The following is a 57,671-nucleotide window of genomic DNA, read 5'->3' on the forward strand; positions in this document are numbered from 1 at the left end:
AAGACTTGGTTCGCGTTCTTAACGCGGACCTAGTCGTAGCTGGGTGAGGGTGCCGCGGTCGCCCTTGCGACCGCGCGGCCCCACAGGGCCGCACCACCCTCATCCAACCTCCGCTAGGCCGCTTCGCGACCAAGCTTCGGTATCCTTCTCCCGCCAGCGGGAGAAGGTTTGTTGACGCCCTCATCACCCTTCCCCATTGCTCCCCAATGCGCTTCTTCTCCGACAACGCCGCCCCCGTTTGCCAGCCCGTGCTCGATGCGATGCTGGCGGCCAACACGCTCGATACCGCCTATGATGGCGACCGCTGGAGCAAACGGCTCGACGGCGCGATGTCCGATTTGTTCGAGACGCAGGTCGCCTGCCTGTGGGTACCCACCGGCACCGCCGCCAACGCGCTCGCGCTCGCGGCGATGGTGCCACCGCACGGCGCGACGATCTGCCATGCCGAGGCGCATATCCAGGTCGACGAATGCGGCGCGCCCGAATTCTTCACCCACGGCGCCAAATTGCTGCTGGTCGAGGGTGACGGGGCCAAGCTGACCCCCACGGCGCTTGCCGAAACGCTGGGCAACATCCGCGACGATGTTCATCAGGTCCAGCCGCACGCGGTGTCGATCACCAACGCCACCGAATATGGCCGCGTCTATACCCCCGCCGAAGTCGCCGCGATCGCCGAGGTGATCCGCCCGCGCGGGCTGGGCCTGCACATGGACGGCGCGCGCTTTGCCAATGCGGTCGCGCATCTGGGCTGTTCGCCCGCCGAGGTCACCTGGCGCGCGGGCGTCGATGCGCTGAGCTTCGGCTTCGTCAAAAATGGCGGCATGGGGGCGGAGGCATTGATATTCTTCAACCCCGATCTTGCCGCCGCCACCCGCTATCGCCGCAAACGCGCAGGCCATTTGCTGTCGAAGGGGCGGTTCCTGGCGGCGCAGATCCTGGCGATGCTCGAGGGCGATGTGTGGCTGGACAATGCCCGCGCCGCCAATGCCGGGGCGCAATTGCTGGCGCAGGCGGCGGGCGAGCGGCTGGTCCAGCCGGTCGAGGCGAATGAGGTGTTCCTGCGCCTCACCGCCGACGAAGCCGCCGGGCTTCGCGCGCAGGGCTTCGATTTCTATGATTGGGGGACCGGACAAGCACGGCTGGTCACCGCCTGGGACCAGGGGGCCGACATCGTTGCCCCGCTCGCGCAAGCGATCGCCGCGCTTTGAACGGACCCAAGCCGCAATCGACCCGGCTGACGGTCCTGATCCCGTTCGCGCTGGTCACCTTGATCTGGGGATCGACCTGGATCGTCATTCGCGGCCAATTGGGCGAGGTGCCGCCAAGCTGGTCGGTCGCCTATCGCTTCCTGATCGCGGGCGTCGTGATCCTGGGCTGGGCGGCGTTCCGGCGCGAGAAATTGTCGCTCGACGCGCGCGGCTGGCGCTTTGCCGCCATGCTCGGGGTCATGCAGTTCGTGCTGAACTTCAACTTCGTCTATCGCGCTGAACAGCACATCACCTCGGGGCTGGTCGCGGTGGTGTTCGCGCTGCTGCTGGTGCCCAATGCGATCCTGGGACGCATCTTCCTGGGGCAGATGCTCGGGCGGCAATTGCTGATCGGATCGGCGGTGGCGATCGGCGGCATCGCGATGTTGTTCACCCACGAAGCGCGGGTCGATCCCAATAATGGCAGCGAGGTGATGATCGGCATCGTCATCACTTTGTGCGGCGTCCTTTCGGCCTCGGTCGCCAACATCATGCAGGGAACGCGCACCGCCAAGGCCTATCCGATGGCGACGATGCTTGGCCACGCAATGCTGATCGGCGCGGCGATCGACGCAAGCTTCGCCTGGATCACCACCGGCCCGCCGGTGTTCGACTGGTCGGCCAGCTACATCGCCGGCGTGCTGTATCTGGGTATCGTCGCCTCCGCCGTCGCGTTCACGCTCTATTTCGGCGTGCTTCGGATCATCGGCCCCGCCAAGGCGGCCTATTCGGGAGTGATCGTGCCGGTGATCGCGATGGCGCTGTCGACCGCGTTCGAGGGCTATCGCTGGTCGTGGCTGGCGGCGAGCGGCGCGGCGCTGGCGCTGACCGGGCTGGTGATCGCGCTCAAGGCGCGCAGGCCGAACCGGTAATCGGGATAGGCCAGCCGCCAGCCGAGCACGCGCTTGGCCTTGCCATTGGCGACGCGGCGGTTCTCGGCATAGAAGCTGCGCCCCATCGCCGACAGGCTTTCGAGCGGTACAAAACCCGGCGGCGGCAGGTGCAGCAGCCGCGCGGCATGTTCGATCACTTCGTTCTGGCTGCACGGATAATCGTCCGACAGGTTGTACGCGCCGGCGGGGGCATCGAAGCCAAGGGTCACCCCGCTGACGATGTCGTCGACATGGACCCGGCTGAACACCTGACCGGGCAAATCGACGCGATGCGCCTCGCCCGATGCAACGCGGGTCAGCGGCGAGCGACCCGGCCCGTAAATGCCCGGCAAGCGAAACACGCGCGCGCCATGCGCCAGCCAATCGGCATCGGCCTGGTTGCGCGCGGGGCGGCGGCCAGTGCCGGCGGCGGTGGTTTCATCGACCCAGGCACCGGCTGCATCGCCATACACGCCGGTCGAGGAAAGATAGGCAAGCGTGGCGCGGCTGTTCGCCAGCGCCGCGCCGTAAGTGGTGAGCACAGGGTCGACACCCTCGGCGGGCGGCACCGACGACAGGATATGCGTCGCATTGGCGATCTCGAATCCCACCCGCTCGGTATCGGCAAAGCCAAGCGTGCCTTCACGCCCATCGCGCGTGGTACCCGCGACGCGCGCACCCTTGGCTTCGAGATGCGCCCGCAGCCGCGCGGCGGTGTAGCCCTGCCCAAAGATCAGCAGGCGCATATCTTACTCCCCTCCCTGGAAGGGAGGGGTTGGGGGTGGGTCGGCCCGTTGGCGAGGGCTTCGTTCAACAACGAACCTACCCACCCCCGGCCCCTCCCTTCCAGGGAGGGGAGAAGCAGGACGTGACCCCTCTTCATCGCGGGTTCCCATACAGCGTCCCAAAGAAATCGCCCTGGTTCCACACCGGCCTTGGCCCATCGGCCAGCGCGCGGGTCAGGGCGTAGTTCAGCCGCACGAACCGCCGCGCCGCATCCCAGTCGAAGGGCAGTTTCATATCGTCCGAAGGCTGGTGGTAATGCCGCTCGATGAACGCAGCGGTCGCCGCCGCGCCCGGCCCCTTCGGCCCGGCGTCGATCGACACCGAGGGCACCCCCTGTTTGACGAAGCTGTAATGATCGGTCCGCACGAAATATGCTTCGTCGGGCGTCGGATCGGGCGTCAGCATCAGCCCCTGCGCCTTGGCCACGGCGCCAAGCACCGGGCCGATGCTCGACCGGTCAGCGCCATAAGCGACGATATCCTCGAACTTGTACGTCATGATCGGCATGTCGAGGTTGACGTTGGCGACCATGCTGCCGCGCGGCACCGTGGGATAGCGCGCGAAATAATCCGATCCGATCAGCCCGGCTTCCTCCGCCGTCACCGCGACGAACAGGATGCTGCGCTTAGGGGAAGTGCCCGAAGCGCGGAAGGATTTGGCGACTTCGAGCAGCGCCGCGATGCCCATCGCATTGTCCATCGCGCCATTGTTGATCGCATCGCCATTCACCGGATCGGTGACGCCGATATGATCGAGATGCGCGGTCAGCACGACATATTCGTCCTTGAGCAGCGGATCGCTTCCCGCAAGCTTGCCGACCAGATTGGCGCTGAGGGTCTGCTGCAATTCGCTGGTCTGGCGAAAGGCGATGGTGCCGGTCAGCGGGCCGGTGGGCAGCGGTCGCTTGGCCTCATCGGCGGCGCGCACCTTTGCCCAACTAAGCTTCGATCCGGCGAACAACATCGCCGCGCCGCGCCCGCTGATCGCCGCAAGTTGCGGTGCCGCCTCGGCCTTTGCCGCGCCTTGGGGCGGCGTCCACGACATGGACGGCCCCGACCAGCTTTCGACGATCGCGGCAAAGTCGTAGCTCGCCCGCGTCGATCGCGATTCGATGAAGACGATCCCCGCCGCGCCGCGCTTGCCCGCCAGTTCCGCCTTCACGTCGCGATTGCCGTAATGCGCCGCGACTTCGCTGTTCATCCCCGGCGGGCCGCCATACATCACCGCGACGATCTTGCCGCGCACGTCGAGCCCGCGATAATCGTCGATGCCGCGGGTCGGATCGACCACGCCATAGCCCGCGAACACCATCTCGCCGCTGACGGCGCGCTCGGCCTGGGTAAGGCTCGCGCGCCCGACGAAATCGGTGCCCAGCGCCAGCACCGTCTCGCGCCCGCCGCGCGTCAGCGTTGCGCTGGCGGTTAGCGGCCGCGACGCCACCAGAGGCACCTGCTGTCGCCAGCCGCCACGCTCGCCCGCGGGCGACAGCCCCGCCGCCTCCATCTGTGCGATCACATAATCGGCGGCGATGTCATATTCGGGGCTGCCGGCCTGCCGTCCTTTAAGCGAATCAGCGGCGAGGAAAGCGACATGCGCCTTCATCGCCGCCTGATCGGCGGGCAGCGTTTGCGCGGGCGCGGTGCCGGCGAGCGCGACCGCCGCCAGGACGGCGAAGCTGGTGCGGATCACTTCGCCCCATATCCTTCGTACAGGGTGCCAAAGAAATCGCCCCGATTCCATTTGGGCCGCTCGGGCGCGTCGGCGATTTCACGCGCGATCAGATAATTCGCCTCGATAAAGCGCGTGCCCGATTCCCAATCGATCGCGGGCACCTGCCCCATCGAATCCGATGGCTGATGGTAATGCTTGGCAAAGAATTCATCGACCGCCGCCTTGCCCGGCCCCTTGGTGCCCGGCCACAGGAAGACCGCAGGGATGCCCTGCTGGACGAAGCGATAATGGTCGCTGCGCGTGAACAGCCCCTGATCGGGCATCGGATCGGGCGAGAAGGTGACGCCAAGCTTGGCAGCGGCTGCCTTCACATAGCCGCCCAACGTCGATCGCTCGGCACCAAAGGCGATCACGTCCTCGAACTTATAAGTGATGATCGGCATGTCGAGATTGACGTTGGCGACCATCCGATCCTTGGCGATCGAGGGATTGCGCGCGAAATAATCCGATCCCACCAGCCCCTTTTCCTCGGCGGTCACCGCCAGGAACAAAACGCTGCGTTTGGGCGGCGTGCCCGATGCCTTGAAGCGCTTGGCCTCCTCGATCATCGCCGCGATGCCGACGGCATTGTCCATCGCGCCGTTATAGATCGCATCGCCATTTTTGGGCGTGCCGACGCCGACATGGTCGAGATGCGCGGTCAGCACGACGACTTCGCTCTTGACCGCAGGATCGCTGCCTTCGAGCATCCCGGCGACATTATAGCTGGTGACCGGGGTGATCGTCGTCGCCAGCTCGATCGCCAGCCGACCGGGCAATTCGACCGGCTTGAACCGTGCCGCCGGAGTCTCGGCGGTCTTGACCACGCTTGCCCAGCTCGTGTGCGCGCCGGCGAACAGCTTGGCCGCCCCGGTCATGCTCACCGCCCCCAATGCCGGCACGTTCGCGGCGGCAAAGAAACCGCTGCCGTCGGGCCGCGCCCAGGTCATGCGCGCACTGTCATAGCTTTCGGCCAGCCGCGAGAAGGGCCGCACCTTGGCGCTGGTAGGTGATTCAAGCGTCAGGTAGCCGACCGCGCCCATCGCCTGCGCCGCCACCGCCTTGTTGGTGGCATTGCCGAAATGCGCGCGTTCTTCGCCGGGAAAGCTGGCGGGCGCGCCCGAGAAAAAGGCGACGATCTTGCCCTTCACATCGACACCGGCATAATCGTTGCGCTTGAACTGCGGCGCGTTGATGCCGTAACCGACGAACACGACCGGCGCATCGACGACGGTCTTGGCGCGCGAAGGATCGGGCGCGGGCAGATATTCCTCGCCGAACACCAACGCCGCCGCGCTGCCGCCGCGCGGGGTGTAGCGGAAACTGCCCTTGTCCGCCGCCTTGTAGCTGACCAGCGGTACCGTCTGCAGATAGCCACCCTCGTCGCCCGCAGGCTTCAGCCCCGCCGAATAGAATTGCGACGCGACATATTGCGCGGCGACATTGTAGCTCTCAGTCCCCGCCTCGCGGCCCTGCATCGCGTCGGACGACAGGAACATCACATGCGCCTTCATCGCCGCCTGATCGGCGGGCAGCGGTGCATTCACCCGTGCATTGATCGTCGCGACGCTCTCGGCGGGCGACGCCGCGGGGGCCGGCGCAGGTGCAGGCGCGGTTTGGGCAAAAGCAATCGAACTCAGGGGCAGGGCAAGCAGCAGCGCGGCAGTTCGAAGCATCGGCATCCTCATGGTATCAATCGGTACGACAGTGCAGGCGTAGCAGTCTGCCCGCCAAGCGCCAATATTCGCCGTGAAGCTTTTGCGCCGGGTGATTTTCACTATGGCGTTGCCGCCCGCTCGATTAGGTCATCATCATGCAAGACATATATGCCTCGCCCGCCCTGCCCCGCATTACCCGCCGCGCCAATTATGCCGCGCCCGACTGGCTGGTGCCCGACATCGCATTGGTGTTCGATCTCGATCCGGTGCGGACACAGGTGCGCGCGACGCTGACCGTCACCCGAAGCGGCGCGCATGACCGCCCGCTGCGGCTCGACGGCGACATGATCGAGCCGGTTGCCGTGCGGATCGACGGGGTCGAGGCGCAGGGCTGGACGCTGGCCGACGGCACCCTCGAAATCCCGCTGACCGGCGACAGCCACGTCATCGAAACGCAAGTGCTGCTCTCGCCCGAGCGCAACACCCAGTTGATGGGGCTCTATGCCTCGGGCGGGTTGCTTTGCACCCAGTGCGAGGCCGAAGGGTTTCGCCGCATCACCTTCTTCCCCGATCGCCCCGACGTGCTCAGCCGCTACAAGGTGCGGCTGATCGCCGACAAGGCGCGCTTTCCGGTGCTGCTCGCCAATGGCGATCCGGTGGGCAGCGGCGATCTGGAGGATGGCCGGCATTATGCCGATTGGGACGACCCCTTCCTCAAGCCCTGTTATCTGTTCGCGCTGGTCGCGGGCGATCTGGTCGCCAATCGCACAACCTTCGTCACGCGATCGGGGCGCGAGGTGGCGCTGGCGATCTGGGTGCGCGCGCCCGATCTGGCCAAGACCGATCATGCGCTCCATGCGCTCAGCACCTCGATGCGCTGGGACGAGGATGTCTATGGCCGCGAATATGACCTCGACGTCTTCAACATTGTCGCGGTCGATGATTTCAACTTCGGCGCGATGGAAAATAAGGGGCTGAACATCTTCAACAGCCGCTACATCCTCGCCGATCCCGACACCGCGACCGATTACGACTATGACGCGGTAGCCGCCGTCGTCGCGCACGAATATTTCCACAATTGGTCGGGCAATCGCGTGACCTGCCGCGACTGGTTTCAGCTTTCGCTCAAGGAAGGCTTCACCGTCTATCGCGACCAGCAGTTCAGCGCCGACCAGGGTTCGGCGGCGGTCAAGCGGATCGAGGATGTCCGCACGCTGCGCGCGGCACAATTCCCCGAGGATTCGGGGCCGCTGGCGCATCCGGTGCGCCCCGACGAATATCAGGAAATCTCGAACTTCTACACCGCGACGATCTACAACAAGGGGGCCGAAGTCATCCGCATGATCGCGACGATGCTCGGCCGGAACCGCTTCCGCGCCGGTTCGGACCTGTATTTCGACCGGCATGACGGCACCGCCGCCACCGTCGAGGATTTCGCCAAGGCGATGGAGGATGCAGGCGAGATCGACCTGGCGCAATTCCGGCTGTGGTATTCGCAGGCCGGCACCCCGCGCGTCACCGCCGAGCTGACCCACCATGCCGGCGAAGGTCGCGCGGTGCTGCGGTTGCGCCAGCACGTCCCCGCCACGCCCGGCCAACCGCTGAAAAAGCCGATGGTGCTGCCGCTTCGGATCAAGCTGTTCGGTGCCGACACCGGCCATGCACTGGGCGAGGAACGCCTGTTCCTGCTGCACGACGCCGCCGCCGAAATCGCGTTCGACACCGTGACCGAAACCCCGGTGCTATCGATCAATCGCGGCTTTTCCGCGCCGGTGATCGTCGAGACCAACCGCACCGCCGCCGACCTCGCCTTCCTCAGCGCGCATGACGACGATCCGTTCGCACGCTACGAAGCGATGCAGCAGCTGATGCTCGACACGCTGGTGACCGCGGTGACGCACCGATCGGCCGATCATCGCGCGGTGATCGACGCGGTTCGCAATACGCTGACCGATCCCAGCCTCGACGCCGCCTTCATCGCCGAAGCCGTGCTGCTGCCCTCGGACAGCTTCATCGGCGACCAGTTGGCGATCGTCGATCCCGATGCGGTGTCGGCGGCGCGCGAGGCGCTTCGCCGCGACCTTGGCCGCGCGCTCGAAGCCGATTGGCGCGAAGCCTATGAACGCGCGCGCACCAATCGCTTCGAATATTCCCCCGCTGCCAAGGGCGCGCGCCGGCTGCGGACGGTGTCGCTCGGCTATATCGCCGCCAGCGGGGCCGCCGACGCTGCCGAACTGGCGTTCCTGCAATTCGAAAATGCCGACAACATGACCGATCGGCAGGGCGCGCTCACCACGCTGGTAAACTCGCATTCGGACAGCCGGGTCGCCGCGCTCGACATCTTCTACAATCGCTATTCGGACAATCCGCTGGTGCTCGACAAATGGTTCTCGACCCAGGCGCTGTCGTCGCGCGACGACACCCTCGCCAATGTCGAGGAACTGTCGCGCCACCGCGATTTCACCCTGGCCAACCCCAACCGCGCCCGCGCGCTGGTGGGGGCGTTCAGCGTCAACCAGCGCGCCTTCCACGCCGCCGACGGGCGCGGCTATCGCTTCGTCGCCGACCAGTTGATCGCGCTCGACAAGCTGAACCCGCAGACCGCCGCAAAGCTGGTCCCGCCGCTCGGCCGCTGGAAGCGCTTCGACGAAGCCCGCGCGGCGCTGATGCGCGGCGAACTGCAACGCATCCTGGCAACACCCGGCCTGAGCAAGGACATGGTCGAGCAAGTCGCCAAGAGCTTGGACTAGATCGGGATGACTTCCCGCTGATCCATCAATCGTCTCTTTCGTCATTCCCGCGCAGGCGGGAATCCATATTCCGGTGCAAGGGTTATGGATTCCCGCCTTCGCGGGAATGACGAAGGAATTACGTCAGCATCAGCTAGTCACACCCTCACCCCATCACATTGCGCCCACGCCGCACCGTCGCTGTATGCCCAACGCTCGCCGCCGGCGAACGCTGGCGCACGCCATCGACGAAGATCCATTCATTGGTCGCGCTATCGGGCGTCAGGCTCAGCGCCATATAGCCGCGCCGCGAGGTGTCGCACCATTTCAGCTCGGGGTTCGTCGCCACCAGCGCCGCCGCGACACGCTTGGGGTCGATGCCGATCGCACTTTCATAGCCGGGCGAGGTCACCCCCTGCCCCGCAAACTCGACTGCGGCTGGCTTGCCGTCCTGCGCCAGGTCATAGGCCCAGGCATTATGGCTGTCGCCGGCGATCACGATCGTGCTGCCGCCGTGGCGCTGCGCCGATTTCAGGAAGCGTGCGCGCGCGGCGGGATAGCCGCCCCAATTGTCGAGATTGCTCGGCAGCCCCAGCTTGCTCGCTGCCACCCCGCCCTGGACATAGGCTTTGGTGCGCGCCGGCGCATCGGCCTTGATCCAGCCGAGCGCATCCTCGGGCGCGCGCGTCTGGCCCATGATCGTGCCGAAGCCGACGACCTGCCAGCGCACCTGATCGCGCACCGATTGCGCCATCGCCGAATCGAGCCATGCCTCCTGCGTCGATCCCATCATCGTCACCGCCGGATCCTGCCACGCGCCATCGCGGAACGCGGTGAGCGCCGCGATCGGATCGCCGCCGGTCATGAACAACGGCGCGAGTTCAGGCGGCTTGCTGCGTGCGAACAGCCGGGTTTCGGTGCGGAACAGCGTCGCCAGATTGCCCACCGCATAGCTGCCCCAGGGTTCGTCGCTGACGGGCAGCCATTCGCGATATGCCTGTACCGCCGCCGCGCGCCGTATTGCCCAATCGCCCTCGTCGGCCTGATGGTTCTGCGCGCCGCCTTCCCACGAATCATTGGCCGATTCATGGTCGTCCCACTGCACCACCATCGCGTGGTTCTGGTGCAGCGCCTGCAGATCAGGATCGGCGCGATAGCTGGCATAGCGCAGGCGATAATCGGCAAGCGCGACGATTTCGTGCATCGGCTGCGGGATACGGTTGCCCACCAATTGCCCCGCCGCCGGATAATTGTCGGGCGCATACTCGTAAAAATAATCGCCGAGATGGATCGTCAGGTCGATGTCATCGCGCGGCGCGGCATGGGCATAGGCGTTGAAATAGCCGAACCCCAGGTTCGAGCATGAGAAGATCGCCGCTTTGAACGCGGGCGTATCGCCCATCGGCAGCGTCTTGGCGCGTCCTACGGGCGAAAAGCTGCCATCGGGCGCGATATAGCGATAATGATAGCGGGTGAAGGGCTTGAGGCCGGTGACGGTGATCTTGGCGGTATGATCGCGCCACGGCCCGGTCACCATTTCGCCACCGGCGACGACGCGCGCGAAATCGGCGCTTTCGGCAACTTCAACGCGAAGCTTGGCCGCGCCGCCATCGGCGGGGACATAGCGTGTCCAGAACAACATGCCATCGGCCGCAGGCTCGCCCGACGCCACCGCATGCGTGAAGCCGCGCGCGCCCAGCACATTGGCCACCTGTGCGAAACCCGGCAGCGCGAACGCCCCAAGGCCCAGCGTGCCGGTGAGCATGAAGGATCGGCGGTCGATGCGGATGGTCATAATCGGTTCCCCCTTGGAAACCTTGTCCATGCGCGCCGGATATGGCGGCACGGTTACTCGGATGTGGCGCAACGGTTACAGTGTGCGGGCGGCCCGGCCTCGATCGATCGCAAAGCCTCTCGACTTGGGCCGATACGAACGGGCAAGGGGGCGCATGGCCCGCTTGTCGTCCCATTGGGTGCTGATCCTCGTCGCGGTGGCATTCGCCCTGCTCGCGATGCTGCGCCCGGTCGATCACGACGAAAGCCAATATGTCGCCGCGACCATGCTGGCGTGGGGCGGACCGCCTTATCGCGACTTCGCCTATTTGCAGACCCCGCTGCAACCGCTGCTGCTGGCCCCCATCGCGGCGGCATTTGGCAGCTTCGCGTGGCCGGGGCTTCGCCTCGTCAATGCGGCGCTGAGCGCGGCGGCAGTCGCGTTCGTCTTTGCCGCCGCGCGCCGGGCGGGCGCGGGCGAGCGCACCGCGCTGGCGGCGGCGCTGGCGATGGCGGCGTGCGACATCCTGTTGTTCGGCGCGGCGATGGCGCGCAACGATGCGCTGCCGACGGCGCTGCTGGCGGCGGCATTGTGGCTGGCGGCGGGGGGCACCAGCCGGCGATCAGCCTTCGCGATCGGCCTGTGCCTGTCCGCCGCCACCGCCGCCAAGATCAGCTTCGCGCTGCCCGCGCTCGCCTATGGCATCTGGACGTTGCTCGATCGCCGCCGATTGCCGCTTTGGGTGGCGATCGGCGCGGTGCCCGCGACGTTGCTGGTCGCGTTCACCTATGTCGCCGCTCCCGCCGATTTCATGTTCGGGGTGTTCGACTTTCCCGCGCGCGCGCCCGCCGAATATTATGCCGCACGCCCGTGGAAGCTTAGCTGGCCCGCCAAGGCGATCGACACGCTGAAGTTTCTCGCGCTCGGCCCCGCGCTGGTCGCTTTGGTCATAGTGGTGCGCGACCGGGGGCGTACCACCACGCGCTGGCTCGACCTGCTGATCGTCGCCGGGCTGGTCGCGGCATTGCTGCCCTTCCCCACCTGGCGGCAATATCTCGCGCCGATGCTGCCGCCGCTGTTCGTCCGATTGGCACTGGCGTGGCAGCACGCCCCGCCGGCGCGCGCCACCCGCATCGCGATGGCGGTCTTTGTCGGCACCGGGCTTGCCCCGAGCGTCGAGGCGCTGGCCGCGAACCGCCCGGCGATGCTGGCGGCGATGCGCGAAGGCGCGGCAATCGGCGCGGCGCTGAATAGCGCGGGCGTCACCGGCCCGGTGGCGACGCTATCGCCGCAATTCCTGCCCGCTGCTCGCGCGGTACCCGATCCGCGCTTCGCCGCCGGCCCCTTCGCCTGGCGCACCCGCGCCCTGCTCGCCGCCCCGGACCAGCCCGCCCGCCACATCATCACCCCTGCGACCCTCGGATCGCAATTCGCCGCGCAGCCGCCCCAGGCCATCCTGCTGGGCGGCGAAGCGGCATGGAGCAGCGGCGACGTCGCGCTCGATCGACCGCTCGAAGCCTGGGCCATCGCCTCGGGCTGGCAGCGCCTGCCGATCCGAAGTACGCGCTTCCGGTTATACGTCCGGCGCTAAAACAGCGCCTGACAGTCTGTTTGCAAATGCACCACGGCGCATTTTGCAGCACCGGCCCGCTTTCCCACCCGGCCACCCGACGGCGGTATTCTATCGGTGGCCGGGTGGGGGAGCGGGCCGGTACTGCCTTGAAATTCGCGCTTTCGCGAATTTTCAAACGGCCTCTGAGCGCGTCGTGTGACCTGCCCGATATCGCATCGCCTATAATGGTTGATACCGGTAGCGCTTCGCCGTACATTTTCACCTGTAAGAACATAACCAATGAACACGATTCTACCCGATTCAATATACCCCGTATAACTAATGTAGTATTTTTACCTATAGTGGTATTGGTCTTGGGTCATCATTCATGGTCGCAACGGCGCTTTTAGCCGTTTCCTCGACATTCGTGAGAAATCAACTGTATGAGGGTGATCGTTGTCGAGGATGAGCGCCGGGTACGCGAGGAGCTGGTAGAGCTTTTCGGCCTTCGTGGTATTGCCGTCAAAGCGGTAGACAGCGTCCAGGCTGCTCTCAAGGCATTGCATGCGCTGCATTCACCGGTAATGCTATTGACTGACCTTCGCCTTTCGGACGGCAGCGGCCTCGACATCATTCGCGAAATTCAGCGCAACGAAAAGCTGGCGTCGAAAATATTCGAAACTATTGTGATGACCGGGCATACCGACATCACCGAACAGATGCGGAAATCCCTGGAGGAGGCGGGGGCCACGATCCTGTTCAAGCCGGTCGATATCCAGATGCTACTCGCGATGCTGGGGAGGGCACCGCAATGATGCCGCATTTCAGCCTGATCGATGGATTGTCGCCGGTTGCGATCAAACGGTGGAGCTTGCTGCTGCTGCTGTGCATTGGCGGGGTGGTGGCCAGCGCGTTCCGGCTGGTGCTGGCACCGGGCATCGAATTATATGTCGGCCCCTTGGTATATCTGATCGCGTATCGCACCGGCGGAATACGCCTGGCACTGCCCGTAGCTATCATAGTGATGCTGCCATCTTGGTGGTGGTGGGGGCATTTCCTTTCGATCCTGATTGCAGTCGGGCACGTCCTGTTCATTCACGCCCTACGCAATCATCTACGCTCGCTGGCCGTATCGACCGTGGTGTATTTCGTGACGATTGCCACGGGCGCAGGTGCGGCATTTCTGCATTTCTGGTATGATGCACCCGCCGACATCATCGCGCTGGTCACCATTCGCAAGCTGTTGAACGATGTTCTGACCGCCGCCTTTGTCGATCTGTTATCCGCCTTGCTCGCCATCGACTTTCCGTCGGGGAGGATCGTCCGACGCCGGACGGTCAGGCTGGCCCAATTGCTACCGGCGATCGTCACCTTGGTCGTATCCACATCGGCGCTTCTGCTCTTTGCAGCGAATGTCGCGAGTTTTTCCAGCGATCTGGATCGCTACACCAGCGACATGCGGACCCGGATCGAACTTGAACTGCGCGGCGATTTGGCGGCTGGGCAGCGCATAGCCGGGCTGCATCGCGAGCATGACAATACCACGGCATTCTTCGTCTACCCGCTGGTGTCGGATCAAGGCCCAAGCGGGGCTACTGTACTGCGTGGACTCGACTGCGATCATATCGACGACGGCACCAATATTTCAGGGCCCAACGATCGTAACACGTTCGATTATTGGTTACGGGCGTGCGGTTCTGGTGCGATAAGCCTCGACGGCCGTCAGTATCGGTACACCTACCCGATTCGAAAAATAACCGACGATGTTTACAATAGTATATTGTGGCAAATGATCATTCCCGGCGTCATCCTTGCGCTGGCAATACTACTCGACGTACTATTCAATCGAGCAATGGCCCGGTCGCTTCAGGTGTGGAATGGCGTACTAGACGGCCTGGGCAGCCAGACACCATTACCGGCGTCACGATTATTATTCACCGAATTTTCCTATCCCATTACCGCGATCGTCACCGCCAATAACCGATTCGTCGAGCTGGAAGAAGAACGCAACCAGCTGATCAACGCGGTGGATGAGTTGAGGCGAGAAATGGATTTGCGGCTGGTCGCCGACATCCACTTCGATGACTCTAATGGATCACTCAGCTTCAGCGAGCTCGAGCTTGATCGCTCGCCGCATTATGAATCGATCAAGGTCCATCCCAATGATGGCGTGGCCTTTGCCGCGATGTCGAGCTCGCGCGAGGCCTTTGTCGAGTTTCGGACGATCGGCAAGACGTCGAGCGACTGGTTCCTGCTATCGGCACGCGATCTGGTGGCACCGGGGCAATGGCGCTCAGGGTGGATCGTGCGACTGCGCCAGTCGAAGCTGGCCCAAAACCGAATGTTGCAGCAAGCGCGCCTGGTCGAACTCGGCGGCATGGCCTCGGCGATCAGTCACGAGATCAAGCAACCGCTGTTCACGATCGCGCTGAGCGCCGAAAATGGGCGGCTGCTGATCGATCAGCAAACCCCCGAAGCCATCGCCCGCGCGCGCAGCAAGTTCGACGGCATCAGCGAACAGGTCAATCGCGCCAAGGACATTATCGGTCGCATCAGCCGCTACTCGCGGATCGAAGACGACGATGCCAAGCCGATCGACCTGGTGGAGATCGTCAATACCGCCTTCACCTTCATGCGCGCGCTGCTGGTCGAGCAGAATGTCAACGTGCAGATTTGCCTGCCCGAAACCCCCGTCTGCATTTCGGTGCCCCGGGTCGGGCTGGAGCAGGTGTTCGTCAACGCGATTCAGAACGCGATCGACGCGATCGTCACCCGGCGCGAGCGCGATACCGAATGTGTCGTAGGCGAAATCTGGGTGTCGGCCGCCGTTTCCGACAATGGGCTGCGGATCGAGTTCACGGACAACGGCACCGGGCTTGATGTCGGCCATCCTGAAACGATGTTCGAAGCCTTCATCACCACCAAAAGCGCCGACAAGGGCACTGGCCTGGGTCTGTACATCTGTCGCCAGATCATTCTGGAGATCGGCGGCAGGATCGCGCTGGCGTGTCGCGGCCCCGACCAAAAGGGCGCGATCCTTACCATCGATCTGCCGTCATCGATGATCCGTGACGAGCGCCAGCGCGATGCCGCGCCGATCGCGCGTCATGCGTAAAACCCGGGTCTTGATCGTCGACGATGACGAATCGGTTTGCCGGGAAATCGCCGACTGGCTGGTGCTCCACGGCATGGACGCATCCTGGTCTTCGTCGCTGGAGCCACATCGCATGCAGGCCGACGATACGCTGGACGTCGTCGTGCTCGACCTGGGGATGCCGGGCACCGACGGGTTTCAGATCATCGACGCGCTGGCAGCGATCGACTATCCTCCGGCAGTGGTGGTCGCCAGCGGCCAGGATCAGCGGATCATCCGCGCCGCCGTGCAAAGCGCGGTCGCAGCGGGGCTGCCGGTGCTCGGGTCACTCGAAAAGCCCTTCCCCCCTGAAGCCTTGCTGGCACTGATCGGCAACCGCCAACGCCCGCTGCTTGCCAAAGCCATCGATCCGGTGGCGGCGGTCCGCATCCTGGCGGCGTCGGGACGGCTGATGGGCAATTTACGAACCGCCTTTCAATCCAAGCGGCGTCTCGCCGACTCCGCCATCATCGGCTATGAAGCATTGCTGCGGCTGACGATCGGCAACGTGCCGATCAATCCCGAAATCGTGTTTTCCTCGGCGCTCGACTCGGCCACCCGGCTGATGGCGACCGGAGTCATCCTCAACGACGCGCTGCGCTTTGCCTCCCAGCTAAGCGATGCGGGGCGGCCGGTGCCGGTCGCGGTCAATTGCACCCCCAATATCCTGTGCGATCCTGCCTTTCACGCCATGGTCGAGGCGGCCCTGGCGACCTGGAAGTTGCCGCCCCGCACGCTGCTGATCGAGATCACCGAACATGAAACCGCAACTTCCTTTGCCGAGCTGGCGGCGGCGGCCAGTCGGCTGGCGATGCGCGACTGCGGCATCGGCGTCGACGATTTCGGGCGCGGTGCCGCCAGCTTCGAACGCATGACCGAATTGCCACTGATCGAGCTCAAGATCGACAAGGCCGTATTCTGGCAATGCGTCGATGGCGAAGTGCCGATGGCGATGCTCGAACAGATCATTCAATATTGTCGCCAGCGCAATATCCTGTCGGTGATCGAGGGGATCGAAACCCAGACGCATCTCGATCGCGCGATCGCGGCGGGCGCGCAGGGGGGCCAGGGCTATTTCTGGGACCGCCCCGCGCTGGTGCCGCTGCAAGACGGAGTGTTGCCGACGTAAAAGGCTCAGTCGGCTGGCATCAATCCGGCGGCAAAGGCGACCCTGAGCGCTTCGGACAAGCTGCGCACATCCAGCTTCTGCATCATGTTCGCGCGATAGATCTCCACCGTTCGCGGACTGATCCCCAGTTCATGCGCGATCACCTTGTTCGCGCGCCCCTCGACCAGACCGGTCAGCACGTCTTTCTCGCGCGCCGACAGCCCTTCAATGGCACTGCGCGCCCGTTCCGCCAGCAGCGCCGCCCGATGATCCTGCTCGATCGTCTGAAAGGTATTTTCGACAACCTGCAGCAAGGTCGCCGGATCGCACGGCTTTTCCAGGAAATCGAGCGCACCCAGTTTCCATGCCTGCACCGCGACCGACGTTGCCCCCTGCCCCGTCAAAATGATCACGCCGAATTTTCGCGGTAGTTTGCTGATCTGCCGCAAGACCTCCAGCCCATTCAGGCCCGGCATTTCATAGTCGAGCAGGATGCACCCTGGCGCATGCTCATCCACATGCGCCAGAAATTCATCGCCCGAGCGGAACCCGAAAATCATCAAATTGGGCCGGGTGGATAGCAAGGATTGCAGCGCCGCGCGGATCGACTGATCGTCGTCGACGACATAGATGCTGCGTGTCGTCATGAAAGCCCCCTTTTCAGTTCATTCTCTCTGCCGAACCCCAAATACCGCCCGGCCATCCGCGACATAATGATGCGAAAGACCGAGGATCTTGCGACACAAAGTATTATTCTGATTGGGCAATAGCGACACTTTATTCGCCTCACCGACCAGGAAGCCGAACCATGCCCTTTTGATGCATCGATCCGATGGCGCCTGATCTAACCGGTATGGCCCAAAGGCCGGTATCGTGAGTGCCGTGCGCTGGATCTCGCCGGTCTTCACGATGCTGCGATCGACTGACAACGGTCGTCGCAGGGTGATAAACGCATCGGCCGCCCATGCAGACATTCCATCCCAATGTGGGACGGCCTGGTTCGAGCGACCTCGATAAAGAAGCGATTATCAGTCAAGCCACAGACGTACCGCCGTTCATCCGGCAGCGTCAATGCGCGCAAGTTATAGACAGCGGCCAAAATTTTCTTTCACGCCGCCGCAGCTATGTTGTCGCTGGCTGGGACGGTACGAAACCGTTCGCTCCGTCCGCCAGCCGATCACACGGGTATTTCAGGGCAGCGGCTGGCGATCCAGACCGAAATCGCCTGCCACCGACGCCGGCACCGCCCCCGAAGCGCGCCGCGCCGCGACCAGCGTTTCATAATAAGCGATCAGATCGCGGGCGTGATCCTCGTCGGTGCGGACATGGTCGGCTGCGCCCTGGGCCGCCGCGCGCAACGCCACCTGGTCGCGCGCGAACAGGCGGTGGATCGCATCGGTCGCCGATTTGGCATCGCGCGCGCGATAGGTTTCGGCAAAGGACGGCTCGGCCAGCTCGAAACAGCCGCCTTCATCGGGCACGATCATCGGCAGCCCCGATGCCAGCGCCTCGGCGGCGACCAGCCCGAACGGTTCGACGTCGGAACCGTGGATCAGCGCGTCGCAGCTTGCCAGCACGCGGGTGAAGCGGTCGCGGTCATAGATCGGGCGGAACAGCCGGATATGCGGGCTGTCGGCCACCCGCTTTGCCAGCGCGTTTCGTTCAGGCCCGTCACCCAGCAGCATCAGCCCCACCGGCAGATCGGCCCCAGCCCGCTCGACCGCGTCGATCACCAGCGGCCAGCGTTTTTCGGGGTGGTGCCGCCCCAGCCCCACCAGCAAATGCCCCTCGGGCGGCAGCCCGCATTGCGCCAGCAACGCCGCGCGCAGCGCCGGATCGCGCAAGCTCGGCGAAAACGACCCGCGCTGAATCCCCAGCGGCATCGACGCATCGACGCGAAGCCCGCGCGCGCTGTAGCGCTTGGCGAGCGCCGGGCCATTGGTGACAAAGGCATCGTACAGCCGCAAAAACCGTTCATAGCGGCGGGTATACCAGTTGAAGGCGCGCTCGATTCGTTCGGGGCTAGCCATCCCTTCGAACCAGCGCAGCGGATAGGCCGCCATATTGTCGTTATGCGCGAAGAACACCTTCACCGCATCGCCCTGCCATTCGCCGACGAAGAAGGCGGGCCGCCAGGGCGAGCTGGTCTCGACCACATCAGGTTTCAGCTGATCGAGCAGCGGGATCACTGCGTCGCCGTCGCGATACATGCAATAATTGCGATCGAGCAGCAGTGGCACCGCCTTCACCCAGAAAATGCGCCCGCCGCCGGGGCGCTCCTCGACCCAATCCTCCTGCGCGGTGGGGGCGATGATGATCAGTTCATGGCCCATCGCGGCCATGATCGCCATCTTGCGATCGAGATAGGTCCGGACCCCGCCGCCGGTGGGCGAGTAATATTCGTTGACGTCGATGACGCGCATGGCCGGCCTTAGCTGTCGCTTGGGGCGAAGCCACCCAGCCCGCGCAGATATTGCACTCGGATATTGGTCGCGGTCACCCCGCCGCCGACATCGATCACCGCCTGGCTGACGTTGGGCCGGCTGCGACCCAGCCGCTTGTTGCTGGGGAAGCCGGCACCGTCCTTCCAGAAATTGAACTTGTTCTTGCCGTCGCGGTCATGGGTGAACAGGATGGCATAGCGGCCCGGGCGCGGCGTGCGGATGCACAGGCTTACGGTGCCGCTGGCAGGTGTATCGGCCCATACCCGGCGAAACACCTTGCCCTGCGCCAATAGATCGCGATCGTCCTTCAGGAAATCGTCTTCATTGGCCGGATACAGCTCGAGCTTCAGCCGACCGGTGCGATCCTTCAGCCCGGTCACGTTCACGCGGATCGCCGGGCCGTCATTGCCGATGCAAGCATCGCGATCGGTGCCGAGCACTTCGGCCTGGGCAAAGGCCGGGCCAGCCCCGACGGTGGCGATCGCCGCTGCCAATAATGTCTTCGCGATCATCGCGGTTTCCTGATCAAAGCATGGATGCCGAACGCCCCGATCAACACGCCATGCAACAGCAACGCCATGGCGGCGGTCACCGCGATCAGTTCGGACAATGCCTCTCCTTGCCCGATCAGGAGGATCGCGAAATTGGCGAAAAGAAGGTCTTTGTTGGGCACCAGCGGCAATCGCGACACCAGCAGCCGCCCGGCGGCCAGGAACAGCCACATGCCGACCGATACCTCGGGCATCGCAAAATGCCACGCGAGCGCGATCATCGTCGATCCCACCAGCAGACGCAGACAATGGATGCCGAACACCCACCAAAGCATCGGTCGCGGCAACGAAAAGACGCGGCGCGAGAACAACAGGAACGGCAGCGACATCGCCGCCATCACCCCCGCCGACCCCAGCAGCGTCTCGAACTGGTTTTCGGTCAGCAGCGTCGCGCCGAACGGCAGCGCCAGCCCGATCATCAACAGCGTAATGCCATTGCCCGCGATCGCCGACAGGATCGACACGTCCTTCACCGCGCCGAACGGGGCGGCAACCATCTTCATTCGCGCGCGCGCCCAGGCGTAAAAATATGCCTCGCCCGAATAACCGAACACCACTTCGTTGGCGATTCGCTTCTTGTGCAGCGCCATCAGCCCTTCGAGCGGGATGCCCCATAGCCGGCGAAAAATCAGGAAATCGAAGGTCGGCGGCGACATGTAGAGAATCAGGAAAGCGATGTAGAAGCCCGGATGCGTCGGCACCGCGCGTTGCAGCGCCGCCAGCCCGTCGCCGAACAGCTCGAACCCCAGCCCGACGATCATCGCCAGGCTGAGCGCCGCGCCCAAGATGCGCGGCCAGCGCCGCTTGATCGTCTCGATCGGCTGCAGCGCGTCGATTTCGGGCACCGCGATCAACGGTGGCTCGACCGCCGGCACGGCGGCTGCAAGGGACGACGAGGCGCCGTATTCAGAATGCTTCACGTAAAGGGTGACCCGCGGCTCGAAAAAGAAAGTCCCATGCCGCTGGCCCTGTACAGGTCACCGGATATGCAGGCAAATGGCCAGGCCGAACCGACCTTTCCACCGCATGATGCGGTTTCATGATAGACGATTTGGGCAATCACAAGGCAGGACGCAAGCCATGCCTATTTCGCGCCCCCTGCATATCGCCTCGTTCGTCCAGACCTTGCAGGGCGGCGGGGTCGAACGGGCGCTGCTCCGCATGGCCGATGGCTGGACCGCGCGCGGGCATCAAGTCACGCTGATCGCTGGCGATCTGTCGGGGCCGCTGCGCGCCGAACTGCCGGGCGCGGTCACGATAATCGCGGCGCGCGGTGCCGGCTATCGCGATCTGATGCGCGCCGCGCTCGGCATCGATTCGATCGCGCCCGACATTATTTTCTGCCCCGGCAACCATTATACGGCGGTGGCGCTGGCGGCGCGGCCACGCGCGCGCGCGCCGATCGTCAGCAAATTGTCCAATGCATTGACCGGAATTCACCGCCCGCCGATCGCCTGGGGCAATGCCGCCTGGCTTAGACTGCAACCGCGCTTCATCGACCATCTCGTGGCGATGACCCCGGCGATGGCGCTGGAGGCACGGCGCGCGATGCGAATGCCCGCCGATCGGATCACCGTGATCGCCAATCCCCCCGCGCGCACCCGCGACGATGCCCCGCCGGTGCCGCTTCCTGTCGGTCGCTTCGTGCTGGGGGTCGGGCGGCTCGCCCCGCAAAAGCGCTGGGACCGGCTGATCGCGGCGCTGCCCCGCCTGGCCGATCCGCACATCGCGCTGGTGATCCTGGGCGAAGGCCCGATGCGCGCCGCGCTGACCGAACAAGCCGCCCGGCTGGGCGTCGCGCACCGTGTCCACCTGCCCGGCCACGCCGCCGATCCGCTGCCCGCAATGGCGCGCGCCGCAGTGCTGGCGCTCACCTCAGACCATGAAGGCGTCCCCGGCGTATTGCGCGAAGCAATCGCCCAGGGGACGCCGGTAGTTTCAACCGATTCGAGCGTCGCCATCCCCGAACTCATCCCCGCGCCCACGATCGGCACGATCATCCCCCGCGAAGACGAAACCGCCCTCATCGCCGCGCTGGATCACTGGCTATCCCCCCAGGCAACCCGCCCGCCCCCCAGAGCGGCAGGCGAAGACGATCCGATCGGCGAGTATCTGGCGCTGTTCGACCGGCTGGTCGCGGCTAGGAATGGGTGTCTTTAAGACTGGCAGCTTCAAGGAGCGTTGGGCGCGATGGCGGACACAGCCGTTCAACCTTCTTCGTTGTATGTGTTGGCGGCGAAATCCCGCATAAAACTGGAGCCGACCGGGGCATTGATTAGGCTTAACCAGCTATCGTCGCGATTGAGCACCGCACCGATAGCAACATATTGCGGCTTACGCGCATCCAGTTCTTCGTCAGTAGCGTCACCCATTCTTCCACGGATGCGCCATCCGCTGTCTGAGTGTTTATCACCTTCGTTCTGCATGTCGGGTTCTTCACGATAGATATATTCAACAGGTTCCGATCCGTCGAGAACACACTCGTCGACGAGGCAACGCTCCCAATATTCTCGGTATTCGTTGGGCGGCGGAGCGATCTCCGGGTGGGCCCACCGAATTGATAGTATGTGGTGCCGCTGGAAGTGGATTACGTCGCCCGCCTTGAGCGACGATGTCTTCTCGAACGGCTGATTATCGAGAACGCCAACGAGATCAGCACCTTTGACCTCTTTCACAATGACCCACATGCGCTCTACGGCCCATTCTTCAGTCTCGTGATTATATTCGAACGTTAGCTTGACTAGATCACCTGTTCCAACTGCCGCAGCCTCGACAGGACTGGGAAGAAAAAAGGTGTAGCGCGCATTTGCTGCAATAGGGCGAGGGTCGCGCACGGTATATGTCAGAGCCGTCATCCCCGTACGATAACAAGCAAACGCTCGCGAACAAGCGGCTGCTTTCAGGTGCGCGCTTTCGGCGTGCTAACGGCGAGGAATGGGGCGAAACCTGCCCCCTCAACCACTACACAACCTACAACGCCAACCCTACCCCGCAACCTGAACCCGCTCAGGATGCGCCGCCGCTACCGCCTCGATCGCCGTCAACGCCGCGTCGATCGCCACTAGCCGGGGATAGTCGGTCAGATCGGTCGCAAGCCGCCGTGCATTGTACATTTGCGGCACCAGACAGACATCGGCGATCCCCGGCGACTCGCCGCCCAGATAGCGCCCCTCGCCCGCCATCGCCTCCAGCGCGGCAAAGCCCTGTGCCACCCAATGGCGATACCATTCGTCGCGCGCGGCCTGATCGGCGTCGAGCGCGCTGCCCAGATACCGCAGCACGCGCAGATTGTTCAGCGGGTGGATGTCGCACGCGATCAGCAGCGCGCGCTCCATCGCCTGCGCGCGCGCGAACCGATCGGCGGGATACAGCGCGGGCGCGGGATGCGCGTGATCGAGCCATTCGATGATCGCCAGGCTCTGCCCCAGCATCCGCCCGTCGGGCAGTTCGAGTGCGGGGACGAAGCCTTGGGCGTTGCGCGCCAGATGCTCGGGGGACCGCTGGTCGCCATTCACCAGCGACACGTCGTGGCGGCGATACGCCACCCCTTTCAGGTTCAGCGCGATGCGAACGCGATAGCTGGCCGACGACCGGAAATAATCATGCAGCACATAGGCCGCAGTGGTCGCCGCGCCCGTCACTTCGCCGCTTCGCGATCGGGATGGAGCGACAGGCCGGTGCGGCCGGGGCGAACCGATCCCCACCAGCTAAGCGGGTTCAGCGTCGCGCTGCCGTCGAGCGAGAAGGTGATGAATTCGGCGCGCCCGCCGATATTCTCCCACGGCACCGCGCCGCCCAGCCCGTTTTCCTCGACACTGAAGCGGCTGTCGGCGCTGTTGTCGCGATTGTCGCCCATCAAAAAGACATGGCCGTCGGCGATCTCGACCGGCTCGAAATTGTCGCCGCGCGTATAGCCGCTGTCGATCGTGTCATAGCTGGCCCCGTTGGGCAGCGTTTCGCGGAAGATCGCGACTCGGCAATAATGCGCGCCATTGTCGCCGGTCACCAAAGCGTCGGGATAATGCATCGCGTCGCACCTTGTATTGGCATCGACCGGGATCAGCCGGTTGCCCGCCGCCGCCCGCTGCACCGGCACGTCGTTCAGAAACACGGTGCCGCCGCGCACTTCGAGCACGTCGCCGGGCAGGCCGATCACCCGCTTGATATAATCGGTGCGCGATCCCGGCGGCGATACGATCACGACATCGCCGCGCTCGGGCATCGATCCGAACAGCCGACCGGGGATGAAGGGCAGCAAGTGAAAGGTCGGCGAGATGAACGAATAGCCATAGGGATATTTGGTCACGACCAGCCGGTCGCCCACCAGCAATCCCGGCATCATCGATTCGGACGGGATGTAGAATGGCTTGGCAAGCAGGCTGTGAAATCCCAGCACCACCAGGATCAGCCAGAATATGCCCTTGAGTTCACCCCACCAATCGGTGCCGGTGCTGCGCTTCTCGGGGGTGGCCGCCGGCTCGCTTTTCGGGTCCAGCGCCAAATCTTCCGCCGCCATCAGTTCGTCTTCTCCGTGGGCACTGCTTCGATTACCACAAAAGCCTGCGCCCAGGGGTGGTCGTCGGTTAGTGTCAAATGCACGGCAGCGACGTGGCCTGCGGGGGTGATGGCGTCAAGTCTCGCGCGGGCACCGCCGGTCAGCGCCAGCGTCGGCGCGCCAGACGGTGCATTGATCACGCCGATGTCGCGCATGAACACGCCGCGCCGAAACCCGGTACCCACCGCCTTGGAAAACGCCTCCTTGGCGGCAAAGCGCTTGGCCAGCGTGCCGGCGCGAGTCATCGGGCGCTGCGCTGCCTTGGCCTGTTCGGCCTCAGTGAATACGCGATCGAGGAATCGCTCGCCGAAACGACTGACCGAAGCCTCGATCCGCTCGATATTGCAAAGGTCGGAACCCAGGCCGATGATCACGCAAAATCCTCCCCGAGCTTGCTCGGGGAGGGGGACCGCGCTCGCAGAGCGTGGTGGAGGGGCAAAGCCGCGAACGCCGAGCCTGCCGCGCTCCCCTCCACCATGCTGCGCATGGCCCCCCTCCCCGAGCAAGCTCGAGGAGGATTCGCCACCGGCCTCAACGCGCCTCGTCCATCAGCGCGCGCATCCGCTGCACCACCGCGCCCATGCCATCGAAAATCGCCTCGCCGATCAGGAAATGGCCGATGTTCAGCTCGCGCACCTGCGGGATCGCCGCGATCGGGGTGACATTGTCATAGGTCAGGCCGTGGCCGGCATGGACTTCGATGCCGTTCTTGGCCGCCAGCGCCGCCGCATCGGCGATCCGCCGCAATTCGGCAACCTGCGCCTCGCCCGCCAGTTCGCAATACAGCCCGGTATGCAGCTCGACCACCGGCACCCCCAGCCGAACCGCAGCCTCGATCTGGCGCGCTTCGGGCTCGATGAACAGCGATACGCGCGATCCGTTTGCGGTCAGCGCCGCGACCATCGGCGCGAGCAGCTCGTGCATCCCCGCCGCGTCCAGCCCGCCTTCGGTGGTGCGCTCTTCGCGCTTTTCGGGCACGATGCACACCGCATGCGGACGGTGGCGAAGCGCGATCGCCAGCATTTCCTGCGTCGCGGCCATTTCCAGGTTCAGCGGCACCGTCAGTTCGGCGACCAGCCGTTCGATGTCGCCATCGGTGATATGCCGCCGGTCCTCACGCAGATGCGCGGTGATGCCGTCGGCCCCGGCCTTAGTCGCCACCAGCGCGGCGCGCACCGGATCGGGATAGCCGCAGCCGCGCGCATTTCGCACGGTGGCGACATGATCGATATTGACACCCAGGCGAAGCATCTGGGTCATGCGGCGCGACTGCCGGGCTTGATCGCCGGGATCGCCGCAAGCTCGGGCGGCAGATCGGCCGGATCATAGCTTGGCACGTCAAGCCGGATCAGCGGAAAGAACGGCACGCCAAGCTCGGCTGCACCGTTCGAGCGATCGACCAACGACGCCGCCGCAATCACGTCGCCGCCGGCGCGCCGGATTGCCGCGATCGCCTCGCGCGAAGAAAGGCCGGTGGTGACGACATCCTCCATCATCAGCACCCGCTGTCCGGGCTTCAGGCGAAACCCCCGCCGCAATTCGAACACACCTTCGGGTCGCTCGAGGAACAATGCCTCTACGCCAAGCGCCCGGCCCATCTCGTGCCCGGCGATCACGCCGCCCATTGCCGGCGATACCACGATTTCGATTCGCGACCAAACCTCCTCTGGCAGCGAACGTACCAATGCTTCGGCAAGGCGTGCCCCACGCGATGGATCCATCAAAACGCGCGCGCATTGTAGATAGCGTGAGGATCGCAACCCGGACGAAAGGATGAAATGCCCTTCCAACAACGCCTCGGCAGCGCGGAACTCCGCCAGAATCTCGTCTTCGTTCATGCTCGCCCCGGCCCAATTCAAGCTATAAAGAATAGGGTCGGGCGCACTGCATCGCAACCATGACCCAAAAACCGGGTGTGACAAGCTTGAGACAAGCGGCATCCATGGGTATAGGCCAGCCGCAAACGACCGACGGATGGTCGCAACTGCGCGATTGGGCGCTGCTCGGCTAGGATGACCTGAGACAATGCGGATGAACGGGTTCAAGACGATGATGGTAGCGGCAGGGCTGGCATTTGCCGGCACTGCTATTGCTCAGGAAGCGGCACCCCCCGCTTCGGCAACAACGCCCGTTGCGGCGCCGCTGACGAGCAAACCAGTGGCAAGCGAATCGACGGCGGCTGCTACACCCGCCGATCCGACGCTGGACGCGGCTGGCGCCCCTCGCCTGACGGCGACCGCAGGTATCGGCCAGCCGACCGACCGTTCGATCGGTATCCAGCATCAGGCGACCGATCTCGGCGAAGACGCCGCCTGGTTCCACAACGCCATCCTGGTGCCGGTGATCACCGTCATCTCGCTGTTCGTGCTGGCGCTGCTGGCATGGGTGGTGGTGCGCTATCGCCGCGCCGCCAATCCTGTGCCGTCAAAGACGTCGCACAACACGATGATCGAAATCGTGTGGACCGCGGCGCCGGTCATCATCCTGGCGCTGATCGCGATCCCGTCGATCCGCCTGCTCGCCGCCCAATATGAACCCGCGCCTGCCAATGCGATCACGCTGAAGGCGATCGGCAATCAATGGTATTGGAGCTACGAATACCCCGATCATGGCGGCGTATCGTTCACCGCGAACATGCTCAAGGAGGCCGATCAGGTTCCGACCGGCCAGCGCGCTCGCACCGATGCCGACGGTCCTCGCCTGCTGGCAGTCGACAACCGCATCGTCCTGCCGGTGGGCACGCCGATCCGGCTGATCACTACCGCCAACGACGTGATCCATAGCTGGGCTATGCCCGCCTTCTGGATCAAGATGGACGCGATCCCCGGCCGGTTGAACGAAACCAGCTTCACCATTCGCGAGCCCGGCCTGTATTTCGGTCAGTGTTCCGAACTTTGCGGCTCGCGCCACGCCTTCATGCCGATCGCGGTCGAGGCGGTTTCGCCTGACGTGTTCGCGCAGTGGATTCGTGCCAAGGGTGGCGAGATGCCCGGCGAAGCAGCCGCTGCTGCCGCCACGGCAACTCCTGCAATTGCAACCAGCCCTGCGGCGGACGCCGTCGCTCCGGCTTCGACGACGACCCCAGCAGCCGGCGGCACCGCCGGCAGCGCCGGCAATATGGACCAGTAAGCCATGACCGACACCGCCCTTAACCCCAGCGCTTTCCAGGCGCATCACGATCATGGGCACGCCAGTGCCGCGCATGATCACCCCGCATTCTTTGCGCGTTGGTTCATGTCGACCAACCACAAGGACATCGGCACCCTCTATCTGATCTTCGCGATCGTTGCCGGCCTGATCGGTGGCGCGATTTCGGGGCTGATGCGGGTGGAACTGGCCGAACCCGGCATTCAGTATCTGCCGATGTGGGCAACCATGCTGGCGGGCGGCGACGTCCAGAGCTTCGATCAGTCGCTCAACCTGTGGAACGTGCTGATTACCGCACACGGCCTGATCATGGTGTTCTTCATGGTCATGCCCGCGATGATCGGCGGCTTTGGCAACTGGTTCGTGCCGATCATGATCGGTGCGCCCGACATGGCGTTCCCGCGCATGAACAACGTGTCGTTCTGGCTGCTGATCCCCGCCTTCGCGCTGCTGCTCGCCTCGCCGTTCTTCGGCTCGGGTGCCGGCACCGGCTGGACGGTCTACGCACCGCTGTCGACCTATGGCCATCAGGGTCCGGCAGTCGACATGGCGATCCTGTCGCTCCACATCGCAGGGGCCTCGTCGATCCTCGGCGCGATCAACTTCATCACCACCATCTTCAACATGCGCGCGCCGGGCATGACGCTGCACAAAATGCCGCTGTTCGTGTGGTCGGTGCTGGTCACCGCCTTCCTGCTGCTGCTCGCGCTGCCGGTGCTCGCCGCCGCCATCACCATGTTGCTGACCGACCGTAACTTCGGCACCACCTTCTACGATCCCGCCGGTGGCGGCGATCCGGTGCTGTACCAGCATCTGTTCTGGTTCTTCGGCCATCCCGAAGTGTACATCATGATCCTGCCGGGCTTCGGCATCGTCAGCCAGATCGTCGCAACCTTCAGCCGCAAGCCCGTGTTCGGCTATCTCGGCATGGCCTATGCCATGGTCGCGATCGGCGTCGTCGGCTTCGTCGTCTGGGCACACCATATGTTCACCACCGGCCTGTCGGTGAACACCAAGATGTACTTCACCGCCGCGACGATGGTCATCGCGGTCCCCACCGGCATCAAGATCTTCTCGTGGATCGCGACGATGTGGGGCGGCTCGATGACGTTCAAGACGCCCATGCTGTGGGCGATCGGCTTCATCTTCATGTTCACCGTCGGTGGCGTGACCGGCGTCGTGCTCGCCAATGGCGGCGTCGACGATTACATGCACGACACCTATTATGTGGTCGCGCATTTCCACTATGTGCTGTCGCTGGGTGCAGTGTTCGGCCTGTTCGCCGGCTTCTACTACTGGTTCCCGAAAATGTCGGGCAAGATGTACAGCGAACTGCTGGGCCAGTTGCACTTCTGGGTGTTCTTCGCGGGCGTGAACATCATGTTCTTCCCGATGCACTTCCTGGGTCTCCAGGGCATGCCGCGCCGCTACCCCGACTATCCTGACGCCTATGCCTATTGGAACGAGATCGCCAGCTATGGCTATCTCATCATGGCGGTGGGCATGGTGATCTTCTTTGTGAACATCATCATGTCGCTGGTGTCGGGCAAGAAGGCCGAAGGCAATCCATGGGGTGAGGGTGCAACCACCCTCGAATGGACCCTTTCGAGCCCGCCGCCGTTCCATCAGTTCGAAACGCTGCCAAAGATCGACTGATGATCGCACTCCCCCTCCCGCTCGCGGGAGGGGTCCGGAGAGCGCCTGTTCGAGGTCGCTCCCCAAATACCCTCCCCCTGCCCCTCCCCGAGTGGGAGGGGGGAAGAAAAACATGAACGCCGCAACCGTCACGACCCCGATCACCGCCGACTGGCGCGATTTTCTCGCGCTGACCAAACCGCGCGTGTTGAGCCTGGTCGTCTATACGGGGCTTTGCGGCCTGCTCGCCGCCCCGGTTTCGGTGCATCCCGTCATCGGCTTCACCGCGATCCTGTGCATCGCGCTCGCCGCCGGCGCGGCTGGCACGCTCAATCAATGGTATGAAGTCGATCTCGACTCGCGGATGAAGCGCACCGCCAAGCGCCCGCTGCCCGCCGGCCGGATGGACCGCGACACCGCGCTGCAATTCGGCGTCGGCCTCGCGATTTTCTCGGTCCTGCTGATGGGGCTGACGGTGAACTTGGTCGCCGCAGCGATCCTCGCGGTATCGATCCTGTTCTACGTCCTGGTCTACACCGTGTGGCTCAAGCGCCGCACGCCGCAGAACATCGTGATCGGCGGTGCCGCCGGTGCCTTCCCGCCGATGATCGGCTGGGCCGCAGCCACCGGCGACGTCACGCTGATGCCGATCCTGCTGTTCGCGATCATCTTTCTGTGGACGCCGCCACATTTCTGGGCGCTCGCGCTGTTTGTCGAGACCGATTACGCCAATGCCGGCGTGCCGATGCTCCCCGTCGTCGCGGGTGAGCGCGTGACCCGCCAGCATGTCGGACTGTACACGATTCCGATGGCAGCCGCAGTGATCGCGCCCTGGCCGCTTGGCCTGACCGATTGGATCTATGGCACCGTTGCGGTGGCGACCACTGCGATCTTCGCCGTGCTGGCGTTGATCGTGACGATGCGGCGCACCCAACCGGGCGATGCAATGACGCCAGAGAAAAAGCTGTTCAAATTCTCGATCCTCTATCTCTTCATCCTTTTCGGCGCGCTGGTCGTCGACGCGCAGGTATTGGCATGACCCCCGACGACGAAAAGCTGATCCGCAAGCGCCAGCGTTCGCGCGCGCTCGTCCTGGCGCTCCTGCTCGGCGGCTTCGTCGTGCTGATGTATGCGATCAGCATCATCAAGATGGGCAACGCGACCTCATGATCGACCGCAACCTTCGCACCGCCTTGATCGCCGCCGCGGGCGTCGTCAGCATGACCGGCGTCGGCTTCGCCAGCGTGCCGCTGTATCGCATGTTCTGCCAGGCCACCGGCTTTGGCGGCACCACCCAGCGCGCCGATGCCGCGCCAGGGGCGATCCGGGGCGCAACCGGGCAGCAGATGACCGTCGCGTTCGACAGCAACACCAGCACCGCGCTGCCCTGGCGCTTCACGCCCGACCAGCGCAGCATGAAGGTGTCGCTGGGCGAGCGCGAAATGGCGTTCTTCACCGCCCGGAATAATTCGGACAAGCCAGTCACCGGCACCGCGACGTTCAACGTCACGCCCGCACAGGCAGGCAAGTATTTCAGCAAGATACAATGTTTCTGCTTCACCGAGCAAACGTTGCAGCCGGGTGAGGAAATGCGGATGCCGGTGGTCTATTTCGTCGATCCGGCGATCGCTACCGATCCCGATGCCCGCACGGTGCAGGAAATCACGCTATCTTATACATTTTACCCGGTGGATTCCGCGAAGGCAGCAAGCTAGAGCATTCGCAAAGACACGCCTGACAGGACGAAGATATGGCCGGCGCCAAGAACCACGATTATCATATCCTACCGCCCAGCATCTGGCCGATGGCCAGTTCGATGGCAGTGCTGCTGCTCGCTGCGGGCGGCATCATGTATATGCACGAGGCTGCCGGTGGCGGCTTCGTGCTGCTGGCGGGTCTCGCCGCGACGCTGTTCATGATGGGCAGCTGGTGGGTCGATGTCGTGCGCGAAGCGCATGCGGGCGATCACACCCCGGTCGTCCAGCTTCACCTGCGCTATGGCATGATCCTGTTCATCGCTTCGGAAGTGATGTTCTTCGTCGGCTGGTTCTGGGCGTGGTTCGATTTCTCGTTCTTCCCCGTGCCGGTCGAATATGCCGATGGCGTGGTCTCGGTTGCTGCCGATGCGATCGCGCAATGGCCGCCGCGTGGCCTGGAAGTGATCAGCGCGTTTGAATTTCCGCTGCTGAACACCTTCATCCTGCTGCTGTCGGGCACCACCATCACCTGGTCGCACCATGCCCTGATCCACAATCAGCGCGGCGGTGCCAAAAAGGGCCTGTGGGGCCTGATGGGCGTCGGCGAAGACGATGGCGTGCTCAAGGGGCTGTGGGCCACGGTCATCCTCGGCCTGATCTTCAGCTGCGTCCAGGCATATGAATATATGCACGCGCCGTTCGCGTTCGGGCAGTCGAACTACAGCTCGGCCTTTTACATGGCGACCGGCTTTCACGGTTTCCACGTCCTGGTCGGCACCATCTTCCTGATGGTCAACCTGTTCCGCGCCTATCGCGGCGATTTCACCCCGCGCCAGCATTTCGGCTTCGAGGCCGCTGCCTGGTACTGGCATTTCGTTGACGTCGTCTGGTTGTTCCTGTTCGTCGTCATCTATGTCTGGGGCGGCTGGAACGCACCGATCCACGCCGGTTGACCCCTACCGAACCTGAGCAAGAGGCCGGCGCGCCGGGGGCACCGCTCCCTGCGTCGCCGGCCTCGCTGTATCGGCTGTCGATCACTGGCGGTTGCCCGCGTTGCGCCGAGCCTACCCTGTTCGCCGGGATGCTGCGCTTTGCCCCCAGATGTTCGAATTGCGGCCTCGATTTTCTGCAATTCAACGTCGATGACGGCCCCGCCGCCTTTCTCACCTTCGGCGTCGGCACGCTCATCACCATCCTCGCGATCGTCGTCGAACTCGCCTATTCGCCGCGATGGTGGGTGCATGTCGCGCTCTGGGTGCCGCTGACGATCATCGCGGTCATCGGATCGCTGCGGATCGCCAAGGTGACCTTGCTCGTCCTCGAATATCGCAACGCGGCGCGCGAGGGTCGCCAACGGATCGATCACCCATGACCCAGCCCGCCGTCCCGCAACCGATCCTCAAGCGGCTGCCGATCGTCGCGACCGTCATCGTCGTGCTGGCAGCGGCGATCATGGTCACGCTCGGCTTCTGGCAGCTTCAGCGGCGCGACGGCAAGGAAGCGCTGCTGGCCAGCTTCGCGCAAAATGCCGACCTGCCCGTCATCGCCTTTCCCGATCCGCCGGTCGGCGAACGCTATCTGTTCCGCCGTGCCAGCGCCGATTGCGTCAGCACCGGCACTATCGCACGCGCGGCGGGACGTTCGGCCGACGGGGCCAGCGGCTATCGCTACATCGCCGATTGCGCGCTGCCATCGGGCACCGCCTTTCAGGTCGAAATGGGGGTCGCTGCCGATCCGGGGTTCATGCCCGTCTGGCGCGGCGGCCCGGTCATCGGCCAGCTGACCTATGCTCCCAACAGCGCGCCGCTGCTGCAACGCTGGTTCGGCGGCGCCACCCCCGATCGGTTGATGCTGGTCGCACAGACCCCGCCGGTCCCCAGCCTGCTGCCCAGCCGCGCCCCCGATCCCTCGGGCGTGCCCAACAATCATCTGGCTTATGCCGTCCAATGGTTCGCCTTCGCTGCGATCGCCTTGGTGATCTATGGCCTGGCGGTCAGACGCCGGATGAAGCCGCCGCAAGGGTAAGCGCGCTTTCCGGCACCCTCCCGCACGCCGCTGTCCTACAACGCCCCACCTTGCTACGCCCGTCGCATGCACCGCCCCTCGCCTCTTCCGACGGCTTCACGGTTCGGCATGCGGAAGGGGCGAATCCAGGGGGTACGTAGTGTAGCTTTTGTAGCTTTCCGAGCCATGGCCCGCCCCGAATCGCTGCCAATTGCCGACCCGTTCAGTGGGTGGATTGCCCCCGCCGCCCGAACCGCCTAATCGATCCGCCCATGCGCTATATCAGCACCAGGGGGAACGCGCCCGTCCTCGATTTCGAGGGCGTGACGCTGGCAGGACTTGCATCGGATGGCGGGCTGTATGTGCCCGAGACATGGCCGAGTTTCAGCCGCGACGAAATTGCCGCCATGCAGGGGCTGTCCTATGTCGAAACCGCGGTGCGCGTCATGGCCCCCTTCGTCGCGGGCAGCCTGACCGAAGACGAACTGCGCGCGCTGTGCACCACTGCCTATGGCCGCTTCGCCCATGCCGCCGTCACGCCGCTGGTCCAGCTCGACCAGCGCCACTGGCTGCTCGAATTGTTCCACGGCCCGACGCTGGCGTTCAAGGACGTCGCGCTGCAACTGGTCGGGCTGCTGTTCGAACGGTTCCTGTCGGGGCGTCAGGGCCAGTTGACGGTGATCGGCGCAACCTCGGGCGATACCGGATCGGCGGCGATCGACGCGCTGGCGGGCCGCACCGGCGTCGACATCTTCATGCTCCACCCCGAGGGGAGGGTGAGCGACGTCCAGCGCCGCCAGATGACGACGGTGCTGGCACCCAATGTCTATAACATCGCGATTCGCGGCGATTTCGATACCGCGCAGGCGCTGGTAAAGGCGATGTTCCGCGATCCCGCCTTCTCGACCCGCTATGCGCTGTCAGCGGTCAATTCGATCAACTGGGCGCGGTTGATGGCGCAGGTGGTCTATTATTTCTACACCGCCGTCCGCCTGGGCGCCCCCGATCGCAAGGTCGCCTTTTCGGTTCCCACCGGCAATTTCGGCGATGTGTTCGCGGGCTATGTCGCGGCGCGCATGGGGCTGCCGATCGAACGGCTGATCGTCGCCACCAACGTCAACGACATCCTCCACCGCGCGCTGTCGTCGGGTGATTATTCCAGCGGGATCGTCACCCCCACCGCGACGCCATCGATGGACATTCAGGTCAGCTCGAATTTCGAACGGCTGTTGTTTGAACTCGGCGAGCGCAGCGGTGCGGCACTGGCCGATCAGATGGCGGGATTCGAATCGACCCGCGCGATGATGCTCACCAACCGCCAGCGCGAGGGCGCGGCGGGTATCTTCAGCTCGGCCCGGATCGACGAAAACGGCATGGCACAGGCGCTGCGCTGGGCGCACGAACATGGCGGCCAGGTGATCGATCCGCACACCGCGATCGGCCTTGCCGCCGCGCGCGCCGATGCCGGCGACACGCCGATGGTGACGCTGGCGACCGCGCACCCTGCCAAGTTCCGCGACGCCGTCGAACGTGCGACCGGCATCCGCCCCAGCCTGCCCGCCCGCATCGGTAATTTGTTCGACCGCGAGGAACGCTACGACACGATCGACGCGACCTTCGACGCGGTCACCGCCTATATCGCGCAGCGGGCCACCCCGCGCGCATGAGCCTGATCACCCTCACCGGCGAAGCCTGGGCCGATTACGGGCTGATCGATTCGGGCAATGGCCGCAAGTTGGAGCGTTACGGCCAATATCGCTTCATCCGCCCCGAGCCACAGGCGATGTGGGCACCCGCCAACCCGGTATGGGAGGCCGATGGCGAGTTCATCCCGGCGTCGGACGACGAAGGCGGCGGGCGCTGGCATTATAACGGCCCGGTCCCGCGCGACGGCTGGCCGCTGGCCTGGCGCGAGGTCGCCTTCACCGCGCAGAACACCCCGTTCCGCCACCTCGGCTTCTTCCCCGACATGGCTCCGGTATGGGACTGGATGCGCGATCGGCTGGCGGGCGCTGCCGATCCCGAGGCGCTGAACCTGTTCGGCTATACCGGGGTCGGCACGCTCGCGCTGGCGGCGGCGGGGGCGCGGATGGTGCATGTCGATGCGTCGAAAAAGTCGGTCGAAGCGGCCAAGGCCAATGCCGCTTTGTCGGGCATGACCGAGTCACCGATCCGCTGGCTGGTCGAGGATGCGGGCAAATTCGCCGCGCGCGAAGTCCGCCGCGGCCGCCGCTATGACGGTATCATCCTCGATCCCCCCAAATGGGGCCGCGGCCCGGCGGGCGAAGTGTGGAAGCTCGAGGAAGGCCTCGCCCCGCTGATCGCCGATTGCCGCCGCTTGCTCGACGCCGATTCGCGCTTCCTGTTCCTCACGGTGTACGCCGTCCGCATGTCGGCGCTGGCGATCGGCGAACTACTTCGCCAGCATGTCGCCGATCTGGGCGGCACCGTCGAAGCGGGCGAACTGACGGTACGCGAGGAAGCACGCGGCCTCGAACTACCAACCGCGATCTGGGCGCGCTGGTCGCGCGACTAGCCGCGCCGCGCCCGGCGGCGGGCGAACGCGACGCCCTCGGCAACCGCGACCGCGGGCAGCGACAGGAAAAGCGCGAAGATAATGCCGACCGGCAGCAGCGGCCCGGTCCCCGCCGCCGCGATCATTACCGGCACTTGCGCGAGGATCAGGATAAGCGCCCAGAGCCAGGCCCGGCAGGGAAACACCCCGCCCAGCCCCGCACTAATCGCGAGCGCCGCCGGATAGGTCAACGACCAATAAAATGGCCCGTCCCAAGGCTCGCGCGTCCCGCCCAACCGGTTCGCCGCCAGCCAGAACAAGGTAGCGCCCACCGCCACCACCACCGCACGCAGCAGGTCGCGCTGCCACAAGCCACTCGTCATTCGCGCCCCACCTTCATCGCAGCGCCGGCCACGAACGGCGCGCCCGCCAGCAGCAACAGGCTGACCGCGCCGAGCAGCTTCACCGCCCCCGGCCCCTCGCCCGCGCCGAAGATCAGCAGCGGCAGCGCCAGCGGCAGCATCACCAGCCCGGCAATCGCCCCCGCCCCGCGCAAGCCAGCGGTCAGCGCGCTGGTCGCCACCGCCAGCGCCGCCAGCCCCGGCGTGCCGATCGCCAGCGCCAGCGCGGTGCGGCCCAATTGCTCGCCCGACATGCCGAGCAGCCCCGCCGCGATCACCGTCGCGGCGATCAGCGGCGGCCCGAAGCCAAGCCAATGCCCCGCAATCTTGGCCAGCGCGATCAGCGGATCGCCGATCCCGCGCACCACCCATTGGTCGATCACCCCGGCCTCCAGGTCCGGCCCCACCAGCCGCTCGACCGGCAGCAACGCCGCCAGCAACGCAGCCGACCACACCACACCGCCAGCAATCCGCCCCAACAATGCGCCGTCCGGCCCTACCGCAAAGGGGAACAGGATCGTCACCAACAGGAAGAACGCGACCGGCAACAGCACCCCGCCGCTGGTCCAGGCGCGCCGCACCTCACGCCAGGCAATCGCGGCGAACGCGCTCAAAGCAGGATCTCGCGCGCGTCAGGCAACGCCACCGGAACATGCGTCGCCACCAGCACCGCGCCGCCGCCGGCACGGTGCGCCGCAATCGCCTCGCCCAGCCGCGCCACCGCCGCGACGTCGAGGCCGTTTGCCGGCTCGTCGAGCAGCCACAATACCGAATCGCTCGCGATCACTCGCGCCAGCGCCGCGCGTCGCCGCTGCCCGGTCGACAGGAATCGCACCGGCACCTCGGCCAATTCGGCCATCGCCACCGCATCAAGCGCCGCCTCAACCCGGTCAGCGCGACCGTCGATCGCCGCCCAATAGCCCAGCGCCTGTCCCAGCGGGAGTTCGTGATCGAGCGCCATCCCCTCATGCATCAGCGCCACCCGCTCGGGCCGCTCGATCCGCCCCGCGCTTGGCGGCACCAGCCCGGCCGCCAGCCGCACCAGGCTCGACTTGCCCACGCCATTCGGCCCACGCACCGCCAGCGCCTCGCCCGCAGCGACCGCGAACGACAGTCCCGCGAACAGCACCCGCCCGCCGCGCGTGCAGCTTACGTCGTGGAACGTCAGGCTCACGCCGCGCCGTCCTCCCCGGCAGTGTCTTCCAGCGCGTGCATATCGTCGTCGGACAGCCCGAAATGATGCCCCACCTCATGCACCACGACATGATGCACCAGCGCGTCGAGCGCGACGCCGGTCTCGATCCACTCCCACAGGATCGGCAAGCGGTACAGATGGATGCGATCGGGCAGCGCGCCGCTTTCGAAGCTCGATTTCTCGCCGATCGGGCGGCCGTGATAGATGCCGGTCAGCGCGATCGGCTCGTCGATGCCCAGCGCATCGAGCGTCTCGTCATCGGCATAATCCTCGATCAACAGCACGACGTCGGCCAGATGCTCGGCAAAGGGCGACGGGATTCGCGCCAGCGCCGCGCGCGCCATCGCCTCGATCGCGGCGGCGTCGGGAGCGGCTTGGCAAGCGGCAGTGGTTTCGGCCATGACGCCGGGCATAGGAGACACAAGATGATCGAGCAACTGAGCGAAGCCGAGCGAGTCGAAGCGCTCGAAGGTCTGCCCGAATGGGATCACGACGAAGCCCGCGACGCGATCACCCGCAGTTTCGGCTTTGCCGATTTCGTCGAGGCATTCGGCTTCATGACCCGCGTCGCACTCCTGGCGGAAAAGGCCGACCATCACCCCGAATGGTCGAATGTGTATAACCGTGTGGAAATCCTGTTGACGACCCACGATGCTGGCGGACTGTCGGCGCGCGACATCGACATGGCGCAGGCAATCGACGCGCTGGTCGACTGACCGCCAAAACCCCCTCCCCCCTGCGGGAGGGGGCTAAGATCACACCCCCCGCCCCATTTGCCGCCGCAACTTTTCGGGCATCCAGCGTGCGGCGAACTTCATCCGCTCGGCGGTCTTGCCCACTACCGTGTGCACCATATCCCCCTGCACCGCCGCCCACGCCGCCTCGGCAACGCGCTCGACCGGGGTGAACTCCAGCCCCGCCGCCGCCACGCGCTCGCGCACATTGGCGTTGGTGCCCGGCACCAGCGCGTCGAGCAGCGGCGTGTCGATGAAGCTTGGCATCAGTGATCGGACCTTAATCCCGTCGGCGCGCCATTCGCCGTCCAGTGCCTCGGTCAGCCCGCGCACCGCGAACTTGGTCGCGCTATAGATCGCCGCCCCCGCTGTGCCATAAATCCCCGCTGCCGATGCGGTGTTGAGCAGGCACGATCCCGGCGTTGCCTTCAAATAGCGGTGCGCCGCGTGCGCGCCGTGGACGACGCCGGTGAAGTTGATCGCGATACAGCGCTCCAGCGCGCTTGGGTCGGCATCGGCAAAGCCGCCGCTCGCCGCGATCCCGGCATTGTTGAAGACCACGTCGATTCGTCCATCGGGCGCGAAATCGGCCAGCGCCGCCGCCCATTGCGCCCGATCGCGCACGTCCATCACATGCGTGCTGGCGCGACCGGCGGGCAATTCGCGCTGGACCGCGACCAGCCCGGCCTCGTCGATATCGGCCAGCCCCACTTGCCAGCCGCGCTCGGCAAACAGCCGCGCCACCGCGCGTCCGATCCCCGATCCGCCGCCGGTGACGAACAATCGCCTGCGATGCATATCCTCACCCATCCTCGCCCCTTTCTTTTGACCTTCGCACCATCCTTCCGCATGGCGTGACGCAATGCCAGATGTTTCAGGCCCCAGCGTCGCCTTTGAAGGCGTGACCAAAACCTATCCGGGCGGGGTGGTCGCGGTGCGCGGGGTCGACCTGGTGATCGCCGGCGGCAGCTTCGTCGCGCTGGTCGGCACCTCGGGATCGGGCAAGTCGACCTTGCTCAAGACCGTCAACCGGCTGGTGGACCCCAGCAGCGGCCGCGTAATGATCGACAGCGCGCCGGTCGCCACCGGCCCCGCCCACGCGCTGCGCCGGCGGATGGGCTATGTCTTCCAGAATGTCGGGCTGTTCCCGCATCTCAGCGTGGCTGAGAATATCGCGATCGGCTTGCGGATCGGGGATACCCCCTTCCCGAGAACCGATGCGCGCATCACCGAACTCCTCAGCCTGGTCGATCTTCCCGCCGACATCGCCAGCCGCGCGCCCGATGCGCTATCAGGCGGCCAGCGCCAGCGGGTCGGCGTCGCCCGCGCGCTCGCCACCCAGCCCAAATTGCTGCTGATGGACGAACCCTTTGGCGCGCTCGATCCGGTCACGCGAAGCGAGCTGGGCAAGGCGATCCGCGCGCTGCACGACCGGCTGCGCCTCACCACGATCCTGGTCACCCACGACATGGCCGAGGCGATGCTGCTCGCCGATCGCGTGCTGGTGATGGCCGATGGCGCGGTCGCCGCCGATGCCTCCCCCGCCGATCTGATGGCGGGGCGCGCCGGGCCTGCCGCTGACGCGCTGGTCGCGGTGCCGCGCGAACAGGCGCATGCGCTGGCGGCGCTAGAGCGCGGCGTATGAGCGAAGCCTTTGTCCGCGTGCCCGATCTGCTGGCGCAACATGTGCTGCTGGCGTTCAGCGCGCTGCTGCTCGGGCTGGCGATCGCACTGCCGCTGGCCGTGTGGTCGGCGCGCCGCCCCGCCGTCGCCCGCGTGGCGCTGGGGTTCGCCAGCCTGGTCCAGACCGTCCCCGCGCTCGCGCTGCTGGCGCTTTTCTATCCCGCCTTGTTGTGGCTTTCGGGCCTGGTCGGCGGCGGCATCCCCGCACTCGGCTTCCTGCCCGCCTTGCTAGCGCTGACGCTCTACGCGCTGCTGCCGATCCTGCGCAACGGCGTCACCGGCCTCACCACGCTCGACCCGGCGATCCTCGAAGCTGCCGACGGCGTCGGCATGACCGCGTGGCAAAAGCTGCGGATCGTCGAGGCGCCATTGGTCGCGCCGGTGCTGATGGCGGGCATCCGCACGGCGGCGGTGTGGACGATCGGCGCGGCGACGCTCGCCACCACCGTGGGCCAGCCCAGCCTTGGCGACCTGATCTTTGCGGGCCTACAGACGCAGAATTGGAGCCTGGTGCTCGCCGGTTGCATCGGTGCCGCCGGCCTCGCGCTCACCGTCGATCTGCTGCTGGCACTTGCCGAGCGCGGGATTCGCGCGCGGCGGCGGTTGCAGGTCTATGCCAGCCTCGGCGCGCTGCTGTTCGGGCTGCTCGCCGCGCTGGCCCCCGCTTTGCCCAGCGGCACGAAGACCGTCACCGTCGGCGCGAAAGGCTTTTCCGAGCAATATATCCTCGCCCGGCTGATCGGCGACCGGCTGACCGATGCGGGCTATGCGGTGCGCTATCGTGAAGGGTTGGGATCGGCGGTCGCGTTCGGCGCGCTCGCAGCTGGCGATATCGACGTCTATGTCGATTATTCGGGCACGATCTGGGCCAACGAAATGCGCCGCGACGACATCCCTTCGCGCGCCGCGATCGTGCGCGGTGTCGGCGATTGGGCGCGTGAGGTGCATGGCGTTCGGCTAGTCGGGCCGTTGGGGTTCGAAAACGCCTATGCCTTTGCCATGCGCGGAGCCGATGCCAAGCGGCTGGGGGTGACCTCGCTCACCGATCTGGCGCGCGTCGCACCACGGCTTCGCTTCGGCACCGATGTCGAGTTCCTCGAACGCCCCGAATGGCGCAACGTCCGCGACCGCTATGGCCTGCGCTTCGCGAGCCAGAACGCCTATCACCCAACCTTCATGTACCGCGCGCTGGCCAGCGGTGCCGCCGACGTCATCCCCGCCTTCTCCTCCGACGGCCGAATCGCCGCCGATCGGCTGACGGTGCTGACCGACCCCCGCCAAGCCATTCCCGGCTATGACGCGCTGCTGCTGGTCGCCCCCGCGCGCGCGCAGGACGACCGCTTCCTCGCCGCGATGGCGCCACTGGTGGGCCGGGTAAATGTCGAAGCAATGCGCGAAGCAAACTACCGCGTCGATCGTGACACCGATAAGGACACCCCCACCGAAGCGGCGACCTGGCTCGCCAAGCGGCTGGGGCTTTAGCCTAGATCCGCCGCCGCACTCGTCCTCGCAGCCGCCGTGCACGATCGCGCACCCGGGTCGTCAGCCCGCGTCGCGAAGGTTCAAACGCGGCTTCGGGATGTTCGGGGTCGAGCGCCTGGGCATTGGCCATCACCCGCTGCCATTCGGCCTTTTCGGGCGGATCGAACGGTACCAGCGAACGCCCGCTGCCGCGCAGCCGCTCGACCGTCTCGATCAGCGATCCGGTCTTGGCCAGCGTCTGCTCGACCACTTCAGGCTCGACCCCCAGATGCTCGGCCATCAGCCCGGCGCGCAGGCCCGCGATCGTTGCGATCATCGCGTCGTCGGTCGCTTCGATGACGACATCACATTCGCTGTCGAGCCCCATCGAGCGGTTGTTCATATTGGCCGACCCCACGCGCAGCACGCGATCATCGGCGATCATCACCTTGGCATGGACATAGATGTCGGCCTCGCGATGCGTCACCGGGGTATAGATTTGTGCGCGGTGGTGGTTGGGATGTTCGCGCATCGCGTCGATCAATTCGGCGCGCGCCGCGCCCATCACTTCTTCCTCGAGCCAGCCATCGGCGACCTTGGGATTGACGATCACGAACTCGGGTCCGTTTGCTTCGTCGAGCCGCTTGGTAATCGCCTCGGCGATCACTCGCGAGGCGAAATATTGTGTCTCGATATAGGCATAACGCTCGACCCGCTCGATCATCGCGACGAACAACGCCTCGATCTCGCGGATTTCCTCGACCTCGCCGTTCAGCCCGCGCGTGCGGCCGATCGTGACCTCGATATCTTCGAATTGCGGGCGAAGCGCGTCGGGCCAGGCGTTGCACGCCACCTGCGGCACCGGCAGGGGATCGCCGCCCGCAATTTCCCAGCGCTTGCGCGCCAGATCGCCCAGCGCCCCCGCCACCGGCCCTTCGAGCGCCATCGATGCGTCGTGCCAGGGCATATAGCGCCGCTCGGTAAAGGGCCGCCGCCGCCGCTCGTCATTGTCGAGATGCTGGCGCGTGTCCCATCGCGACGCGGTCATGTCGATCCCGCCGCAAAACGCCATGCAATTGTCGATCACGATGATCTTTTGATGATGGCTAGCGCCAAAGGGGTGCGCGCCGTCGGTCTTGAAGGTGATTTGCTTGTGCTTCATCCAGCGCAGCAGCCGAAGCGCGGTGGTGCCGCGCCCCAGCAGCTTCATCGTCACCACGCTCCACGCCAGGATATTGATCTGCAATCCCGGTCGATTATCGGCCAGCCAGCTCAGAAACGGCCCCAGCTCGGTCGGCGCGCCATCATCGGGGCGGCTGCGATCGAGGATGATCCGGCTGTCGAAATCCCAGCCGACCAGCATGATCTGCTCGGTCGCGCCCATCATCGCCTTGCGCGCATAGGCATAATAATCGGCGGCATCGACCACCAGCGCGGCCCGGTCGGCATGTTCGGTGCGCCAGCCCAGTTCGTTCAGCTTCAAATCGCCTCCGGTCCGTTGGACCCAAGCACATGGGTACATAATTGCGCGACCGCGTTGTCATCGGGCGTCAGCGCCGCGACCGTGACCCAGCCCTGCGCGCGCCATGTCGCGGCATCGGCTCCTTCGGGCACGAACAGCCGCCGCCGCTCGACCGCGATGCACCCGGCTTCGAGCACCGGGTCGGCATAGAGCGAGAACCCGACTGCCGCCTCTTCGGTGCCGCCGTCATGCATCACGGTATAGGTGCCGCCGCGCCCAATTTCGATCGGGATGCCAGTGGCAAAGATCGAAAAGCCAAGCCAGCTTTGATATTCAAAGCCATGCCGTTCGGTGGGGTCGAGCGTCAGCGCGACGTTCAGCGGCAACGCCTCGGCAATCGCCGCCAGCCCGTCGAGCCGGGTGGCGAGCGCCGCCCCATGCGCGCTGCCGCGCAGCTTGGCCAGCGCCTGGTCGAACGGCCCCGCCGCCTCGATCAGCGGCAGATAGGCGGGCGCGATCGCGGCCACCCCGGCGGCATCCTTGCCGTCGAGCGCGATCCGCAAGGGTTCGAGCTGCTCGGGCGGCAGATCGCCCAGCGTCTCGACCAGATCGGGCAAGGTGAAATCGATCGACAGGCCGGTGATGCCCGCAGCGGTCAGCGCCTCGACCGCGACGGTGACGATCTCGCGCGCCGCCGCGACACTGTCGAGCCCGATCAGTTCGCACCCGATCTGGCGCATCGCGCGCTCAGGGCGAAGCTGCGAGGCGCGCAGCTTCAGGATCGCGCCGGCATAGGAGAGGCGAACGGGGCGCGGGTGATGCGCCATCCGGGTGGCGGCAATGCGCCCCACCTGCGCGGTGATGTCGGGCCGGATCGCCAGCGTCGCCTGGCTCACCGGATCGACGAAGCGCACCGCATCGCTGGCACGTGCAGCCTTGAGCCGCGCACCAAGCGCCGCTTCGAACTCGGCAAGCGGCGGATCGACCTGCTCATAGCCATAGCCATAAGCGGTATCGAGCACCCGCCGCTCCAGCCGCGACGCCGCATCGGCGGCGGGCGGCAGGCGATCGTGGAAACCTTCGGGAAGCAGACCGGTCATCGGCTGCCCAGATACTGATACGAAAAGCGTGTCACCAATTCCCCTTCATCCTCTCCCGCTGGCGGGAGAGGGTTGCGAAGACTTGGGTCGCATTCTTCATGCGGCCCTAGTCGTAGCTGGGTGAGGGTGGTGCGGTCGCATTCGCGACCGCGCGAAGCAGCGCTTCGCACCACCCTCATCCAATCTTCGCTAAGCCGCTGCGCGGCTAAGCTACGCTATCCTTCTCCCGCCAGCGGGAGAAGGTCACATAGGGAAGCACTACAGCGCGGTCACCTAAAACCGCAACGCCATCACCGTTCGCACGCCAGGCAGTGCGCGAACATTCGCGATCAACTCCGCCGTCACCGGCTCGTCGACCGACAGCAGCAACACGGCCTCCCCGCCTGCGGCCCGGCGGCCCAGATGGAAGGTGCCGATATTCACCCCGGCGGTGCCAAGCGTCGTACCGATCCGCCCGATGAACCCCGGCGTATCGTCGTTGACGACATACAGCATATGCCCCGCCAGATCGGCCTCGACCTTGATCCCGAACAGCTCGACCAGGCGCGGGGCCTGATCGCCGAACAGCGTGCCCGCCACCGAACGCTCACCTGCGTCGGTCTTCACCGATACGCGCAGCAGCGTGTGGTAATCGCCCTCGCGCTCGGTCCGCACTTCGCGCACTTCCATGCCGCGCTCCTTGGCCAGCACCGGCGCATTGACCATGTTCACCGTGTCGGTCTGCGTCCGCAGGAAACCTGCCAGCACCGCCGACACCATCGGCTTCTGATTCAATTCAGCCGCTGCACCCTCGCTATGGATCGAAATCCGCCCGATCGCGCCATGCGTCAACTGGCCCACCAGCGAGCCCAGCTTTTCGGCCAGCGCCATATAGGGCTTGAGCCGCGGTGCTTCCTCGGCTGACAGGCTCGGCATGTTGAGCGCGTTGGTGACGCCGCCCGACATCAGGAAATCGGCCATCTGCTCGGCCACCTGGATCGCGACGTTGACCTGTGCTTCGCTGGTCGATGCGCCAAGATGCGGGGTCGACACGAAATTGGGGGTGCCGAACAAGGGCGACGCCTTTGCCGGTTCCTCAACGAACACGTCGAGCGCCGCGCCGCCGATATGCCCCGAATCGAGCCCGGCCTTGAGCGCCACCTCGTCGATCAGCCCCCCGCGCGCACAATTGATGATGCGGACGCCCTTCTTGGTCTTGGCGAGATTTTCAGCGCTCAGGATGTTGCGGGTCTGGTCGGTCAGCGGGGTGTGCAGCGTGATGAAATCGGCGCGTGCCAGCAATTCGGTCAGCTCGACCTTCTCGACGCCGATCTCGATCGCGCGCTCGGGGCTGAGGAACGGATCGAAGGCGACGACCTTCATCTTCAGCCCCAGCGCACGATCGGCGACGATCGACCCGATATTGCCCGCGCCGATCAGCCCCAGCGTCTTCGACGTCAGCTCGACGCCCATGAAGCGGTTCTTCTCCCACTTGCCCGCCTGAGTCGATGCATCAGCCTCGGGCAATTGGCGCGCGAGCGCGAACATCAGCGCGATGGCGTGTTCGGCGGTGGTGATCGAATTGCCGAACGGGGTGTTCATCACCACCACGCCCTTGGCGCTGGCGGCGGGAATATCGACATTGTCGACGCCGATCCCGGCGCGCCCGACGACCTTAAGGTTGGTCGCGGCTTCGAGGATTTCCTTGGTCACCTTGGTCGAGCTGCGGATCGCCAGACCGTCATACTCGCCGATCATCGCGATCAGCTCGGCGGGCGTCTTGCCGGTGATTTCATCGACCTCGACCCCGCGCTGGCGGAAAATCTCGGCGGCTTTGGGATCCATTTTGTCGGAAATAAGGACTTTGGGCATTTGATTTCTCCACCCGTCATTCCGGCGAAAGCCGGAACCCAGGGTTACAAAGGATGTCGCGTATGGCGCTGGATCCCGGCTTTCGCCGGGATGACGATTAAGAAGTGCGTGCCGTTGCCCAGGCCCAATCGAGCCACGGCCCCAGCGCCTCGACATCGGCGGTGTCGACCGTCGCGCCGCACCAGATGCGAAGCCCAGCGGGCGCATCGCGATAGCCCGCGATGTCGTACGCCGCATGTTCGGCCTCGAGCAGCGATGCCATCTTCTTGATCAACGCTTCATCGGCACCTTCGACAGTCAAACACACGCTGGTGTTCGAGCGAGTCGCCGGATCGACCGCGAGATAGCCCAGCCAATCGCGCGCCTGCACGATTCGGTCGAGCGCCGCCGCATTCGCCGCCGATCGCCCGATCAGCGCGTTCAGCCCGCCGATCGACTGCCCCCATTCGAGCGCAAAGATATAATCCTCGACCGCGAGCATCGACGGGGTGTTGATCGTCTCGCCCTTGAACAATCCCTCGATCAGCTTGCCGCCTTTGGTCATGCGGAAAATCTTGGGCATCGGCCAGGCCGGGCTATAGCTTTCGAGCCGCTCGGCCGCGCGCGGCCCCAGGATCAGCACGCCGTGGCCGCCCTCGCCGCCCATCACCTTCTGCCAAGAGAAGGTGGTCACATCGAGCTTGTCCCACGGCATCTCCATCGCGAACACCGCGCTGGTGGCGTCGTTGAAGGTCAGCCCTTCGCGATCGTCCGAAATCCACTCGCCATTGGGGACGCGCACGCCGCTGGTGGTGCCGTTCCAGGTAAAGACGACATCATGGTCGTGCGGCACCCGCGTCAGGTCGACGATCTCGCCATAGGGCGCGGTCATCACCTGCGGGTCGATCTTGAGCTGCTTGACCGCGTCGGTCACCCAGCCTTCGCCGAAGCTTTCCCACGCCATCACCGTCACGGGCCGCTGCCCAAGCATCGACCACATCGCCATTTCGATCGCGCCGGTATCCGATGCGGGGACGATCGCGATGCGGTGGGTATCGGGAACCTGCAGCACCTGGCGCGTCAGGTCGATCGCGCGCTGCAACCGCGCCTTGCCCAGCTTCGAGCGGTGCGAGCGGCCGAGCACCAAAGTGTCGAGCTTGTCGGCCGACCAGCCCGGAGGCTTGGCGCAGGGGCCGCTGGAGAAATGGGGACGCGCCGGCTTGGTGGCGGGTTTGGTGGACGCAAATGTGGCGTCGGCAACGTGTAGATCAGTCATGTCAGTCTCTCCTCACAGAGAGCACGCGCGGCGTTGGGACCGCGTGGCCCGTCGCCGGCCCTAACGATGCCGGGCGGGGTGTCAAGCGTGCTGAAGGTCGCTCGACACTCCGGCACCGTCCAGTGGGTCCAAACAAGACGGGCCGCGATCGCGCCATGCGCGGCTGCGGCCCGTCTCGCATGCCGATCAGAACTTGGCGCGCACCCCGAAATTGACGGTGCGACCAAAAGTGTGGATTTCGGTAAACTCCTTGCGCGTTCCCGCGAACGATACCTGGCGTCCGTCGAGTACGTTCACCGCCTGCATGAACAATTCGACATTGGGGCGAAGCTGATAGCTGCCGCCCAGATCGAGGATGCCGAATCCGTCCTGATAAAAGGCGACGACGTCCTCGGTCGTCGGCAGCGACGTCACCACCGCACCCGCATCGGTCATATACTGGCTGCGATAGGTGTAGCTAAGGTTGAACTCGAACGGCCCGCTCTCGAAAAACGGCGTGATCGAATAGCTGATGTCCGACACCCCCTGAACGCCTGCCGACTGGACGCCGACACCCGCCAGGTCGAGCTCAAGCTTCGACGTCGCAAAGGTCGCGGTCGCCGTCACGCCCAGGCCAAAGGCAAGGCGGTTGGTATAGCCGAATTCGATGCCCGAGATCGTCGCATCGCCGACATTGGTCGGCGTCGCCACCAGCACGTCGACCGGCAGGGTCGATCCGTCGTTCACCGCAAAGGCAAGCGTGCGGGTTTCGAAATCCGACGCGATGTAATCGCTCACGTCCTTGTAAAAGGCAGCGGCGGTGAACGCGCCGAACTTGTCGAAATACCATTCGAACGACAGGTCGAGATTCCACGACGTATAAGGCCGCAAATTCGGATTGCCCGCCGTTGCGTTGAGGTTGAGCGTCTCATCCTCGAGCGCGGCCGCCCCCAGGTTGAAGATGTTGGTCACCGTCACGCTGTTGGTGTTGATCGAGTTGCGAAGCTCGGCCAGCGACGGGCGGGTCATCGTCTTTGCCGCGCCCAACCGAAATTGGATGTTCTTGGCAATGCTGAAGTTCGCGTTCGCGCTCGGCAACCACTCCTGATAGCTGGCCGAGGTGGTGATCGGCGTCACCTGCGTCGTTACCCCGCCGGTCGCGGTGCGAACCGGCGACACCGTAGTGCCGTCGACATCGGTTGCGGTGCGGACATAGCGCAAGCCGACATTGCCGCTCACCGGCACCGTTCCCACGTCCGACGCGAAATCGATCCGGCCATAGCCGGCGACCACTTCCTCATCGATCCGATAGCTGTTCTGCCGATCGGCGGCGTTGGGCTCCAGATCATAGGCGCTGGGGTTCACCCCGTCGAACTCGCCCGCCAGCACATAGGATTGGTTGAACAGCCCCCAATCGACATTGGTCCAGGGCTGGAAGGTGCCGATCTGCTGGTCAAAGGCATTGGACGGCACCGCCGCGCCCAGGAAATCGCCGGTGCGCGTGACGCCCGGACGCAACACCGTCGTGCTGCGGTCGCGCCGCTGATAGTCGCGATAGCGATCCGAATATTGCCCGCCATAGGCGATCCTGGTGATCTTCAGGCCGCCCAGGTCGATCTCGGTGTCGCGCGACACGTTCAAGACCAAGGTCTGGTCCTCGTCGCGCGAATTGATCGGGCGCACCGCGAAGCTTTCGAACGGCATCACCGACGGGTCGGTCAGGTCGAGGCTGGTGAACAGCGAATTAACCTTGGCGCGATTGACGACATCGCCGCGAAAATCAAAGGTCAGGTCGCCGCCGCGCGCATTGGCGGTGCGATATTGCACGCGCTGGATCGGCGTAACCAGGTCGCTCTTGGCCTGGGCATAGCTGAACCGCGGCTCGAACCGCCACCCGTCCAGATCAAGCCGCATCGTGGCGTTGAGCTGCAAATTGCGGTGCGACTGGTCGAGATATTCGGCATAGTTACGGATACGTGCGCCGCGGATCGTGCCCGCCACCAGCCGGCCATCCTCGACCACCGCGGTCGTCGGGTCGAGCCGGGCGATCTGGCTGGGGATATAATAGGTCAGGCGGCGCTCGACCGTCTCGTTGTTGAACTGCGAATACAGCCCGTCAATGTCGAATTCCAGGTTCGGCGCGGGGCGCCACTGGACGCCGACGATCCCGCTGATCCGCTCGCGATCTTCCAGCTCGAGATAAGGCTGCGCGTCACCCGGCACGCGCAATTCGCCCAGGCCCGGCACTTGGACGTCGGACCAACCCACGCGCAGCCGATCGAACTGCACCTGGCGCTTTGAATAGGCGATGCCGCCCAGCACGCCAAAACTGTTATCGGCATTGTGCCAGCCAGCCGACAGGCTGCCATTGGGGTTCAGCGTATCGGTGCGCTCGTCATAGCCGCCGAACAGATTGGCCGCGACGAACGAATCGCGATCGAGCGGATTGAGCAACCGGATGTCGACCGTCGATCCGATGCCGTTTTCCACCAGATCAGCAGTGGGCGATTTGATGACGACGATACTGTCGATCAGCGTTGCGGGCAGCACCTGCAAGCGGAACTGACGGCCCGACTGGCCCGAATTGCGAATATTTTCGTTATACGCCAACGGCATGCCGTCAAAGGTGATCGCCTGAAAATTTGGCCCCAGCCCGCGCACGCTGATGAACTGGCCCTCGCCTGCTTCGCGCACGATCGTCACGCCGGGAACGCGCTGCAACGCCTCGGCGATGTTGAACGCCGGCAGCTTGCCGATGTCCGCCGCAACGATCGCGTCGGAGATCGAATCGGCGTTGCGCTTGACATCCAGCGAGCGAGCGACGCCCTCGGAGAATTTGGCGGTGATGACGATGTCGCGCTCAACGGCGGCTTCGTCGCTGTCGGCGGGCGTCGTCGCCGCTGGCGTTTGCTGGGCCGCCGCCGTCTGAGGGCGGACGATCAGCGCACCGGCGGCATCGCGCGTCACCGTCAGCGGCTGGCCCGCGATCAGCCGGCGCACGGCTGCCTCAGCCGCGAATTCGCCGCTGAGCGCAGGGGCGTTCAGCCGGGCGACGCTCGCGCGGGTGAACAGGATGTCGCTACCGCTCTGGCGCGCCAGTTGCTCGAGCGCGCGGTCCATCGGTTGCGCGGCAATGCTGAAGCGCACGCGGCGCTGATTGTCCTGCGCCTGCGCGGCCCCCGCCATCGCCAAGGTCGAAAGGGCGAGCGCAAGCGCCGCCGAACGGCCCAGCCCCTGCTTCAGGCCAGGCTGCCGCTTCAAAATCGTCATCGAAATCCCCCGTCTCCCGCTCCCAACGAGCGTCCATCCCCCCGACGACGGGCGATGATTTTACCTCACCCCGCAGTGCGAAAAAAATCGGGGGCGGCGGGGTAAAGCGGCTCAGCTAACCGATGATATGCGGATCGTGTCGGCCCCCGCCTCGACGCGCACCGGCAGCAGCACCGCGAGCGAGCGGGCAAATGCCTCGGGATCGCCCACCCGGTACATGCCGGTGAAGCGAAGCGCCGCCGCCTGCGGATCGGCGACCACCAATGGCCGCTGAGTATAGCGGTTCATCTCGGCGGCGGCCTGTGCCAGCGTTTCGTCGCGAAACGCCAGCCGCCCGGTCTGCCACGCGATCAGGTCTTCGAGTTCGGGGCGATCGACCCGGTCAGGGCTACCCTGCGCCATCGCGATCCGCTCGCCGGGCACCAGCGGCAATGTGGCACCCGCCGCTTCGACCCGCGCGACCCCTTCGATCGCGGTCATCGCCGCGCGCGCACCGTCGCGGCGCACGTCCAGTCGCCCGCGAAGCGCCAGCGCCCGCCGATCCCCCGCCAGGATCGCGAACGGGCGCGGATCGGCCGCGATCTGCAAATCGACCCGCCCCGCCGACAGCGTCAGCGTCCGCAAGTCCGATCGGGTGCGAAACCGAATATTGGTGTCGGTGTCGAGCATCACCCGCGTGCCGTCTTCCAGCACCAGCCGGCGCTGTTCGCCTACCCCGGTGCGATAGACCCCGGCGGTCGCCTCGCGCCAGCCCAGCACCGATCCGCCCGCGACCAGCAGCGCGCTGCCGCCCGCCATCACCGCACGCCGCGACAACATCGGCACGGGCGCGGCAGGAGGGCCGACGATGGGCGTGGTGGCGGCCAGGCCACCGACCGAATCCCACACGGCAGATGCGCGTTCAAAGGCATCGGCATGGCGCGGATCGGCATCGATCCAGGCGCGAAAGGCGGTTTGATCGGCGTCGGTGCGGTCGTCGGCGTGCAGTCTTGCCAGCCATGCTGCGGCCTGCCGGTTGGATGTTGCCGGCTCGCCGCGGATCACGTCACCAACTCTCCATCCACTCGGTCAGATGCGTCATCGCCTTTGCGATGTGCTTTTCGACGGCGCTCTGGCTGATCCCCAGTTCGTCCGCGATTTCGCGATACTTACGCCCCTCCAGCCGGTGCATCAAGAAAATCTGCCGGGTGCGCGGACTCAGCCGCTCGACGCCGCGGCGCAATCGCTCGAGCCGGTGCCGCGCGATCAGCGTTTCGTCCTGCAACGGATTGCGATCGGCCAGCGTATCGACGCTCAGTTCGATCGGCACGGCGGTGCCGGCGCGCCGTTCGCGGCGATAGGCGTCATGCCCGCGATTGGCGGCGGCGCGGGCAAGCAACGCCACCGGATTGTCGGCTACCACTTGCCGCTCGGCCAGCCCGATCCAGGCGTCGTGCAACAGATCCTCGGCATCGTCGCGCCTGGTCATCCGCGCGATCTGGTCGCGCAGCCGTCCCCAGCCCAATACCAGCCTGCCGCCGTGGATCGAAGCATCACCTGCCTGCATGTCCTGCCGGGTAGGGACGCTGCGATACGGTTTCGTGACGTTTCGATTGCCGCATGATGACGGCGGCGTTCAATCGGTCAGATAAATGGGATTCCCGTAGAACCAGAGGTCTTGCCACGGGTCTTCGCCGGGCACGTCGGCCTCGGGTTCCCCCTGCTGCGTATTCGTCCCGCGCACGCGCAGATAGCCTGCACCAGCCGGGGCCGGCATGCGATGTTCGATCACCACATCCGCGCCCTCGCGCCGCCAGTCGCGCGCGGTGAAGCGGCGGAGCACGCGCGCGCTGGGGTTGCGATCGCCTACCGCGCTATCCGTCACCGCACCCGCGATCAGATCGACATGGTCGACCTTGGGCACCGCGCCGCCCGCATTGGCGGCGCGCGCGGGGCGAAAGCGGATGGTGACCAGTATCTCCCCACCCGGCTTCGCCGCCAGCGTATCGCCCATCATCGCGTGCGCGTCGCCGCTCGTCACCGTCACGTCGAGCCGATCGACCAGCCCGCCGGTCGCCACGAACACCCGCCCGCCGCGCAGTCCGCCCAGAATGTCGGACGAGTCGGGCGCGGCGAATACCCAGGTCTTGGCATATTCGCCCGGCCAGAAATCGGCACCGCCCTCACGCCAATGGCCGTGCGAATCCGACGTGGCGGTGATCGTCCAGCGCAGCCCCTGCCCCAGCAAGGCGTCCCAGCCGCCGCCGATCGTCGCCGTCATCTGATCGAACCCGCCCATCGTCGGATAGCCTCCATATAGCCCGCGCGAACCGTGCGCGATGTCCAGGCCGGGCTTGGGCCGCGCCGCCTGATGCCCCGGCGCGCCCTCCATGCCGATCACCACGCGCGGCGCGGCGGCCTGCCAGGCGCGATATTCCTGCGGGCTATGCTGGCCCCAGCGGCCAAGGCCCGTCGCGGTGCGCGAGGGGTGGTTGCCGATCACCACCGGCGGCGCGCTCAGGCTGTTCATATAGCGCAGCGCCTCGATCATTCTGGGCTTGGTGTTGCGCGCCGGATCGGCGGGAAACGCCTCGCGCTTACCATAGCCGCGCTCGATATCGCGCAGCGTATCGCGCTCCTGCGGCCCGATCGGCAGGATCAGGCTGGCATGTTCGCCGCCGGGCACGTCAAACTCCATGCCATAGAATAATGTCAGTTCGGGCACCGCCAACCTGGCCGCAACCACATCGGGCCAGGCGCGGGCATGGTTCAGATCGGCATGGCGCGGCCCGCCATGATCGGTCGACACCATCCATGCCAGCCCATGCGCCTTTGCCATCCGGGCATTTTGCAGCACGCTATGCGCCGAATCGCCGCCGATGATCGGCGGTGGCGGCTGATCGGGGTGCGCCGGATCGGGCTGGTATTTGGCGCTGTAAATGCTGTGGACGTGATGGTCCCCCGCCAGCCAGCGGCGCTGCCCGGCCTCCTGCCCGGCGGCCGGCACCGCCAGCGTCGACCATAGGGCGCAAAACAATATCGATCGGCGAAACATGGCGGCTCCCTATGCAGCAATCCTCATCGATGCGACGCTTTCACGACAACAGCATGACGGCGCAGCCCCGACGGCCGCTGCGCCCAAGGCTTCCTAACCTCCGCCGCCGCGCCTATGCCGATCGGGTGCAGCCGACGATCCGCCAGCTTCGTTTTCTTGTCGCGCTTGCCGACCATGGCAGCTTCACACGCGGAGCCGCTGCGGTCGACGTCACCCAGCCCAGCTTTTCGCAGCAGATTCAGTTGCTCGAGGCGATGTTGCAGGGCCGGGTCGCCGAACGCGGTAGCCGCACGATCCTGACCCCGCTGGGCCGCGACGCAGTGGCAGCGGCACGGCGGGTGCTGGCCGAGGTCGACAGCTTCGCCGCCTTGGCCGAACGGCATGTCGAGGCGCTGTCGGGCACCATCCGGCTCGGCGTGTCGCCGACGCTTGGCCCGTATATATTGCCGCAACTCGTCGCGCGTCTGCACGCCACCAACCCTACGCTGCGGGTGCATGTCCGCGAGGGCATGCCGGGGCCATTGCTCGAAATGCTGGCCGACGGCGCGCACGACGTGGTGCTGCTGCAACTGCCGATCGACGGGGCGGGCCTGCATGTCGAGCGGCTGTTTCGCGATCCCCTCTACCTGGCGATGGCCGCCGATGATCCGCTGCGCGACCGCGCCGAGATCACCGCCGCCGATCTTGCCGGGCGAGGGCTGCTGACGCTCCAGCCGCAATATCGCATGAGCGATCAGGTGACCGCACTTGCCGAAGCCGCCGGCGCGCGCGTGCTTCGCGATTATGAAGGCACCAGCCTTGATGCCATTCGCCAGATGGCGGGGATGGGCATGGGCCTTGCCTTCCTGCCACAACTTTATGTCCGCCAGGAGATTCGCAGCGGCGACGAAGTGATCGCGCGGCCCTTTAAGGGTGGCCTGCATTATCGTGAGATCGGGCTGGTCTGGCGCGCGGGCGCCGGGCGCGCACCGGCATTTGAAAAATTGGCAAACCTGTTGCGACAGGTTGCCGCCATAGGATAATCCTATGACACTTATAGTGCCAGACCGGTTGGCCCGATGGCTTGCTGCCTATAATAGGTCGAGCATCTAAGGAGAATATGATGGCGGCAAAGCGCGTAGGATTGCGGGCGTTCGGAGGCTGGATCGCGCTGGTGCTGGCGCCTGATGCCGCATTCGTGCGGCTGGCGATCGTCTATGGCATCGCGATTTCGCTGCTGTCGCTCGCAACGCCGATCTCAGTGCAGTTGCTGATCAATTCGGTGGCGAACACCGCCCTCCCGGCACCCTTGTTCACCCTGGCGGGAATCCTGTTCCTGCTGCTCACCATCGCCGGCGTGCTCAGCGCGCTGCGAATCCATCTAATGGCGGTATTCGAGCGGCGCTTGTTCGCGCGGATGGTCGCCGAAATCACGCTGCGCGCGGTGCATGCGCAAAACCCGTTCTTTGCCGATGCGCGCCGCGGCGACCTGTTCAACCGCTATTTCGACCTGATCACGGTGCAAAAGGCGGTGCCCAGCCTGCTGATCGGGGGCTTCACCATCGTGCTCCAGGGCGCGGTCGGCCTGATCGTCACCAGCTTCTATCACCCGTTTTTCCTCGCGTTCAACGGCGTGCTGGTCTTCACTTTGTTCGTGATCTGGCAGGTTTGGGCCTCGGGCGCGGTCCGCAGCGCGGTCGGCATGAGCCATGCCAAGCATCAAACGGCGCACTGGCTCGAAAGCGTCGGCGGGTCGAACGGCTTCTACAAATCCAGCCGCCATCTCGATTTCGCAATGGACCGGTCCGAAGCAATGACCGCGACCTATGTCAACGCGCATCGCCGGCATTTTCGCTACACCTTCGCGCAGACTTTGTGCCTGTTGTTCACCTATGCCTTTGCCAGCGCGACGTTGCTGGCGCTTGGCGGCTGGCTGATCATCCAGGGCGAATTGTCGATCGGCCAGTTGGTCGCTGCCGAACTGATCCTGTCGGGCGTATTCTATGGCATCGCGCAATTCGGCACCTATCTCGAATCGCTCTATGACCTCGCCGCCAGCCTCGAGGAACTGTCGCTATTCTGGGACATCGCGCAGGAAGAGCCGCGCGTCGGCACCAGCCATGGTCCCGCCAATGGCGCGATCCGGCTGCGCGGGGTGCGCCACGGCGGCCATGTCTTCGATTTTTCGGTCGACAGCGGCGAACAGCTCGCGGTCGTCGCCGCGCCGGGGGTCGAACGCACGATCGCTCGCTTGCTCAAGCGCCACGAACTGCCGTCGCGCGGGCTGGTGCTGGTGGGGGGCAGCGACATTGCCGGGTTCGACATGTATCGCCTTCGCGCCGATGTGATGGTGCATGAACGGCCAAGCTTCGTCGAAATGTCGATCCGCGAGTATCTGACGCTCGCTGCCTCGGGTGATGCCACCCGGATCATGGATGTGCTCGACATCGTCGGCCTCACCACCCGGATCGGGGCGCTCAACGACGGGCTCGATACGATCGTATCGAACTCGGGCTGGCCGTTTTCGGTGGGCGAAACGATGGCGCTCAAGCTCGCCGCATCCTTGCTCGCCTGCCCGCGCGTGCTGGTGCTGTCGCCGCTCTACGATCTGCTGCCCACCGCGCGGATCGACGCGGCGCTGGCGATATTGCGCGAAAGCGGCACCACCGTGTTGCAATTCACCCGCCGTCCGCAGGGGCTGACGCGCGACGGTCGGCTATGGGTCGGCAGCCAGGTACAACAGCGCTGCGCCAGCGAAGCCGAACTGATCGCGCTTGCCCGCGACGAAGGAGATACCGATGCCCTTCCGGCCTGATCACCTTACCCATTTTCCAACGCTCGCATCGATCCGTCCGCCTCGCGTCACCCGTGCAATCGCCTGGATGCTGATGATCAGCATCGGCGTCGTCACCGCGATCCTGTTCGGCGTGCCGTGGGTTCAGACCTCGCCCGGAGCCGGCCAGGTAGTCGCGCTCAACCCCGATGACCGCGTGCAATCGGTAACCGCATTGGTTCCTGGCCGCGTCGAGCGGTGGTTCGTCAACGACGGCGATCAGGTAAAGGCCGGCGATCCGATCGCCCGCGTGGTCGACAACGACCCCGACCTGCTCACCCGCCTGCGTGCCGAACGCGCACAAGTCGAAGCAGAGATCGCCGCCGCGCAACAGGCGATGACCGTGGCGCAGCTTGACGTCGGTCGCTCGCGCCAATTGCTCACCGAAGGGCTGATTGCCCGGCGCGATTACGAAGCGTCGCAGATTCGCGTCGCCGATCATGTCGCCAAGCTGGCCGAGGCGCGCGCCAAGCTCAGCCGGGTCGATGTCGGCCTCAATCGCCAATCGGCGCAGGTGGTGCGTGCCCCGCGCGAAGGCCGGATCCAGTCGATCAACGCCGCCGCCGGCGCGACGTTGGTCAGCCCCGGCGACATTCTGGCAACGCTCGCGCCCGATCGGCCGGTGCGCGTCGTCGAATTGCTGGTCGACGGGCGCGACGTTGCCCTGGTTCGCCCGGGCCGCCCGGTACGGCTGGCATTCGAAGGCTGGCCAGCGATTCAGTTCAGCGGCTGGCCGTCGATCGCCGAGGGGATGTTCGACGGTCGCGTGCGCTCGCTCGACCCTTCAGCGCAGGCGACCGGGTTGTTCCGGGTGTTGGTCGAGCCGATGCCGGGCCGCCCAAGCTGGCCCGACGACGATTATGTCCGGCTGGGTGCCAAGGTGCGCGGCTGGATCCAGATGGAAACCGTCAGCGTCGGCTATGAATTGTGGCGTCAGCTCAACGACTTCCCGCTCGAGTTCCGCCGCCCCGCGCTAGAGGCCGAAGCCAGGAACAAAGCACAGGAGCAGACCAAGTGAGACGATTGGCGCTCGCGCTGCTCCTGCTGGTCACAGTGCCGGCAGGGGCAACCGCGCAGACGCAGAGCCAGACCCTGACGCTCGACGAAGTGCTTCGCTCCTCGGCGGTCAACGCGCCGGCCATCCTCGAAGCGATCACCCGCGAGCGTCAGGCCGATGGCCGCCGGCTTTCGGCTGAAGGCGCGTTCGACACCTTGTTCGAGGGCGACGCGCAATCGCGACTGCTGGGCTTTTACGACGGCACCGTGGTCGAGGGGCGCGCCAGCCGACCGTTCGTCAATAATGGCGGCGGCATCTATGGCGGTTACCGTATCTCGCGCGGCGACTTCCCGACCTATGAGAGTAAGGGGTTCACGAACCAGCTTGGTGAGGTGAAAGTCGGCGCGGTGTTCGCGCTGATGCGCGATCGCTTTGTCGACGAACGCCGCACCCGGATTGATCTTACCAGCCGCGACATCGAACTTGCGCGCCTCGACCGCGAGATGGTGGCGATCGGGGTACAGCGCCGCGCGATCGATTCCTATCAGGTCTGGGTCGCGGCGGGCATGCGGGTTGCGGTCTATCGCGACCTGCTGGCGCTGGCCAGCGAGCGACAGACCTCGATCGAACGCCAGATCGCGCTCGGCGCACGGCCCGATATTCTCAGCACCGAGAACCGGCAAAACATCGTGCGTCGGCAGACCTTGCTGATTCGCGCCGAACAGGAACTGGCCAGCGCCGCCAACGCGCTGTCTTTCTATCTTCGCGATGCCGATGGCGAGCCGGTCACCCCCGCACCCGCTCGCTTACCCAACAGCTTCCCCGCGCTTCGGCTACCACCATTGGGGCCTGATCTGGCGCAGCGGATCGAGCGGCCCGACCTCGACGCCATATTGGTTCGGCTCGACCAGGCAGCCGCTCGCCGCCAGCTCGCCGAAAACGACATGCAGCCCCGCCTCGATCTTCGCGCCGAAGCGGCCAAGGACATCGGCCCGGTCGGCCTGGCCGGTGCGGGCAGAACGCCGGCCGAGGGCATTGTCGGCCTGCGTTTTTCGCTGCCGCTCGAACGCCGCCAGGCGCGCGGTCGCATTGCCGAGGCGCGCGCCGAGGCCGATGGCCTTCGCCTGCGCCGCAAGCTGATCGAGGATCAAATCCTGGTCGAGGTAAACGGCCTGGCGATCCAGGTCGATGCCGCCGAGCGGCTGGTGGCGCTCGCCGGCGACGAAACCGCGCTTGCAACCCGCATGGCCGAGGCCGAGCGTCGGCGTTTCCAGCTTGGTGCCAGCGACTTCATCGTCGTCAATCTGCGCGAGGAATCAG

At 65.3% G+C, this 57,671-nt stretch carries 53 protein-coding genes (1 of these 53 running past the window's edge); 25 read left to right on the plus strand and 28 right to left on the minus strand.

Annotated elements, in window-relative coordinates:
* Positions 1-206 precede the first annotated feature (206 nt).
* Both QU44_RS04255 and QU44_RS04260 read left to right on the plus strand, forming a co-directional pair.
* A complete protein-coding gene (locus QU44_RS04255) occupies positions 207-1,208 on the plus strand; it encodes a threonine aldolase family protein (RefSeq protein ID WP_033920362.1) in 1,002 nt (333 codons plus the stop codon).
* Positions 1,205-2,119: a DMT family transporter gene (locus QU44_RS04260; protein WP_033920364.1), complete on the plus strand. Its 915-nt coding sequence runs from the start codon at positions 1,205-1,207 to the stop codon at positions 2,117-2,119. The genes QU44_RS04255 and QU44_RS04260 overlap by 4 nt, the downstream gene beginning before the upstream one ends.
* Here QU44_RS04260 and QU44_RS04265 read toward each other — a convergent pair.
* The 3 genes from QU44_RS04265 to QU44_RS04275 all read right to left on the minus strand — a co-directional run bounded on the left by QU44_RS04265 (position 2,029) and on the right by QU44_RS04275 (position 6,291).
* Entirely contained in the window at positions 2,029-2,865 is an 837-nt protein-coding gene (locus QU44_RS04265; protein WP_033920366.1) for an epimerase, read from the minus strand. The two genes, QU44_RS04260 and QU44_RS04265, sit on opposite strands and share 91 nt — an antisense overlap.
* Positions 2,866-2,998: 133 nt before the next feature.
* Positions 2,999-4,594 (minus strand): M28 family metallopeptidase, encoded by a 1,596-nt coding sequence (locus tag QU44_RS04270; protein WP_033920368.1) that lies wholly within the window; start codon positions 4,592-4,594, stop codon positions 2,999-3,001.
* Positions 4,591-6,291, minus strand: a complete 1,701-nt coding sequence (locus QU44_RS04275; RefSeq protein WP_033920462.1) for a M28 family metallopeptidase — start codon at positions 6,289-6,291, stop codon at positions 4,591-4,593. Before QU44_RS04275 ends, QU44_RS04270 begins: the two co-directional genes overlap by 4 nt.
* 137 nt (positions 6,292-6,428) lie before the next feature.
* Here QU44_RS04275 and pepN point away from each other — a divergent pair, with 137 nt between their 5' ends.
* Positions 6,429-9,023, plus strand: coding sequence for an aminopeptidase N (gene pepN, locus QU44_RS04280; RefSeq protein ID WP_033920370.1), 2,595 nt, complete (start codon positions 6,429-6,431; stop codon positions 9,021-9,023).
* 145 nt (positions 9,024-9,168) lie between these two features.
* Here the strand turns inward: pepN and QU44_RS04285 are convergent, their stop codons facing one another.
* Positions 9,169-10,797 (minus strand): alkaline phosphatase D family protein, encoded by a 1,629-nt coding sequence (locus QU44_RS04285; RefSeq protein WP_033920464.1) that lies wholly within the window; start codon positions 10,795-10,797, stop codon positions 9,169-9,171.
* Positions 10,798-10,951: 154 nt separating this feature from the next.
* On the opposite strand from QU44_RS04285, the gene QU44_RS04290 reads away from it, so the two are divergent.
* The 4 genes from QU44_RS04290 to QU44_RS04305 all read left to right on the plus strand — a co-directional run bounded on the left by QU44_RS04290 (position 10,952) and on the right by QU44_RS04305 (position 16,590).
* A complete protein-coding gene (locus QU44_RS04290) occupies positions 10,952-12,367 on the plus strand; it encodes a hypothetical protein (protein WP_052134325.1) in 1,416 nt (471 codons plus the stop codon).
* A gap of 404 nt (positions 12,368-12,771) precedes the next feature.
* Positions 12,772-13,143 carry a response regulator gene (locus QU44_RS04295; protein WP_033920372.1) on the plus strand — a complete coding sequence of 124 codons (372 nt, stop codon included), beginning with the start codon at positions 12,772-12,774 and terminating at the stop codon, positions 13,141-13,143.
* Positions 13,140-15,443 carry a sensor histidine kinase gene (locus QU44_RS04300; protein ID WP_033920374.1) on the plus strand — a complete coding sequence of 768 codons (2,304 nt, stop codon included), beginning with the start codon at positions 13,140-13,142 and terminating at the stop codon, positions 15,441-15,443. The genes QU44_RS04295 and QU44_RS04300 overlap by 4 nt, the downstream gene beginning before the upstream one ends.
* Positions 15,436-16,590: an EAL domain-containing protein gene (locus tag QU44_RS04305; protein ID WP_197054238.1), complete on the plus strand. Its 1,155-nt coding sequence runs from the start codon at positions 15,436-15,438 to the stop codon at positions 16,588-16,590. The genes QU44_RS04300 and QU44_RS04305 overlap by 8 nt, the downstream gene beginning before the upstream one ends.
* A gap of 5 nt (positions 16,591-16,595) precedes the next feature.
* Here QU44_RS04305 and QU44_RS04310 read toward each other — a convergent pair whose 3' ends face one another.
* The 5 genes from QU44_RS04310 to QU44_RS04330 form a co-directional block, all read right to left on the minus strand.
* Positions 16,596-17,216 carry a response regulator transcription factor gene (locus QU44_RS04310; protein ID WP_033920378.1) on the minus strand — a complete coding sequence of 207 codons (621 nt, stop codon included), beginning with the start codon at positions 17,214-17,216 and terminating at the stop codon, positions 16,596-16,598.
* 18 nt (positions 17,217-17,234) lie between these two features.
* Positions 17,235-17,543: a hypothetical protein gene (locus QU44_RS04315; protein ID WP_033920380.1), complete on the minus strand. Its 309-nt coding sequence runs from the start codon at positions 17,541-17,543 to the stop codon at positions 17,235-17,237.
* A 216-nt stretch (positions 17,544-17,759) separates the two neighbouring features.
* Positions 17,760-18,992, minus strand: coding sequence for a glycosyltransferase (locus QU44_RS04320; RefSeq protein ID WP_052134326.1), 1,233 nt, complete (start codon positions 18,990-18,992; stop codon positions 17,760-17,762).
* Positions 18,993-19,000: 8 nt separating this feature from the next.
* A complete protein-coding gene (locus QU44_RS04325; protein ID WP_033920381.1) occupies positions 19,001-19,525 on the minus strand; it encodes a DUF2141 domain-containing protein in 525 nt (174 codons plus the stop codon).
* The gene (locus QU44_RS04330; protein WP_052134327.1) at positions 19,522-20,439 is read right to left on the minus strand and encodes a hypothetical protein; all 918 of its coding nucleotides are present in this window, start codon (positions 20,437-20,439) and stop codon (positions 19,522-19,524) included. Before QU44_RS04330 ends, QU44_RS04325 begins: the two co-directional genes overlap by 4 nt.
* 205 nt (positions 20,440-20,644) lie before the next feature.
* Here QU44_RS04330 and QU44_RS04335 point away from each other — a divergent pair, with 205 nt between their 5' ends.
* Positions 20,645-21,724 carry a glycosyltransferase gene (locus QU44_RS04335; RefSeq protein ID WP_033920383.1) on the plus strand — a complete coding sequence of 360 codons (1,080 nt, stop codon included), beginning with the start codon at positions 20,645-20,647 and terminating at the stop codon, positions 21,722-21,724.
* Between the two features lie 47 nt (positions 21,725-21,771).
* Here QU44_RS04335 and QU44_RS04340 read toward each other — a convergent pair whose 3' ends face one another.
* From QU44_RS04340 to pyrE, 6 genes are all read right to left on the minus strand, one after another.
* The gene (locus QU44_RS04340; RefSeq protein ID WP_052134328.1) at positions 21,772-22,419 is read right to left on the minus strand and encodes an immunity protein Imm33 domain-containing protein; all 648 of its coding nucleotides are present in this window, start codon (positions 22,417-22,419) and stop codon (positions 21,772-21,774) included.
* Between the two features lie 129 nt (positions 22,420-22,548).
* Positions 22,549-23,205 (minus strand): maleylacetoacetate isomerase, encoded by a 657-nt coding sequence (maiA, locus tag QU44_RS04345; RefSeq protein WP_231621607.1) that lies wholly within the window; start codon positions 23,203-23,205, stop codon positions 22,549-22,551.
* Positions 23,202-24,080 carry a signal peptidase I gene (gene lepB, locus QU44_RS04350; RefSeq protein ID WP_033920384.1) on the minus strand — a complete coding sequence of 293 codons (879 nt, stop codon included), beginning with the start codon at positions 24,078-24,080 and terminating at the stop codon, positions 23,202-23,204. Before lepB ends, maiA begins: the two co-directional genes overlap by 4 nt.
* On the minus strand, positions 24,080-24,493 hold the full coding sequence (acpS, locus tag QU44_RS04355; protein WP_033920387.1) for a holo-ACP synthase: 414 nt from the start codon (positions 24,491-24,493) through the stop codon (positions 24,080-24,082). Before acpS ends, lepB begins: the two co-directional genes overlap by 1 nt.
* Positions 24,494-24,650: 157 nt before the next feature.
* Positions 24,651-25,379, minus strand: coding sequence for a pyridoxine 5'-phosphate synthase (locus QU44_RS04360; RefSeq protein WP_033920388.1), 729 nt, complete (start codon positions 25,377-25,379; stop codon positions 24,651-24,653).
* Positions 25,376-25,957 (minus strand): orotate phosphoribosyltransferase, encoded by a 582-nt coding sequence (gene pyrE, locus QU44_RS04365; RefSeq protein ID WP_033920390.1) that lies wholly within the window; start codon positions 25,955-25,957, stop codon positions 25,376-25,378. Before pyrE ends, QU44_RS04360 begins: the two co-directional genes overlap by 4 nt.
* A 193-nt stretch (positions 25,958-26,150) precedes the next feature.
* On the opposite strand from pyrE, the gene coxB reads away from it, so the two are divergent.
* The 10 genes from coxB (at position 26,151) to QU44_RS04410 (ending at position 35,138) form a co-directional block, all read left to right on the plus strand.
* A complete protein-coding gene (coxB, locus tag QU44_RS04370; RefSeq protein WP_443018072.1) occupies positions 26,151-27,248 on the plus strand; it encodes a cytochrome c oxidase subunit II in 1,098 nt (365 codons plus the stop codon).
* 3 nt (positions 27,249-27,251) lie between these two features.
* On the plus strand, positions 27,252-28,922 hold the full coding sequence (ctaD, locus tag QU44_RS04375) for a cytochrome c oxidase subunit I (RefSeq protein ID WP_033920392.1): 1,671 nt from the start codon (positions 27,252-27,254) through the stop codon (positions 28,920-28,922).
* 112 nt (positions 28,923-29,034) lie between these two features.
* Entirely contained in the window at positions 29,035-29,940 is a 906-nt protein-coding gene (locus tag QU44_RS04380) for a heme o synthase (protein ID WP_033920394.1), read from the plus strand.
* Entirely contained in the window at positions 29,937-30,071 is a 135-nt protein-coding gene (locus tag QU44_RS18840) for a hypothetical protein (RefSeq protein WP_269429159.1), read from the plus strand. Before QU44_RS04380 ends, QU44_RS18840 begins: the two co-directional genes overlap by 4 nt.
* Positions 30,068-30,616, plus strand: a complete 549-nt coding sequence (locus tag QU44_RS04385; protein WP_033920396.1) for a cytochrome c oxidase assembly protein — start codon at positions 30,068-30,070, stop codon at positions 30,614-30,616. Before QU44_RS18840 ends, QU44_RS04385 begins: the two co-directional genes overlap by 4 nt.
* A 35-nt stretch (positions 30,617-30,651) precedes the next feature.
* On the plus strand, positions 30,652-31,551 hold the full coding sequence (locus QU44_RS04390) for a cytochrome c oxidase subunit 3 (protein ID WP_033920398.1): 900 nt from the start codon (positions 30,652-30,654) through the stop codon (positions 31,549-31,551).
* Entirely contained in the window at positions 31,548-31,970 is a 423-nt protein-coding gene (locus QU44_RS04395) for a DUF983 domain-containing protein (RefSeq protein ID WP_443018073.1), read from the plus strand. Before QU44_RS04390 ends, QU44_RS04395 begins: the two co-directional genes overlap by 4 nt.
* On the plus strand, positions 31,967-32,623 hold the full coding sequence (locus tag QU44_RS04400; RefSeq protein ID WP_033920400.1) for an SURF1 family protein: 657 nt from the start codon (positions 31,967-31,969) through the stop codon (positions 32,621-32,623). The genes QU44_RS04395 and QU44_RS04400 overlap by 4 nt, the downstream gene beginning before the upstream one ends.
* Positions 32,624-32,874: 251 nt before the next feature.
* On the plus strand, positions 32,875-34,269 hold the full coding sequence (gene thrC / locus QU44_RS04405; RefSeq protein WP_033920402.1) for a threonine synthase: 1,395 nt from the start codon (positions 32,875-32,877) through the stop codon (positions 34,267-34,269).
* Positions 34,266-35,138 carry a class I SAM-dependent methyltransferase gene (locus tag QU44_RS04410; protein WP_033920403.1) on the plus strand — a complete coding sequence of 291 codons (873 nt, stop codon included), beginning with the start codon at positions 34,266-34,268 and terminating at the stop codon, positions 35,136-35,138. Before thrC ends, QU44_RS04410 begins: the two co-directional genes overlap by 4 nt.
* Here QU44_RS04410 and QU44_RS04415 read toward each other — a convergent pair.
* The 4 genes from QU44_RS04415 to QU44_RS04430 are packed head-to-tail and all read right to left on the minus strand — an operon-like array spanning position 35,135 to position 37,114.
* Positions 35,135-35,500 carry a hypothetical protein gene (locus tag QU44_RS04415; RefSeq protein WP_052134329.1) on the minus strand — a complete coding sequence of 122 codons (366 nt, stop codon included), beginning with the start codon at positions 35,498-35,500 and terminating at the stop codon, positions 35,135-35,137. The genes QU44_RS04410 and QU44_RS04415 overlap by 4 nt on opposite strands.
* Positions 35,497-36,132: a heme exporter protein CcmB gene (locus QU44_RS04420; RefSeq protein ID WP_033920404.1), complete on the minus strand. Its 636-nt coding sequence runs from the start codon at positions 36,130-36,132 to the stop codon at positions 35,497-35,499. The genes QU44_RS04415 and QU44_RS04420 overlap by 4 nt, the downstream gene beginning before the upstream one ends.
* Complete coding sequence (gene ccmA / locus QU44_RS04425; RefSeq protein WP_033920406.1) at positions 36,129-36,692, minus strand: heme ABC exporter ATP-binding protein CcmA; 564 nt, start codon at positions 36,690-36,692, stop codon at positions 36,129-36,131. Before ccmA ends, QU44_RS04420 begins: the two co-directional genes overlap by 4 nt.
* The gene (locus QU44_RS04430) at positions 36,689-37,114 is read right to left on the minus strand and encodes a metallopeptidase family protein (protein WP_131601168.1); all 426 of its coding nucleotides are present in this window, start codon (positions 37,112-37,114) and stop codon (positions 36,689-36,691) included. Before QU44_RS04430 ends, ccmA begins: the two co-directional genes overlap by 4 nt.
* A 24-nt stretch (positions 37,115-37,138) precedes the next feature.
* Between QU44_RS04430 and QU44_RS04435 the strand changes: the two genes are divergently transcribed.
* Positions 37,139-37,429, plus strand: coding sequence for a 4a-hydroxytetrahydrobiopterin dehydratase (locus tag QU44_RS04435; protein WP_033920409.1), 291 nt, complete (start codon positions 37,139-37,141; stop codon positions 37,427-37,429).
* A 39-nt stretch (positions 37,430-37,468) separates the two neighbouring features.
* On the opposite strand, the gene QU44_RS04440 is transcribed toward QU44_RS04435, so the two are convergent.
* Entirely contained in the window at positions 37,469-38,257 is a 789-nt protein-coding gene (locus tag QU44_RS04440) for an SDR family oxidoreductase (RefSeq protein WP_033920411.1), read from the minus strand.
* Between the two features lie 52 nt (positions 38,258-38,309).
* Here QU44_RS04440 and QU44_RS04445 point away from each other — a divergent pair, with 52 nt between their 5' ends.
* Entirely contained in the window at positions 38,310-39,092 is a 783-nt protein-coding gene (locus QU44_RS04445; RefSeq protein WP_033920412.1) for an ATP-binding cassette domain-containing protein, read from the plus strand.
* Entirely contained in the window at positions 39,089-40,612 is a 1,524-nt protein-coding gene (locus tag QU44_RS04450) for an ABC transporter permease/substrate-binding protein (protein ID WP_033920414.1), read from the plus strand. Before QU44_RS04445 ends, QU44_RS04450 begins: the two co-directional genes overlap by 4 nt.
* Position 40,613: 1 nt before the next feature.
* Here the strand turns inward: QU44_RS04450 and QU44_RS04455 are convergent, their stop codons facing one another.
* The 8 genes from QU44_RS04455 to QU44_RS17135 form a co-directional block, all read right to left on the minus strand.
* Positions 40,614-42,074, minus strand: coding sequence for a phospholipase D-like domain-containing protein (locus QU44_RS04455; protein ID WP_033920417.1), 1,461 nt, complete (start codon positions 42,072-42,074; stop codon positions 40,614-40,616).
* Positions 42,071-43,153: an ATP phosphoribosyltransferase regulatory subunit gene (locus QU44_RS04460; RefSeq protein WP_033920419.1), complete on the minus strand. Its 1,083-nt coding sequence runs from the start codon at positions 43,151-43,153 to the stop codon at positions 42,071-42,073. The genes QU44_RS04455 and QU44_RS04460 overlap by 4 nt, the downstream gene beginning before the upstream one ends.
* A 273-nt stretch (positions 43,154-43,426) precedes the next feature.
* Positions 43,427-45,004: a phosphoglycerate dehydrogenase gene (gene serA, locus QU44_RS04465; RefSeq protein WP_033920421.1), complete on the minus strand. Its 1,578-nt coding sequence runs from the start codon at positions 45,002-45,004 to the stop codon at positions 43,427-43,429.
* A gap of 97 nt (positions 45,005-45,101) precedes the next feature.
* Complete coding sequence (locus QU44_RS04470; RefSeq protein ID WP_033920422.1) at positions 45,102-46,259, minus strand: phosphoserine transaminase; 1,158 nt, start codon at positions 46,257-46,259, stop codon at positions 45,102-45,104.
* A 186-nt stretch (positions 46,260-46,445) separates the two neighbouring features.
* Complete coding sequence (locus QU44_RS04475; RefSeq protein ID WP_052134331.1) at positions 46,446-49,508, minus strand: TonB-dependent receptor; 3,063 nt, start codon at positions 49,506-49,508, stop codon at positions 46,446-46,448.
* 111 nt (positions 49,509-49,619) lie between these two features.
* Positions 49,620-50,552, minus strand: a complete 933-nt coding sequence (locus QU44_RS04480) for a FecR family protein (RefSeq protein ID WP_052134332.1) — start codon at positions 50,550-50,552, stop codon at positions 49,620-49,622.
* Between the two features lies 1 nt (position 50,553).
* Positions 50,554-51,054: a sigma-70 family RNA polymerase sigma factor gene (locus QU44_RS04485; protein WP_033920423.1), complete on the minus strand. Its 501-nt coding sequence runs from the start codon at positions 51,052-51,054 to the stop codon at positions 50,554-50,556.
* Positions 51,055-51,123: 69 nt separating this feature from the next.
* The gene (locus QU44_RS17135) at positions 51,124-52,542 is read right to left on the minus strand and encodes a phosphoesterase (protein WP_156140931.1); all 1,419 of its coding nucleotides are present in this window, start codon (positions 52,540-52,542) and stop codon (positions 51,124-51,126) included.
* A 53-nt stretch (positions 52,543-52,595) separates the two neighbouring features.
* Between QU44_RS17135 and QU44_RS04495 the strand changes: the two genes are divergently transcribed.
* The 4 genes from QU44_RS04495 to QU44_RS04510 all read left to right on the plus strand — a co-directional run.
* The gene (locus QU44_RS04495) at positions 52,596-53,564 is read left to right on the plus strand and encodes a hydrogen peroxide-inducible genes activator (RefSeq protein WP_081987863.1); all 969 of its coding nucleotides are present in this window, start codon (positions 52,596-52,598) and stop codon (positions 53,562-53,564) included.
* An 80-nt stretch (positions 53,565-53,644) separates the two neighbouring features.
* Complete coding sequence (locus QU44_RS04500; protein ID WP_033920483.1) at positions 53,645-55,336, plus strand: ABC transporter transmembrane domain-containing protein; 1,692 nt, start codon at positions 53,645-53,647, stop codon at positions 55,334-55,336.
* A complete protein-coding gene (locus tag QU44_RS04505) occupies positions 55,320-56,372 on the plus strand; it encodes an efflux RND transporter periplasmic adaptor subunit (RefSeq protein WP_033920424.1) in 1,053 nt (350 codons plus the stop codon). The genes QU44_RS04500 and QU44_RS04505 overlap by 17 nt, the downstream gene beginning before the upstream one ends.
* Positions 56,369-57,671, plus strand: partial view of a TolC family protein gene (locus tag QU44_RS04510; protein ID WP_033920426.1) — the 5' portion only. Its footprint extends 104 nt past the window's final position; only the first 1,303 of its 1,407 coding nucleotides appear in the window; the start codon lies at positions 56,369-56,371; its stop codon lies beyond the right edge, outside the window. The genes QU44_RS04505 and QU44_RS04510 overlap by 4 nt, the downstream gene beginning before the upstream one ends.

This window comes from Sphingomonas sp. 37zxx (assembly GCF_000786205.1).
Lineage (GTDB): Bacteria > Pseudomonadota > Alphaproteobacteria > Sphingomonadales > Sphingomonadaceae > Sphingomonas.

Bases quoted from the DNA above. Each gene is read 5' to 3' on its own strand.
- pepN (WP_033920370.1), top strand. From the start codon at position 6,429: ATGCAAGACATATATGCCTCGCCCGCCCTGCCCCGCATTACCCGCCGC.
- QU44_RS04400 (WP_033920400.1), top strand. From the start codon at position 31,967: ATGACCCAGCCCGCCGTCCCGCAACCGATCCTCAAGCGGCTGCCGATC.
- QU44_RS04470 (WP_033920422.1), bottom strand. From the start codon at position 46,259: ATGACTGATCTACACGTTGCCGACGCCACATTTGCGTCCACCAAACCC.
- pyrE (WP_033920390.1), bottom strand. From the start codon at position 25,957: ATGAACGAAGACGAGATTCTGGCGGAGTTCCGCGCTGCCGAGGCGTTG.
- QU44_RS04495 (WP_081987863.1), top strand. From the start codon at position 52,596: ATGACGGCGCAGCCCCGACGGCCGCTGCGCCCAAGGCTTCCTAACCTC.
- QU44_RS04380 (WP_033920394.1), top strand. From the start codon at position 29,035: ATGAACGCCGCAACCGTCACGACCCCGATCACCGCCGACTGGCGCGAT.
- ctaD (WP_033920392.1), top strand. From the start codon at position 27,252: ATGACCGACACCGCCCTTAACCCCAGCGCTTTCCAGGCGCATCACGAT.
- QU44_RS04275 (WP_033920462.1), bottom strand. From the start codon at position 6,291: ATGCTTCGAACTGCCGCGCTGCTGCTTGCCCTGCCCCTGAGTTCGATT.
- QU44_RS04430 (WP_131601168.1), bottom strand. From the start codon at position 37,114: ATGGCCGAAACCACTGCCGCTTGCCAAGCCGCTCCCGACGCCGCCGCG.
- QU44_RS04485 (WP_033920423.1), bottom strand. From the start codon at position 51,054: ATGCAGGCAGGTGATGCTTCGATCCACGGCGGCAGGCTGGTATTGGGC.
- thrC (WP_033920402.1), top strand. From the start codon at position 32,875: ATGCGCTATATCAGCACCAGGGGGAACGCGCCCGTCCTCGATTTCGAG.
- QU44_RS17135 (WP_156140931.1), bottom strand. From the start codon at position 52,542: ATGTTTCGCCGATCGATATTGTTTTGCGCCCTATGGTCGACGCTGGCG.
- QU44_RS04445 (WP_033920412.1), top strand. From the start codon at position 38,310: ATGCCAGATGTTTCAGGCCCCAGCGTCGCCTTTGAAGGCGTGACCAAA.
- QU44_RS04325 (WP_033920381.1), bottom strand. From the start codon at position 19,525: ATGATCGCGAAGACATTATTGGCAGCGGCGATCGCCACCGTCGGGGCT.
- QU44_RS04500 (WP_033920483.1), top strand. From the start codon at position 53,645: ATGGCGGCAAAGCGCGTAGGATTGCGGGCGTTCGGAGGCTGGATCGCG.
- lepB (WP_033920384.1), bottom strand. From the start codon at position 24,080: ATGGCGGCGGAAGATTTGGCGCTGGACCCGAAAAGCGAGCCGGCGGCC.
- QU44_RS04310 (WP_033920378.1), bottom strand. From the start codon at position 17,216: ATGACGACACGCAGCATCTATGTCGTCGACGACGATCAGTCGATCCGC.
- QU44_RS04255 (WP_033920362.1), top strand. From the start codon at position 207: ATGCGCTTCTTCTCCGACAACGCCGCCCCCGTTTGCCAGCCCGTGCTC.
- QU44_RS04335 (WP_033920383.1), top strand. From the start codon at position 20,645: ATGCCTATTTCGCGCCCCCTGCATATCGCCTCGTTCGTCCAGACCTTG.
- QU44_RS18840 (WP_269429159.1), top strand. From the start codon at position 29,937: ATGACCCCCGACGACGAAAAGCTGATCCGCAAGCGCCAGCGTTCGCGC.
- QU44_RS04390 (WP_033920398.1), top strand. From the start codon at position 30,652: ATGGCCGGCGCCAAGAACCACGATTATCATATCCTACCGCCCAGCATC.
- QU44_RS04460 (WP_033920419.1), bottom strand. From the start codon at position 43,153: ATGACCGGTCTGCTTCCCGAAGGTTTCCACGATCGCCTGCCGCCCGCC.
- QU44_RS04440 (WP_033920411.1), bottom strand. From the start codon at position 38,257: ATGGGTGAGGATATGCATCGCAGGCGATTGTTCGTCACCGGCGGCGGA.
- coxB (WP_443018072.1), top strand. From the start codon at position 26,151: ATGAACGGGTTCAAGACGATGATGGTAGCGGCAGGGCTGGCATTTGCC.
- QU44_RS04475 (WP_052134331.1), bottom strand. From the start codon at position 49,508: ATGACGATTTTGAAGCGGCAGCCTGGCCTGAAGCAGGGGCTGGGCCGT.
- serA (WP_033920421.1), bottom strand. From the start codon at position 45,004: ATGCCCAAAGTCCTTATTTCCGACAAAATGGATCCCAAAGCCGCCGAG.
- QU44_RS04415 (WP_052134329.1), bottom strand. From the start codon at position 35,500: ATGACGAGTGGCTTGTGGCAGCGCGACCTGCTGCGTGCGGTGGTGGTG.
- QU44_RS04410 (WP_033920403.1), top strand. From the start codon at position 34,266: ATGAGCCTGATCACCCTCACCGGCGAAGCCTGGGCCGATTACGGGCTG.
- QU44_RS04265 (WP_033920366.1), bottom strand. From the start codon at position 2,865: ATGCGCCTGCTGATCTTTGGGCAGGGCTACACCGCCGCGCGGCTGCGG.
- QU44_RS04300 (WP_033920374.1), top strand. From the start codon at position 13,140: ATGATGCCGCATTTCAGCCTGATCGATGGATTGTCGCCGGTTGCGATC.
- QU44_RS04305 (WP_197054238.1), top strand. From the start codon at position 15,436: ATGCGTAAAACCCGGGTCTTGATCGTCGACGATGACGAATCGGTTTGC.
- QU44_RS04435 (WP_033920409.1), top strand. From the start codon at position 37,139: ATGATCGAGCAACTGAGCGAAGCCGAGCGAGTCGAAGCGCTCGAAGGT.
- QU44_RS04505 (WP_033920424.1), top strand. From the start codon at position 55,320: ATGCCCTTCCGGCCTGATCACCTTACCCATTTTCCAACGCTCGCATCG.
- QU44_RS04315 (WP_033920380.1), bottom strand. From the start codon at position 17,543: ATGTCTGCATGGGCGGCCGATGCGTTTATCACCCTGCGACGACCGTTG.
- QU44_RS04285 (WP_033920464.1), bottom strand. From the start codon at position 10,797: ATGACCATCCGCATCGACCGCCGATCCTTCATGCTCACCGGCACGCTG.
- QU44_RS04340 (WP_052134328.1), bottom strand. From the start codon at position 22,419: ATGACGGCTCTGACATATACCGTGCGCGACCCTCGCCCTATTGCAGCA.
- QU44_RS04450 (WP_033920414.1), top strand. From the start codon at position 39,089: ATGAGCGAAGCCTTTGTCCGCGTGCCCGATCTGCTGGCGCAACATGTG.
- QU44_RS04360 (WP_033920388.1), bottom strand. From the start codon at position 25,379: ATGACCCAGATGCTTCGCCTGGGTGTCAATATCGATCATGTCGCCACC.
- QU44_RS04290 (WP_052134325.1), top strand. From the start codon at position 10,952: ATGGCCCGCTTGTCGTCCCATTGGGTGCTGATCCTCGTCGCGGTGGCA.
- QU44_RS04320 (WP_052134326.1), bottom strand. From the start codon at position 18,992: ATGCGCGTCATCGACGTCAACGAATATTACTCGCCCACCGGCGGCGGG.
- QU44_RS04295 (WP_033920372.1), top strand. From the start codon at position 12,772: ATGAGGGTGATCGTTGTCGAGGATGAGCGCCGGGTACGCGAGGAGCTG.
- QU44_RS04385 (WP_033920396.1), top strand. From the start codon at position 30,068: ATGATCGACCGCAACCTTCGCACCGCCTTGATCGCCGCCGCGGGCGTC.